Source organism: Nocardioides hwasunensis (assembly GCF_014779665.1).
Lineage (GTDB): Bacteria > Actinomycetota > Actinomycetes > Propionibacteriales > Nocardioidaceae > Nocardioides > Nocardioides hwasunensis.
In genome coordinates this window covers 54356-112026 of sequence record NZ_JACXYY010000007.1, presented here as the reverse complement: position 1 = coordinate 112026, position 57671 = coordinate 54356, and the positions used below count along the sequence as shown (strand labels likewise).

Genomic DNA, 57671 nt, shown 5'->3' with positions numbered 1-57671 from the left:
GCGGCCTGATCGGTCCGCGGGAGGCACCGCGGCTGTGGGACCGGCACATCCTCAACTCCGGTGTCGTGGCCGAGGCCCTCCCCGCCGGTGCGTCGGTGTGCGACATCGGGACCGGAGCCGGTCTCCCAGGGCTCGTGCTCGCCATCGCGCGCCCGGACGTGCAGATGACGCTCATCGAGCCCTTGCTCAGGCGTACGACCTTCCTCGAGGAGGTGGTGGCCGAGCTGGGCCTCGAGAACGTGACGGTCGTGCGCGGCCGCGCCGAGGACCTTCATGGTGAACGGACGTTCGACGTGGTGACGTCCCGGGCAGTGGCGCCCCTGGACCGGCTGCTCGGCTGGTCGATGCCGCTGGTGGCACCGGACGGGGCGTTGGTGGCGATGAAGGGTCAGTCGGCGGTCGACGAGATCGCTGCGGTCTCGGAGCTCCTCCGGACGTGGCGGTGCGCCACTCCTGAGGTGCGCACGCTGGGGGACGAGATCCTCGACCCACCCACGACGGTGGTGCGGGTCGAGTGGTCCGACCCGTCCTCGATAGGTTGGCCCCTTGCCCGAGTTTCCAGCCGGCGCGCGGAGCGCCGCCCTCGACGAAGCAAGCGAGAGGTGTCCTGACGTGACCGACGGTCCTTCCGACGGCCCGAGGTGGCGCACGCAGGCGCGCGGCTCGGATGAGTTATCCACCGGTGATGCGATGCGTGCTGAGCGCAAATATCCACAGGGAGAGCCTGTTCATCCACAGGCCGGCGCTGAGGTCGCGGTTTCACGTGAAACGTCAGAAGAGGGCGTTTCACGTGAAACCACGCCAGCCTGGCAGCCGCGGACGGCGGCTGACATCGCCGCCCAGGACCACGACTTCGACGACCACGGCACGCCGTTGGCCCAGGCCGCGCAACACTCCGTCCTGGCTCGGACGGGCGGACTACGCCGCCAAGGGGTGGAGAGGCCCGACGCCACCCGCGTCCTCGTGGTGGCCAACCAGAAGGGTGGCGTCGGCAAGACCACGTCGACCGTCAACGTGGCGGCTGGACTCGCCCAGCTGGGACAGCGGGTGCTGGTCATCGATCTCGACCCTCAGGGCAACGCGTCCACGGCCCTCGGCGTCGATCACCACCGCGGCGTCCCGTCGACGTACGACATGCTGGTGGAGGGCCGACCGCTCATCGAGGTGATCTCCGCGTGCGACGATCTGCCCGGACTGTGGGCCGTCCCGGCGACGATCGACCTCGCCGGAGCCGAGATCGAGCTGGTGAGCGTGGTCGCCCGCGAGCAGCGGCTGGCCCGGGCGATCGCGGCCCATCCGCTGGTCGGCAGTGCCGCCGACGCGGGCGAGGACCGCTTCGACTACGTCTTCGTCGACTGTCCGCCGTCGCTGGGCCTGCTGACCCTCAACGCGCTGGTGGCCGGACGCGAGATGTTCATCCCGATCCAGGCTGAGTACTACGCGCTCGAGGGCCTCGGGATGTTGCTGGAGACGGTCGACATGGTGCGCCAGCACCTCAACCCGCAGCTCACGATCTCCACGATCCTCCTCACGATGTACGACGCCCGCACGCGCCTGGCATCGGGCGTCGCGGACGAGGTGCGCAGCCACTTCGGCGACCAGGTCCTGAAGACCGCGGTGCCGCGGTCGGTCCGGGTGTCCGAGGCGCCGTCGTACGGCCAGACCGTGATGACCTACGACCCCGCGTCGGCTGGTGCCCTCTCCTACCTGGAGGCCGCGCGCGAGATCGCTCGGAAGGGAGCCCCGCACTCGTGAGCACCCCACGACGTCCTTCTCCGCCGCTTCGCACCCCCGAACAACGCCGCGAGGACCCCGCATGAACACCAACCCTTCCCGCCGTGGCCTCGGACGAGGCCTGGGCTCGCTGATCCCGACGGCTCCGAGCCAGCCCGCCCCCACGCCGGAGGAAGCACCAGCCGGCGCGGACGACACGGCCACGCCCGCCGCGCCGGAGGTGCCCGGCGGCACGGTCGCGGGCGCCTACTTCGCCGAGCTCCCGATCGTCGAGGTCCGCCCGAACGCCCGCCAACCGCGCCAGGTCTTCGAGGAGGAGGCCCTGGCCGAGCTGGTCCACTCCATCCGTGAGGTCGGGCTGCTCCAACCGGTCGTCGTACGCCGGACGGGTGCGAACGCCTACGAGCTGATCATGGGAGAGCGTCGCTGGCGCGCCTCGCAGCAGGCCGGGCGCGACACGATCCCGGCCATCGTCCGCGAGACCGACGACGACGACATGCTGCGCGACGCGTTGCTGGAGAACCTCCATCGCTCACAGCTCAACCCGCTCGAGGAGGCGGCCGCCTACGGTCAGCTGCTCGAGGACTTCGGGTGCACCCACGAGGAGCTCGCACAGCGCATCGGCCGCTCGCGTCCGCAGATCTCCAACACCCTGCGGCTGCTCAAGCTCTCTCCGGCCGTCCAGCGACGGGTCGCGGCCGGTGTGCTCTCGGCCGGCCACGCGCGTGCGCTGATCAGCGTCGACGACCCCGGCCTGCAGGACCGCCTCGCGGGCCGGGTGACCGCCGAGGGCATCTCGGTGCGCGGTCTCGAGGAGATCGTCTCGGTCGGCGTCGAGGAGAGCGACGTTCCGCGGGTGGTGCGACGCAAGCCGGTCGCTCCCGGGCTGTCCGAGCTGGCAGACCGGCTCTCCGACCGGCTCGAGACCCGCGTCAAGGTCGACCTCGGCAAGGCCAAGGGGAAGATCACCGTGGAGTTCGCCAGCCTCGACGACCTCCGCCGGATCGTCGACATCATGGATCCGCGCAACCGCGACGACCGCCCCATCTGAGGGAATCCGCACCGCCCTTCACTGGAGTACCCGCTTCTGCGGGGATGCACGAACATCCTGGGGCTTGCTGGCCACCTGAGGTCCGTAAACCCCCGCATACGCGGGTGTTCAGGCACGGAACGACGGCTCAATGTCGACAAAGCAACAGATCGACAGATCGACTCATCGACAGATCTACTTGCCGTCTTGTTGTTTCTTGCGCTGCTGGTTGCGCTTGCGCAGACGCTCGCGGAGCTCGGCGGAGTCGAGCTGCGCGGCCTCCTCGGGCGTGGGAGCAGATCCCCCCATCGACGCGGGCACCCACCAGGAGCCGGGTGGCTGCTCGTCGGTGGGGTAGGCACGCACGGCCTCGTCGAGCATCTGCGACATCCGAGCGCGCAGGGCGGCCGTCTCGGCCGTGGGGTCCTCGCCGGTCGGGTGGAGCGGCTCGCCCACCGAGAGGGAGATCGTCTTGCCGCGGGAGAAGTCGCGGGGGTGGCCCTTGGTCATCATCCGCTGCGTGCCCCACATGATCACCGGCACCACCGGTACGCCGGCCGCGGCCGCGATGCGTACGGCACCGTTCTTGAACTCCTTGAGCTCCATCGACCGCGAGATCGTGGCCTCCGGAAAGATGCCGACCGCCTCGCCGTTCTTCAAGAAGTCCACCGCGCGGTGGAAGCTGGCGACGCCGTCACCGCGGTCGACCTCGATGTGGTGGAGAGACCGCATCAGCGGGCCGACGTAGCGGTGGTCGAAGAGCTCGCGCTTGGCCATGAAGCGGACCAGGCGTCCCGACGGGTTCGCCGCGAGGCCGCCGTAGATGAAGTCGACGTAGCCGACGTGGTTGTAGGCGAGGAGGACCCCGCCCTCGCGCGGGACGTGCTCGGTGCCGCTCATCTGGATGTTCTGGCCCAGTGCCTTGAACGCGATCTTGGCGGTCACGATGATCGGCGGGTAGGTCACGTCGCGCATGACGAGGAGCCTAGGGCCGCGCGACCCCGTCCGGGGAGCGAGGGCCGCGTGAGGCCGGACTCACCGCCGCCGGGTGGAGAGGAAGTCGGCGATGCGGCCGATGGCCTCCTCGAGCACGCTCGCCTCCGGGAGCGTGACGAGTCGGAAGTGGTCGGGAGCGGGCCAGTTGAAGCCGGAGCCGTGCGTCACCAGGATCTTCTTGGCCCGCAGGAGGTCGAGCACGAACTCCTGGTCGTCCTCGATGGCGTAGACCTCGGGGTCGAGCCGGGGGAAGCAGTAGAGCGCCCCGCGCGGCTTGACGTTGGTGACACCGGGGATCTCGTTGAGCAGCCGGTGGGCGAGCATGGACTGCTCGTAGAACCGGCCCCCGGGCCCGATGAACTCCTCGATGGACTGGTAGCCACCGAGCGCGGTCTGGATGGCGTGCTGCGCGGGCACGTTGGCGCACATGCGCATGTTGGCGATGAGCGTGAGGCCCTCGAGGAAGTCGGTCGCGACCTCCTTGGGGCCGGAGATCATCACCCAGCCGGCCCGGTAGCCGCAGACCCGGTAGGCCTTGGAGAGCCCGGAGAACGTCAGCGTGAGGACGTCGTTGCCGCCGTACGTCGCCGCGTGGTGGTGCTCGGCGTCCTCGAAGAGGATCTTCTCGTAGATCTCGTCGGCCATCACGACGAGCTCGTGGCGCCGGGCGATGTCGACGAGGGCCTTGACCGTGTCCTCGCTGTAGACCGCACCGGTCGGGTTGTTGGGGTTGATGATGACGATCGCGTGGGTGTTCTCGGTGATCTTGGCCTCGATGTCGGCGAGGTCGGGGTTCCAGTCGTCCTCCTCGTCGCACCGGTAGTGCACGGGGATGCCGCCGGCGAGCGTCACGGCCCCGGTCCACAGCGGGTAGTCGGGGGCCGGGACGAGGATCTCGTTGCCGTCGTCGACGAAGGCCTGCAGCACCATCGAGATCAGCTCGGAGACGCCGTTGCCGATGAAGATGTCCTCGACGCCGACGTCGCGCAGCCCGCGGGACTGGTAGTAGTGCATGACCGCCGTGCGCGCCGAGTAGATCCCCTGGCTGTCGGCGTAGCCCTGCGCCTGCGGCAGGTGGTGGATCATGTCGGCGACGATCTGCTCGGGCGCGTCGAAGCCGAACGGCGCCGTGTTGCCGATGTTGAGCTTCAGGATGCGGTGACCCTCCGCCTCGAGCCGCTGGGCCTCGACGAGGATCGGCCCACGGACGTCGTAGCGGACACCTTGCAGCTTCTTGCTCTGTCGGATCGGGCGCACGACGTCATCCTCGCAGGCGCCGATGTGACCTAGCATCGCAGTTGTGTCCCGCAAGACCGCTCGCCTGACGGTCGACCACCTCACGGAGCTGGCCGAGCCCGTGCGCTCCTGCCTGTTCTGGGAGCTCGGCCCGGTCGACCGCGCCCGTCTCGACGAGACGGAGCGACTCGCGCAGAAGGAAGCCTGGCTCTCCGTCGTGCTGCGCGACTGGGGCTCGTGCGGGCGCGTGGTCCGCGTCGACGGGAGGACGGTCGGCCACATCATCTACGCACCGGCGGCGCGGTTCCCCGGTGCGGCGGCACTGCCCACCGCCCCCGGATCACCCGATGCGATCGTCGCGGCGACCGCGTGGATCGAGCCCGGTCACCGAGGTGGCGGGCTGGGCCGCCTGCTCGTCCAGGCGATGGCGGCCGACCTGGTCGAGCGTGGGCACACCGCCATCGAGGCCTACGGCGACACGCGCGGTCGAGCCGACGGATGCGTCCTGCCTGCGGAGTTCCTCGGGGGCGTGGGGTTCAAGACCCAGCGCGCGCACCCGACCACGCCGCGGATGCGGATGGAGCTGCGCACCGCGCTGAGCTGGAAGGACGAGGTCGAGCTCGCCCTCGAGCGGATGTGGGGCGTCGTACGCCCCACGCAGAAGGCGACCCGCCCGATCGGATCGGTGCGGGCCGCCTCGAGCGACTAGCGGACTCAGATGAGGCCCTCGAGCTCCTTGAGCAGCGCGGCCTTCGGCTTGGCGCCGACGATCGACTTCACGACCTCGCCACCCTGGTAGACGTTGATCGTCGGGATGCCGGTGACGCGGTACGACGAGGGGGTGACGGGGTTCTCGTCGACGTTCATCTTGAGGAACGTGATCTTCTCGCCGTGCTCGGTGTTGAGCTCGTCGAGGATCGGGGCGACCTGGCGGCACGGACCGCACCACTCCGCCCAGAAGTCCACCAGGACGGGCTTGTCGGACTTGAGGACCTGCGCCTCGAACTCGGCGTCGGTCACAGCGGCGATGTTGGCCACAGCACTGCCCTTTCGTTGGTCGTGTGAGGGGACATCCCAGTCAACACCACCCCGCGGACAGTTGTTCCCGGCTGCGATCGACGCAATCTTGAGAAGTCACCACATAGTGAAGTACATTCACTACATGCCCGACCTCACCGACGTCCTCGACCACGTCCTGCAGCTGGCCCACCTCGTGCAGGCCGACCTGGCCAGGTTCGAGCGCGAGCAGGGACTGACGACCTCCCGCGTGCACCTGCTCTGGGTGCTGGGCACGACCGGACCCACGACGCAGCAGGTGCTGGCGTCGGCCCTCGACGTGACGCCGCGCAACGTGACCGGGCTCGTCGACGGCCTCGTCGCGAGCGGTCACGTCACCCGGGAGCCGCATCCGGGCGACCGGCGCGCCACGCTCGTCACCACGACGCAGCTCGGCAGCCGTGCCGTGCACGACCTGCGTGCCTCCCACGCGGAGCTCGCCGCGCGTCTGTTCGGGGACGTGCCCGAGAGGCGACTGGCGACCTTCGACCAGGTCCTCGCCGCGACCGTGCAGCGGTTCGCCGACCTGGTCGAGGACGACGCGACGGGGCCGGCCCCGTCGTGAGCGCACGTGACGTCCTCAGCCACGAGGTCGCCCTCTACCGCCAGCTCGGACGTTGGATCACCCGTCGCCCCGACGTGCCGAGCGAGGCGACGCCGGTGCCCTACGCGCAGCTCGCGATGCCGGTCGTCTGGCTCTTCGTCCTCGGTTCGGCGGTGGAGGTGGTGGCGGTCGACCTCGTCCTGAGCCGCTGGCTCACCTTCCTCCGGGTCCCGTTCCTCGTCGTCGGCATCTGGGGAGTGGTGTGGATGCTGGGGCTGATGGCGTCCTACCGGATGCGTCCCCACCTCGTCACCGACGACGCGATCCACGTACGCCACCTGGCCGTCACCGACATCGTCGTACCCCTCGAGGTGATCGACCACGTCCGGGTCGCCGACGTAGACGAGAGCGGCGTCCGGGCGGTGCGCCTCGTCGACGACCGGCTCCTCGTCCTGGTCTCGGGGCGGACCAACCTCCAGCTCTCCCTGAGAGCGGGCACGACCCTGGCGACGCCGCTGGGAGAGGTCAGCCCGGGGTCCGTGGGTCTATGGGTCGACGAGCCGCGTGAGGTCGCGAGCCTGCTGCGCGATCGCGCGGAGGAGACCGCCTGACGCACGGGACCGCGAACCCCCGTACCGCGATCCCGCTGCGTCGGCGCATCCACGATAGGAGTGTCCAGGGCCGCTGTCCGTCCCCGAAAGCGGGTACCCGCACCGTCCCGCGTCCGTCCAACGCCGTGGGCCGAGGCAGTGGACACCCGTGCTCCGACCTAGCATCGTGGTCCGAGGTAGTGGCGACTGGTAGGAGTTCTGGGTGCGTTGGCCGTGGTGGGCAGGCGTCACGACCCCGCCTCCTCCGCCGTCGAGGACCGCCGGCAGCGGCTTCCGCATGTATCGCAGCATCCTCGGTGCGCACGCCTGTCTGTTGATCAGCCTGGCGGCCTTCACCGCCCTGCCGCTGATGGGACGGATCTCGCTCCGCGATCCGAGCGTCCCGCAACGCCTGGCGATCTCGCTGGTCCTGGTGGCTGTCGCGATCGACGTCTTCCGGCGCGGTGAGCGGCGCACCCACCTCGTGGTCCTCGGACTCGCCTTCCTGCTCCTCACGCCCGTGCTGGCCACCCAGCCGGTCACCAACGACAGCACGGTGAGCCTGACCCTCACGGCGGTCGGCATCATGGCCGCCCGGCTCCTGGCGATGGGCCGGGCGCTGGCCCTGGTCGCGGTGCTGGGCAGCATCCACGTCCTGAGCCTGTGGTGGCTCGACCTGCCCAACACCGGGCTCTCGTTCGACGAGATGGTCCTCGTCGTCGCCACCGCCGCGGCGGCCATCGGATTCGTCAACGCCATGCAGGCCGGTGCCATCGCGACCGAGCGCGTGCGCGAGGCCAACCGGGAGCGCGAGCTGGAGATCACCCGCGCCGAGGCCGAGCTCGTCGCTCGCACGATGAGCCGCCGCGTCCTGCACGACGACGTCCTCGGGACGCTCCACCTGCTCTCCGACCCGGTCGCGCCGACGCAGCGGGCCGCACAGCAGTGCCGCAGCACGGCCGAGGTGATCCGCGGCGTGCTCGCGACGTCCGACGGCCCGGAGGGCGAGCGCGAGGCACGGCCCGCTCCCGACGCGGACCTGCCCGAGACGTGGGCGGAGCTGGTCGCGCGGCTGCGCGCCGCGGCGCCCGTCGCCGTCCGGACCGTGGTGGTGGGTCGACCGCAGCGGCTCCCGACGCTCTCGGAGCCACAGGCCGCCGTGCTGCTCCGGGCGGCGGGCGAGGGCGTCCGCAACGCGGTGCGGCACGGTCGGGTGGACGGCGTGACGATCCAGGTCTCGGCCGACCGCGACGAGGTGCGGGTCGAGGTCCTCGACCGCGGCGTCGGTCCCGGGGACTCGCCGCAGAAGGGGTTCGGGCTGCGGGAGTCGGTCGAGCGACCCCTCGCGGCCCTCGGCGGACGCTCGGTCCTGCTGTCGCGGCCGGGTGGTGGTGCCGGTCTGCTGCTCGTCGTCCCGCGCGACCACGCCGGTGTCCTCGACCACGCCCACGGACTCACCCACAGGGCGCTCGTCCCGATGCGTACGCTCTCGCGGACCGTCGCCGTTCCCCTGGCGGCCGCGTGGTGCGCGATCGCGGTGCACTCGGTGGCGGTGCACCCGTCCACCTGGCCCGCCCTCGTGGTGTGCGCGGCCTGGGTGCTCCTCACCGCGAGCATCGTGCTCCGGATGGAGGGGGCCGGGCCCGACACCCGGTGGGTGAGCACCATCGCCGTCGCCATCACCGCGGTCCAGGTCGTCGGCATCGCCCTGCTCCCCGCCGGCGGCATGCTCGACTTCCGCTCGTGGAACATCGGCATGAGTGCGGTGCCCCTGGCCGTCCTCGTGCTGAGCCTGCCGCTGCCGGTCGGCGCGGTGGTGCTGCTGCTCCAGGTCGCCGTCGTCCTGGCCGCCTCGATCCTCCGACCCGAGCTGACCCACGGCCTGTTCCCGTGGGGGTCGCTCAACGCCGTCGTCACCGCCCCCCTGGCCGCGCTGGTGCTCGGCACGCTGATCCGACGCCAGGGCAGGGCGCTGCGGCGCCAGCGCCAGCGCGAGCTCGCCCTCGACCAGCGCCGCGCGCTCGAGGACTGGCGGGCGGCCACCACCGACCTCTACTTCGCGCACGTGCGCGACGAGGTGCTGCCCTGGCTCGACGCGATCGCCGACGGCCGGGTCGACCCGGGCGCGCCCGACACCGTCGCGCGGGCCCGCCTGCTCGCCTCGGCAGCGCGCGACGACCTCTACGCCCCGGGCTTCTTCGACGACGCCCTGCGGGACCAGGTCGCCCGGTTCCGGTCCGCCGGCGGCACCGTCGAGCTCCGGGCAGGACTCGTGCCCGGTGGTCACGACCGCGCGATCGGTCACGTCCTGCGCGGCCTGCTGCCCATCGCCGCCGGGCGCCGCATCATCGTCACTCCGCCGTCGGGGCAGGAGAGCCAGGTGCGGATCGCCGTGGTGCCTGCGCCGCACTCCGCCGACCTGGTGCGCCTGGGAGAGGCGAGCGCCGGGACCTTCAAGAGCGACGTCGACGACTTCCGCGCCGTGCTCCTCGTCGAGGACGTGCCCGGATCCGGGTAGGGACAGCAGCCGTCAGGTCGGGATAATCAGTCCACATGACCGCGCAGCCGGAACCTCGCCCCACCGTCGCCGTCCTCGACAACCAGCAGGTCGTCAGGGATGGGGTGCTGGCCGCGATCGCCCGGCACCCGGACGAGCTCGCCGGCGGGGCGGCGTACGCCACCATCGAGGACGCCCTGTCCGCGCCGGGGCCCGACGTGCTGGTGCTCGACCTCTATCTCGGCCGCGACGACGAGGTGGTGCTCGAGCACATCCCGGCCCTCGTGGAGTGGGCGGGCGTCGTCGTGCTCCACACGGCGGAGGAGAAGCCAGTGCCGCTGCGGCGCGCCGTCGCGCTCGGCGTCCACGGGGTGTCGCTGAAGAACGACGGCACCGCGGCGCTCATCGACGTCGTACGCGAGGCGCTCGCCGGCGAGTTCGTCTGCAGCAGCGTGCTGGCCGAGGCCCTCGTCAGCGACGCGACGGTCACGCCGCGGCTGACCGCGCGGGAGGTCGAGGTGCTCAGCAACCTCCGCGACGGCCTCACCCAGCGGCAGGTGGGCTCACGGCTCCACGTCGCCGAGGAGACCGTGCGCGCACACCTGAAGTCGGTCCGCGCGAAGTACATGGACGCCGAGCGGGACGTCACCAACGCGGGCAGCCTCGTGCGCGAGGCCGGCCGCGACGGCTGGATCTAGCGCGGCCGCTCAGGCTCCCGCGGTCTGCACCTCTTCGGCGATCGCCTCGACCGTCGCCGCGGCGCCGCCGGCGGTGGACGCCTCGTGGTCGAGGGCGGCGATGAAGCGCTCGGCGTCGAGGGCGGCCTGGCAGCCGGTGCCGGCGGCCGTGATGGCCTGCCGGTAGTGGTGGTCCACCAGGTCGCCGGCGGCGAACACGCCGGGGAGGTTGGTCGTGGTCGAGGGGTGGTCGACCAGGACGTAGCCGTCGTCGTCGAGGTCGACCTGGCCGGTGAGCAGCTCCGAGCGGGGGTCGTGGCCGATGGCGATGAACAGGCCGGTGACCTCGAGGGGGCGCTCCTCACCGGTGACGGTGTCGCGCAGCGTGATGGACTCGAGCTTGTCGGCGCCGTTGATGGCGGCGACCTCGGAGTTCCAGACCATCTCGAGCTTGGGGTCGGCGAAGGCACGCTCCTGCATGATCTTGGAGGCGCGCAGCTCGTCGCGGCGGTGGACGAGGTAGACCTTCGAGGCGAAGCGGGTGAGGAAGGTGGCCTCCTCGACCGCGGAGTCGCCGCCGCCGATGACCGCGATCGCCTGCTCGCGGAAGAAGAAGCCGTCGCAGGTGGCGCACCACGACACGCCACGGCCGGAGAGCTCGTCCTCGCGGGGCAGGTCGAGCTTGCGGTAGCCCGAGCCGGTGGCCAGGATCACCGAGCGCGCGGTGTAGGTCTCGGTGGCGGTCTTGACGGTCTTGACGTCGCCGGTGAGGTCGACCTCGACGACGTCGTCGGCGATGAGCTCGGCGCCGAAGCGCTCGGCCTGGGCGCGCATCTCGTCCATCAGCGCCGGGCCCATGATGCCGTCGCGGAAGCCGGGGAAGTTCTCCACCTCGGTGGTGTTCATCAGGGCCCCGCCGGCGGTGACCGAGCCCTCGAAGACCAGCGGCTCCAACGCGGCGCGGGCGGCGTAGACGGCCGCGGTGTAGCCCGTCGGGCCCGAGCCGATGATGATGACGTTGCGCGTCTCGGTGCTGGTGCTCATGAGCGGTCAGTGACTCCTGCTGGATCGTCGGTGCTGGATCTTCTGGGGACGTACGACGTGCTCAACGGATCGTAGGCCAGCGTTGTTCCTGCCCGGGAGCGGGCGCTCAGGGCGCGGGCAGCGTCAGCGTGCGCACCGGCTCGTCGGAGCCGCAGACGTAGAGGTCGACCTGCTGGGTGGCACCGTCCGGGCGCCGGAACAGCACGACCCCGACCTGGCCGTCGACCTCGGTGACCAGACGCCGGCCCGTGCCGACCTCGGACAGCGCGCAGCTGTCGAGGACGTCGGAGGGCCCGGAGGCCCGGCTGCTGGTCGCCCGCGAGCGGACGTCGAGGAGCTTCTGCTCCAGGTCCGGGTCGTCGGCCGAGAGCGTGGGTGCGGAGGTCGGTGCGGTGCTCTTGAGGTTCCCCTCGGGCGCCATCTGGGTCGCGGCCCCGCCCTCGTCGCTCGGTCGGTCGTCGGCCGAGCCACCGCTGGACGGGTCGTCGAGCTGACGTGCGGCGCTGGTGTCGGCGGACGATCCGCCGTCGTCACCTCCCGCACCGCGGGGGAGGGCCTGGCCGAGGGCGACGCCGGCGACCACGACGGCCGCAGCTGCGAGCACACCGAGGCTCGCGACCCGGCGACGGCGCGACCGCAGGTCGACGACGCTGCCGGCCCCGGTCGCGGCGGGCTCGCCCGTCTCGAGCGGCGCACCACCGCGCTCGGCGACGAGCGAGGCGAGGGTGTCGTCGAGCCGGCCGACGACCTCCGCAGGCGGGGGTCCGTCGTGACGGGCGTCGGCGAGCAGGCGGCGTACGGCGTCCTGCTCGGGTGTCAGGTCGGAGTCGGACAGCGTGCTCACCTCCTGGACGGGCTCGACGGGCGGGGATCGCGGACGGGTGTGGGACGTGGGGTCGGCTCAGGACGCGGGCGGACCGCGCGGGCGGACACTGGATGGGACGGGGCCCTCAGGCGGTGGGTTCCCGTGAGGCGGGTCACCGTCGGGCACCCGGAGGTCGGCGAGCAGGCCGGCCAGCTTGGCCCGACCGCGCGAGCAGCGCGACTTCACCGTGCCCTCGGCGCACCCGAGCATCTCGGCCACCTCGGCGACGGGATAGCCCTCCATGTCGACCAGCACCAGCGCCGCGCGCTGGTCGGCGGGAAGCGTCTGGAGGGCGGCGAGCACGCGTCGGCGCCGTTCGGCGTCCTCGGCAGCGTCCTCGGGCCGGTCCTCGTGCACCGCGGTGGCCACCAGGGTGCCGCGGTCCTCGACGTCGTCGGGAAGCGCGTCGAAGCGCCGGATCCTGGCTGCCCGGAGCCGGTCGAGGCAGGCGTTGACGACGACGCGGTGCAGCCAGGTGGTGACGGCGGCCTCGCCCCGGAACGATCCCGCGCGCCGGAAGGCGGCGATCATGCCGTCCTGGAGGCCGTCGGCGGCGTCCTCGGGGTTGCCCATGGTCCGCAGCGCGACGGCCCACAACCGGTCGCGGTGGCGCGCGAAGAGCTCGCCGAACGCCTCGGCGTCACCCTCGACGTGCGCCTGGAGGAGATCCCGGTCGGAGCGGGGCTCGCTCGTGGGGGCGCTCATCCGAGCACCTGCACCTCGGAGATCGTCCCCCGGAACCCGTCGCCGACCGAGGGGAGCAGCGTGAGCCACACCGTGACGTACCGGCCCGACACGGCCTCGTCGAGCGTGATCGTCAGGTCACCGGTGCCGGACGCGGTGCCGACGGGCGTCAGGTCGCCGACCGCGGTCGGAGCCTCGGAGGTGACGTACGCCGCCAGCGACGTCTGCCCGCCCTCGGTGGTGACCACCACCTGGCGCACGCCCTTGACGGTGCCGAGGTCGATGACGACTCCGACGCCGGTCTTGAGACCGCCGGGCCCGAAGTTCTGGGTGTACGTCGACGTGCTCCACGAGGTCGCCGGGTCGCCGTCGACGACGTTGGGGACCGTCTCGGGGTTCTCCTCCGGCGGTGTCTCGGACCCCTGCGGGTCGAAGTCGTCGGCGGTGAGGCCGGTGAACGGCGTCGGCTCGACGACCGACGGGGTCGGGCTCGTGCTCGGCTCGTCGTCGGTGTCGGCGGGCGGCTTGATGCCGAGCTGGTAGGCGGCCACGACGGCGACCGCGACCAGGATGAGGACACCGACGATCATCGCCAGGCGGAACCACCGGCGACCGGGCACCTGGTCACTCGTGTCCACGAGACCGTCGCCGGTGCCCCACCGGTCGTCGGACCAGTGGCCCGACGCCCACCCGCCGGTGTCCCGTCCGAGCGGCAGCACCCCGGAGCCGTGGTGGGAGTCGTGGCCCGAGTCCTGGCCGGAGTCGTGGCCGGAGTCGTGGGAGGACTCCCACGGCCAGTAGTCGGTCTTCGCGTCGGCGGCCCTGGTGCCGGGGCGCGGCCGGCGCACCGGCTCGCCCTCGGGCGGGTCGGGGGCGAACAGGGGCCGTGGCTGCGGCGCCTCGAGCGGTGGCGGTGGCGCCGGCTTGTCGGCCCGGGCCCGCAACCAGTCGACCTCGTCGTCGTCGTGGAAGACCGGCATCCCGGCCTCGGTGGGCAGGTCGGTGACGGGTGTCGCCTCGTTCACCGCTCCCGTCGCGGTGACGGCCGCCGGGTCGTCCTCCGGGCCGGCCTCCGGGGGCGGCTCCTCGGCCACCACGGCCGGCTCGACCTGGGGCTCCGGATCACCGGCGACGACAGCCTCGCCCGGGTCGTCCTCGACCGGCGGATCGGGCTCGGCGGGTGCGTCCGGCTCCGGCGAGGTCGGTGGGAGCGGCACCGCCCGGGTGGCGTACGACGACGGGGCCGGCGCAGACGGTCGCGGACCACCCACCGGGGCGTGCGTGCCCGTCATGTCGCCGACGTAGTCCTGGAGCAGCTCACCGATCCGGCGCGCGGTGTAGTCCGAGCCGGGTCCCCCGGGGGCGTGCTCGGGGTTGAGCACCTGGTCGCAGAGCGCGTCGAGCATCCGCGGGATGCCGGCGCGGACCCGGCGAGGACGCAGCACCGCGCCGTGGACCTCGGGCGCGGGCGGCACGGCGGAGCCCGAGACGCCCGCCCACTTGCCGGTGAGCGTGCAGTAGAGCAGCCCGGCGAGGTCGATCTCGTCGACGTGGATGCGACCGGGGGGCAGGCCACGGAGGGCGGCCTCGATGCCGAAGCCGATGATGCGGACCTGCCCGTGCAGGTCGATGAGCACGTTCTCGGGGCTCAGGCAGCCGTGCGCGATCCCGGACGCGTGGGCCTCGGCGATGCTGTCGGCCACCTCGCCGACGAGCCACGCGGCGCGGCGCGGCGCCAGCGGTCCCTCGCGGGTGAGCAGGATGTCGAGGGAGTCGCCCTGCCCCCACTCGTTGACGACGTAGCAGAGCCCGTCGTGCACCTCGGCGTCGAGCACCCGGAGCAGCCGGCGGTTGATGACCGGGCCGACCCGACGCGCCGCCTCGAGCAGCGGTGCGGCTCGCTCGTCGTCGCCTGCGAGGACGTGCACGGACACCGCACGGTGGAGCACCTGGTCGTGGGCGCGCCAGAAGCGGCCCTCGCCGCTCTCGGCGAGCAGGTCGTCGAGGCGGTAGCGACCGGCGAGCACGTCACCGGCCTGCATCGACGTCGTCACCGCTCACCTCGCTTCCGGCCCCGTTTCCTGCGCCTGTCCTGTGTCTGCGGCCACTCTAGGGAGTTTCACCCGCGTCGCAGGCGCGCCGCGACGGTGTCCACCAGGCTGGTCACCTCTCGCACCCGCAGGAGTCGCGCGCCGAGGAGGAGCACGACGCAGCCGGCCAGGCCGCTCAGGCCGCCGCGCACCAGAGCCACCAGGGGACCGGGGCGGTCGCCGAGACCGGACATGGACAGCTCCACCAGCCACGTCGCGGCGCCGGCGGCGACGAGGATGACCGCCATCCGCACGAGGAACCGCACGAGCTGCGGCGTCTCGAGCCCGCCGACGGTGCGGCGCAGCAGCAGGAAGCTGGCCACGGCCCCGACGGCGTACGACGACCCGTAGGCGATGACGAGCATGGGCGCGGTCTCGACGGGCGGGCGGTGCGGCACGAGGGCGGTGGCCACCGCGATGTTGGTGGCCGAGACGCCGAGCTGGATGAAGAACACCAGCCGGGTCATCTCCAGCGAGTAGAAGCCGCGCAGCATGAAGTAGTGGACGGTGAAGAACACCAGCGCGGGACCGAAGAGCGCGAGGGTCGGCGCGAAGCCCGCGGCGCGGTCCTCGCCCCCGCCCCAGCTGAAGGCAGCAGCGGCCACGTCGCCGGCGACCAGCGGCAGCAGGACCGCGAACGGCAGGACCAGCGCGAGCGACGTGCGCAGGGTCGACCCGACGGTCGCGCCGAGCTCGGCGAGCCGGCCCTCGTGGGCGTAGGCCGAGAGCCGGGGCAGGATCGCGGTGGCCAGCGAGACGGTGATGATCGAGTGCGGGACCATCATGATGAGCAGGCTGTTGGAGTAGACGACGTATCCCGTGCCGTCCCCACCGCCGACCGTGCCGCCGGAGGCCAGCTTGACCACCACGAGGTAGGCCGCCTGGGTGGCGATCACGAACAGCACCGTCCACACGCCCAGCGACAGCGTCTTGCGCAGCTCGGGGTCGCGGAAGTCGAAGCGCGGGCGGTAGCTGAACCCGGACGCGCGCAGGTAGGGCACCAGCACCACGAGCTGCGCGACGATGCCGAGGGTCGAGCCGAGTCCCAGGACGAGCTCCTGGGTGCCGTCGAGCGCCGCCTCCTGGAGCGGACCGTTGCCCACCGGACCCCACACGAGCAGGTAGGTGCCGAGCATCGCGACGGAGAGGATGTTGTTGGCGATCGGCGCCCACATCATCGGTCCGAAGCGGCCGCGCGCGTTGAGCACCTGGCCGACCAGCACGAACATCCCGTAGAAGAACACCTGCGGCAGGCACCACCGGGTCAGCGTGACGATGGACTCCAGGTGCGCGGCGCGGGCCGGGTCACGGAAGCCGTCGTCGAGGTAGAGCCGCAGGAGCAACGGCGCCAGCACCACGAGCAGCACGGTCACCGCGCCGAGGAAGAGCGCCGAGAGCGTGATGACGCGGCTGGCGTAGGCGTCGCCGCAGTCGGGGTCGTCCTTGATCCGCCGGACCAGCTGCGGCACCAGGACGGCGTTGAAGATGCCACCGGCCAGCAGGATGTAGACCATGTTGGGCAGCGTGTTCGCGATCGCGAACAGGTCGCCGCGCAGCGAGGCGCCGAGCGCCACCACCAGCAGCGCACTCCGCAGGAGCCCCGACGCGCGGGAGAAGATCGTGCCGGCTGCCATCACTGCCGACGAGGCCAGGATCCGCTGATCGCTCACGGCCGCTCCGGGAGCGCGCCGCCGGGCCGGTCGGGGGAGGCGGCGTCCGGCGCGGGGTCGGCGGCGTCCTCGAGGTCGAGGCGATCGGCCGCGGCCAGCTCGGCACGGCGGGCGCGGATCTGACCGGGCAGGCGGTAGCCGATCATCCCGAACAGCACCAGCGCCCCGGCCGCCATCGCGATCCAGATGAGGGCACTGACCCGCGCCGCGCGGATCGGCAGCTGGTCGGTCGACCCGAGCGGTACGCCGTCGACGCTGGTGACGGCCAGTCGCACCTTGTGCACGCCCGGTTGGGTCGCGGTGGCCTCGTAGCGCAGGACGCTGCGGGCGCTGGGGCGCAGGGTGCGGGTCCCGCCGCCGGTGAGGATGAGGCCACCGTCGGTGGTCACCTCCACCTGGACCTCGACGGGCTGGTCGAGATCGTTGACCAGGGTGGCACCGAGCGGTCCGGAGTCGCTGGACAGCGTGACCGCGGTCGGGGCCTCGATGCGGATCCGGGCGAGGTCGGCGCGCAGCGCGGCGGTGACCCGCTCCGCGCCGGCCCGGGCCTGGCCGGGCCGGCGCCGGTGCTGCTCGGACAGGGTGACCAGCACCTCGTCGCGCGTCTGGGCCTCGATGGTGGTCTGCAGGCTGAGCACCGACTCCATGAGGGTGGCGGTGTCGCTGGCGCGGGTGGCGGCGAAGAAGCTGGACGCGTCGAGCTCGGTCGCAGCGTCGGCCTCGGTGTAGGTGAGCCGGTCCGCGGGCAGCCCGGTCGCCGACCGGTCCGCGACGTCGGTCACGGGGACGAGCTCGAGCCACGACTGCTCGAGGTCGGCGAAGAACGACGTGGCGTCCTCGCCCCGCCACACCGTCGGCAGCGCGACGACGAGGGGGGCGGTGTCCTTCTCGACCAGCCGGAGCGCGGCCTCGCTGAGCAGCCGCTGGCGGAGGGCCAGGGGGTCCGTGGCCGCGGTGGGTCCGGGTCCGCCCGCCTCGGCGCCGGTGCTGGTCACCACGACCTTGTGCCCCAGCAGGCGTACGACCGAGGTCGAGGTGTCGGGCCGCACGCCGAAGGCGTTGTCGCCCAGCAGGACGGTGGTGTCCTCGGGGAGCTGGGCGAGCGCCTCCGGGCTGATCAGGTCGTTGCCGGGTGCGACGGTCGGCACCGACGGGAGACTGAGCGCGGTCATCACCTCGATGCTCCGAGCGACCGCCTGGGGGTAGCGGGTCGCGTCGTGGCGCATCGCGGCGGAGACGTCCAGGTCGCCGAAGGGCAGCGCCAGCACCGGCCGGGTGGCGGCCAGCGCCTGGAACCGGCTCACCCAGGCCGCTGCTGCCGTCGCCAGGGCCGCGTCCTCGTCGCTGGGGGCCTCGGTCGGGGTCGGCTGGCCGGAGGCCGTGCCGGTGTCGTCGGTCGGCGTCTCGGTCGGCACCTGGTCGGGCACGTTCGGGTCCGGCTCCAGGCTGCGCGGAGGGTTGCCGTTGGCGAGCCGGGTGACCGCCCAGAGCACGGCCGGATCGACCAGGAAGCTGTAGGGCACGCCACCCGCGGACTCCGCCATCTCGAGCACGCCGTCGAGGCTGCCGCCCTCGGCGAGGCGCCGGGCCCAGCGTTCCGTCCCTCCGATCGATCCGTCCTCGTCGAACCAGACGCGACCGCGGATCGAGAGCACGACCGAGGCCTCCTGGACCTGGTTGCCCTTCGGGCGGGCCGGGATGAACGTGCGCGCGCGGCCGTCCGCGACGGCGTCGCGGGGCGTCGAGGGCGTGTCGCCGAGTGCGTGGACGCCGATCCAGTAGACGCCGGGGTCGCCGGTGGCGTCGAGCAGGTCCACCGGCACCGAGTCGGAGAAGTCGGCCGTCTCGCCCGGCTCCAGCGTGTCGACGGTGAAGAACGTGCCGGGCACCGTGACCCGCTCACCGACGTACTCGGTGGACGAGACGGCGGCCGAGGCAGCGAGCGCGGGCGAGGTGAGGATCGGTTCGGACGAGGAGAACGCGTGCAGGTTGATGCGGGTGAAGGTCTCGTCGCTGACGTTCGTGACGGTGCCGGTGATCTCGACGCTTCCCGTGCGCGGGAGCACCGGCGTGATGGTGTCGAGGTGGACCACGAGCGGGTCGGGCGGCTCGTCGGGCGCGGCCGCTGCCGGGGTCGCGAGCGCGGGCGCGGACGCGAGGCCGACCGTCAGGAGCCCCGCCAGGACAGCACGGATCACGGTCAGGCGGGGCACGCCCAGACTGTAGTTGACCTGTGGAGGAGCGATCCGCCTGACTCGCGGCTGCTCGCCCCTGCGCCCGGCGCCGTCGTCGTCGGTCCGGCACGTAGAGTGCCCTGTCGTGTCCGACGCCGTCCTGCCTCCCCTCACGATCGTCGAGATCCAGCGCCGCGTCGGCGCGGAGCTGGACCGGATCGGCTCCGTCATCGACGAGCTCGGCGCCCTGTTCGCCGAGGCCGGCGAGGAGCTGGCGCTGGTCGGTGGACCGGTGCGCGACGCGATGATCGGTCGCCTGCAGGAGGACCTCGACTTCACCACGTCGGCGCGGCCCGAGGTGACCGAGCGGCTGGTCGCCGGCTGGGCCGACGCCGTGTGGGACATGGGCCGCGACTTCGGCACCATCGGCTGCCGCAAGGGCGAGTGGCAGGTCGAGATCACGACCTACCGCTCCGAGACCTACGACCCGGCCTCGCGCAAGCCGGACGTCGACTTCGGTGACAGCCTCGAGGGTGACCTGGGTCGGCGCGACTTCAGCGTGAACTCGATGGCCGTCCGGGTGCCGGGCCGCGAGTTCGTCGACCCGTTCGGCGGCATCGTCGACCTCGCCGAGCAGGTGCTGCGCACGCCCGGTGCGCCCGAGGACTCCTTCTCCGACGACCCCCTGCGCATGATGCGGGCCGCGCGCTTCGCCGCCCAGCTCGGCTTCACGGTCGCGCCCGAGGTCGTCGAGGCGATGACCGCCATGGCGGGTCGCATCGAGATCATCTCGGCCGAGCGGGTGCGCGACGAGCTGGTCAAGCTGGTGCGCGCGCCCCACCCGCGGCTCGGCCTGACGTTGCTCGTCGAGACCGGGCTCGCGGCGCACGTCCTGCCGGAGCTGCCCGCCCTCGCGCTCGAGCGCGACGAGCACCACCGGCACAAGGACGTCTACGAGCACACGCTCACCGTCCTCGAGCAGTCGATCGACCTCGAGCACCGGCTCGGCGGTGAGCCCGACTTCATCAGCCGGTTCGCGGCGCTGATGCACGACGTCGGCAAGCCGCGCACCCGACGCTTCGAGGCCGGCGGGATCGTGACCTTCCACCACCACGACGTGGTCGGCGCCAAGCTCACCCGCAAGCGCATGCAGGCGCTGCGCTTCTCCAACCACGACATCGAGGCCGTCTCCCGGCTGGTCGAGCTGCACCTGCGCTTCCACGGCTACGGGTCGGGCGAGTGGACCGACAGTGCCGTACGCCGCTACGTCCGCGACGCGGGCGACCAGCTCGAGCGGCTGCACATCCTCACGCGCGCCGACTGCACCACCCGCAACCAGCGCAAGGCCGACCGCCTGCGCCGCACCTACGACTCGCTGGAGGAGCGCATCGCCCGGCTGGGCGAGGAGGAGGAGCTCGCCTCGATCCGGCCCGACCTCGACGGCAACCAGATCATGGGCATCCTCGGTATCGGGCCCGGCCGCGAGGTGGGCGAGGCCTACGCGTTCCTGCTCGAGCTCCGGATGGACGAGGGGCCGAGGACCGCCGAGCAGGCCGAGGCCGCGCTGCGTGCCTGGTGGGCCGCCCGCTCCTCCTGAGCGGCGTACTCCCCGCCGATCGGCGCCGGCCCCACATGCATGTAACGCCGGGTTAGTGCTTGTACCCACCCCGATACATCAGGGTGGGTACAGCCGCTAACCCGGCGTTACAGCGGTGCCGAGGAGGCGATCAGGTCACTCGCCGGCGATGAACTTCTCGAGCTCGGCGCGGCCGAGGTCGTCCGGCATCTGCACCGGCGGGGACTTCATCAGGTATGTCGAGGCCGGGATGATCGGGCCACCGACGCTGCGGTCCATGGCGATCTTCGCGGCGCGGACGGCGTCGATGATGATGCCGGCGGAGTTCGGGGAGTCCCAGACCTCGAGCTTGTACTCGAGGTTGAGCGGGACGTCACCGAACGCGCGACCCTCGAGGCGGACGTAGGCCCACTTGCGGTCGTCGAGCCACGCGACGTAGTCGGACGGGCCGATGTGCACGTTGCGGCTGTCGATCTTGTCGGCGAGCTCGCCGGTGAGGTTGGACGTCACGGCCTGGGTCTTGGAGACCTTCTTGGACTCCAGGCGCTCGCGCTCGAGCATGTTCTTGAAGTCCATGTTGCCGCCGACGTTGAGCTGGTAGGTGCGGTCCAGCGCGACGCCGCGGTCCTCGAACAGCTTGGCCATCACGCGGTGGGTGATGGTCGCGCCGATCTGGCTCTTGATGTCGTCACCGACGATCGGGACGCCGGCGTCCTCGAACTTCTTGGCCCACTCGGGGTCGGAGGCGATGAAGACGGGCAGGGCGTTGACGAAGCCGACGCCGGCGTCGATCGCGCACTGGGCGTAGAACTTGGCGGCCTGCTCGGAGCCCACGGGGAGGTAGCACACGAGGACGTCGACCTCGGCGTCCTTGAGCGCCTGGACGACGTCGACCGGCTCGGCGGCCGACTCCTCGATGGTCTGGCGGTAGTACTTGCCGAGGCCGTCGAGCGTCGGGCCGCGCTGGACCTCGACACCGAGGGTCGGCACGTCGGCGATCTTGATGGTGTTGTTCTCCGAGGCGTTGATGGCCTCGGAGAGGTCCTTGCCGACCTTCTTGTCGTCGACGTCGAACGCGACGGCGAACTGGACGTCCTTGACGTGGTAGTCGCCGAACTTCACGTGCATGAGGCCGGGGACGGTCCCGGTCGGGTCCGCGTCCTTGTAGTACTCAACGCCCTGGACGAGGGAGGTGGCGCAGTTGCCGACTCCCACGATCCCTACTCGTACCGAACCCATGGGGGTCTCCTTCTCGTTGCTGTCTCTGGCTGGCGTGGTGCTGGCTGGTTGCTGGCTGGTGCGGTGCATCAGTCGTTCGTGGTGGCCCGAGGTGCGGCGGGCTGTGTCGCGGCCTGTGTCGTGGACGGTGTCGCCGACTCGTCGTCCCGCTCGGCGCGGATGAGCTCGGAGAGCCACCGGACCTCGCGCTCGACGGACTCCACGCCGTGGCGCTGGAGCTCGGCGGCGTAGCGGTTGACCTCGGCCTGGGTGCGCTCGAGCTCGCCCTGCACGCGGGCGAGTCGCTCCTGCAGGCGCGAGCGACGTCCCTCCAGCACGCGGAGGCGGATCTCCATGTCGGTGGAGGAGAAGAACGCGAACCGGATGTCGAAGTTGTCGTCCTCCCACGCGGTGGGACCGACCTCCGACATGAGCCGCTGGAAGTGGTCGTTGCCGGCCTCGGTGACCTCGTAGGTGATGCGCGGACGGCGGGTGACCGGGGTGGTGGTGTCGGCGACCTCGGTGATGAGGTTGGCACGCAGCATCTTCTTGAGGGCGGGGTAGAGCGAGCCGTAGGAGAGCACGCGCCCCCATCCGAGCATCAGGTTGAGCCGCTTGCGGAGCTCGTAGCCGTGCATGGGTCCCTCGTGCAGCAGTCCGAGGACTGCGAGCTCGATGGTGTCTCCACGGCGTGCCACGCGACCTATCGTACCGATATATCCGCCAGTGACGAATCAGGGAACCTGCGCGGTCCCTCGTACGCTTGTCCGGTGACTGCGAAGAGGAGGGCCTCGGGGCCGGCACAGACCCGACGACCCAAGCCCCGCCGAACCGCCCGGCAACGACTTGCCAAGGTCGCGAAGGTCCTCGCGGTCCTGGGCGTGGTCGGCGCCCTCGTCCTCGGCGGTGTCGTGGTCGTGCTCTACCAGGCCATCAGCATCCCGACGCCCAACTCCGCCTTCGAGGCCCAGACCACGTTCGTCTACTACCGCGACGGCGAGCAGCAGCTCGGCACCTACTACGACGACCAGAACCGCGAGTCGATCCCGCTCGACACCATGCCCCAGTTCCTCAAGGACTCGGTGGTCGCCGCGGAGAACCAGACGTTCTGGACCGACAAGGGCATCGACCCCAAGGGCATCCTGCGCGCACTGTTCTCCAACGCCGCCGGCAATGCGCGCCAGGGTGCGTCCACGATCACCCAGCAGTACGTCAAGATCCTCTACCTCACGAGCGAGCAGAGCTACAAGCGCAAGATCCGCGAGGCCGTCGTCTCGCTGAAGATCCAGCAGCAGCTCAGCAAGAACGAGGTGCTCGAGGGCTACCTCAACACCATCTACTTCGGTCGCGGGGCCTACGGCGTGCAGGCCGCGTCGAAGGCGTACTTCGACAAGCCCGCCAGCGCGCTCAACCTGCGCCAGTCGGCCGTGCTCGCGACCGTGCTCAACAACCCCTCGAGGTTCGACCCGGCCAACGGCAAGGAGGCCAAGGAGGACCTCCGCGGCCGCTATGCCTACGTCCTCAACAGCATGCTCGAGATGGGCACCATCACCACCGAGGAGCGCGACCAGGCCGTCAAGAAGCTGCCGAAGTTCCCCAAGATCGCCGCGCAGAGCCAGTTCGGCGGCCAGAAGGGCCACATGCTCGCCCTGGTCAAGCAGGAGATCCTGGCGCGCGGCATCGCCACCGAGGACCAGATCGACGGCGGCGGTCTGCGGATCACCACGACGTTCGACCCCGCGGTGATGTCAGACGTGGAGTCGGCGGTCGACGAGATCCGGCCCGACGCCGGCATGCCCGGCCCGGCCGGCGACGACGACCTCCACATCGGAGCCGCCACCGTCGACACGCAGAACGGTGAGCTGCTCGGGTTCTACGGCGGCCAGGACTACCTGAAGTCCCAGATCAACTGGGCCGTCGCCGGCGGCATGGCGGGCTCGACGATGAAGGCCGCGACCGACGTCGCCGCGATCCGCGACGGCTTCTCCCTCAACGACACCTTCGAGGGCAACAGCCCCATCGACATCGCCGGCACGGAGTTCGGCAACCAGGGCGACCAGGACTACGGCTCGGCCGTCTCGATGCTCACCGCCACCGAGAACTCCATCAACACCGCGTTCGTCGACATGGTGGACGCGATGGACAACGGGCCCCAGAAGGTCATCCAGGCCGCCGAGGACCTCGGCATCCCGGGCAACGACGGCGCCGGCTGGGGCATCCCCCGGCGCTCCATCGACTTCCAGCAGAACATCGGCGTCACCCTGGGCACCGCGCAGGTCAGCCCGATCAACATGGCCAACGCCTACGCCACCTTGGCCAACGGCGGCACCCGCAACGACGTGCACGTCGTGCAGAAGGTCGTCGACAAGAGCGGGGAGGTGCTCTACGAGGCGAAGAAGCGCAGCAAGCAGACCGTCGACACCGACATCGCCTCCGACGTGACGTACGCCCTGCAGAAGGTCGTGACCTCCGGCTCCGGCACCGCCGCGCTGGCGCTCGAGCGCCCCGCAGCGGGCAAGACCGGCACGGCGACCAACGACGACGACGGGGTCTCCTCGTCGTGGTTCGTCGGGATGACCCCGCAGATCTCGACCGCGGTGATGTACGTCCGCGGCAAGGGCCGTGAGTCGCTCGACGCGACGCGTCCCGACGGCGCCGACCTGTGGCTGCCGACGAGCTCGGACGGCCGTTCGGGGTACTTCGGCGGCAACTACCCCGCCAAGACGTGGACCGCGATCATGCAGCGGGTGATGGAGGGCAAGGAGGTCGAGGACTTCCCGGAGCCGGTCTTCCTCGACGGCGACGCACCCACGAGCGGGCACGAGTACACCCCGCCCCCGCCGCCCCCGCCGGCGTCCCAGCCGACCCGGACGCCGACCCGGACGCCGACGGCGACCATCGAGCCCCAGCCCACGCAGACACCGACCGAGACCCCGACCCAGACCCCCACGGAGACCCCGGTCCCGACCGAGACGCCCGTGCCCACGGAGACACCGGTGCCCACGGAGACACCGGTGCCGACCGAGACACCGCCGGCGACACCGACCGGCCGATCCCAGCTGCGGGACGCGCCGCTGGGCGTGCGTCCCTGAGGACGCTGGTGGACCAGCTCCCGGACCACGTCCCGGACCAGCCGCTGGGCAGGCGCGAGGCGCCGACCCGCACCGACGGCGTCGCCGCCGCCATGTCCGAGGTCCTCGGAGGTCCGGTCGGGGAGCACTCGGCGGGGCACCGGTGGTGGAGCCCGCAGCGTGCGCTGCTCGGCGCGACCGCTGCCGTGCTGGCCGCCGGCATGGTGAGCAAGTCCGCCTGCGTGCCGTCGGGCTGGTCCCGCGACCACCAGCCCTATGCCCAGCTGTGCTGGAGCGACCTCGCCGGGACCTCGGTCGATGCCGCCACCCCGCCGCACGTCGCGACCTGGCTGCAGCGCCTCACCGACCTCTTCCCGGGGTCGGGCACCGTGGCCACGACCGCCGGCCTGGGCGTCCTGCTCGGCCTCCTCGCCCTGCTCGCCACGTGCCTCCTGGTCCGCGTCGACGACCGCCGGCCCTGGGCGGCGGCGGGTTGGGCGATGAGCCCGGTCCTGCTCGTCCACTGGCTCTCGTGGGACCTGGTCGCCGCGGTCGGGGTCGCCGTGCTGCTGTGGGGCTGGACGTCGGGGCGCGGCTGGCTGGCCGGGATCGGTGCCGGGGTCGGTGCGGCCTTCGCGCTGCCGGTCGCCCTCGCCTTCGTCGGCGTCGTGGCCGTCGGCGGACGGATGCGCGACCGCTTCGACGCGGTGCTGGCCGCGGCAGCGGCGTACGTCGTCGTGACCCTCCCGGGGCGCGGGTCGGTCGACGATCCCGACATCGGGTCGGTCTGGCTGCTGCTCCAGCAGGCCGGGCTGCGGTGGTCGCCCTCGACGCGCACGGTCGCCCAGCTGCTGGTGCTCGCCTCGGCCTGCGCGGTGAGCTGGTGGCTGGTCCGGCGGGCGGGCCGTCCGAGCGTGATCACGTGTGCCCGCGCCGGGCTGGTGCTGCTGGCCGCGGCCCTCGTCGTCGCGCCGTCGGTGCCACCCGAGCACGACCTCCTGCTGCTGCCGCTGGCCGCGATCGCCGTACGACGCTGGCGCGACCTGCTCGTGTGGCAGGGCCTGGCGCTGCTCAGCTGGGCGATCACCGGGTGGTTCGTCGGCCTGGCGCTCGAGCCGACCATCCCGGGCGACGCCCGCGCTTCCTGGCTGGCCGTCGCGCTGCGGCTGGCCGGGGTCCTCTGGCTGGTGGTCGCGGTCCTCCGCGACGCCGCCTCAGCCGACGACCACGCGGTCGACGTCGGTCGCGGTGAACCGCACCCGGACGTCGATGTCCTCGCCGACGCGCGGGACGCGCGCGCCTGAGGGGACGAACAGCATCGAGGCCTGCATGTGCGGGGGCTCGGCGAAGAGGCGCTGCTTGCCGTCGATGGAGAACGGTGAGCGCACGAAGCCGACCGCGTCGAGGCCTCCCCGTGCGAGAGTCGCGGCCCGGGCCTTCAGCGACTGGTCGCCCGTCGGGGCCTCGAGCCCGATCCCGTGGGCGGTGCCGCCACTGACGACGACGATGTGCCCGCTCTTGGGCACGCTGCGACCGCGGTAGCCGAAGGTGTCGCCCCTCTCGACGGCATGGACGTCGAGCACGGTCGCGGTGACCCGGAGGGCACCCCGGTCGCCGAGCCACAGGTCGGTGCCCATGCGCGGGCGCACCGTGAAGTCCGGGTAGGTGGTGGCCAGCCGCTCGAGCTCGCTGCGGGTCAGGTGCGAGACGAAGACCGTGCGGGTCGGCAGGCCGGAGGCGACCACCTCGTTGATCAGCCGGCTCACCTCGCCGAGGTGGGAGGTGGTGTTGAGGGGCAGGTGCATCGCTACCCCGCGCAGGCCGCTGCGGCCCCGTCCGACGATCTCGGCCGCTGCCGTGAGCTCGCGGCGGGTCATGCCGTGCCGCAGCATGGAGGTGAGCTGCTCGAGCACGAAGCGGGCGTCGGGATCCCGCTCGCGCAGGGCGGCCAGGTCCTCGGGCCGGCTGACGGTGTGGACGACGCGCGTGGCAGTGCGCTCGTCGATCTCGAGGGCGGCACCGAACGGGCGCCACGGGGTGAGCACGAGCAGGTCCCCGGCATATCGGGTGGCGGCCTCGCCGAGCTCGTCGTAGGTGCCGACGGCCAGGGTGTCGAGGCTGGCACCGGTCTCGGGTGCCCGGTCGGCGAGCCACTGGGCGCGACGCGCGAGGCGCCCGACGCCGAGGCCGTAGCCGTTGCCCTTGGCGACCGGGACGATCCCCGGGTGCGCACGCACGGTCGTCAGGAGGTGGCTGCGCCACCGGTCGCCGTCCACGGAGAGGGTGAGGCTCATCGGATCGTCACCCCCGCCGCGCCAGGTAGAGCTGGAACGCCTTGTAGATCGCCCGGTTGACCGGCAGGTCCCACTCGCCGGCGTGCTCCACGGCCTGTCCACCGGTGCCGACCTTGAACTGGATGAGCCCGACGTGGGAGTCCTCGGCATCGAGGGTCTCGGTGATGCCGCGCAGGTCGTAGACGTGGGCGCCGGCCGCCATCGCGTGGCGGACCATCGCCCACTGCACGGCGTTGGAGCCGCGCACGTCGCGCTTCTCGGTCGACGAGGCGCCGTAGGAGTACCAGGCGTGGGTGCCGACCCGGATCGCGATCGTGGCGGCGACCAGGTCGCTCTCGTGACGGGCCAGCCACAGCTGGATCCGGTCCGGGTCCTCCGCGGCCAGGGCGTCGTACATCGTCTGGAAGTAGGACAGTGGCCGCGGCGTGAAGTGGTCGCGCTCGGCGGTGTGGACGTACAGGTCGTGGAACGCCTTGAGGTCGGCGCGCTCGCCGCGGGTGACCTCGACGCCGGCCTTGTCGGCCTTCTTGATGTTGCGGCGCCACAGCTGGTTCATGCCCGACAGCACGTCGGCCTCGGTGCGGGGCGCGCCGTCCTCGTCGACCAGCGGGACCTGGAAGTTGAACTGCGGCTGACCGGCCGTGAAGCCACCCTCGGCCGACTGCTGCTGCCATCCCAGCTCGAGGAGCTGGGCGATCACCCCGGCGCCCTCGCGGGTGCGCTCGAGGGGAGGTACGTCGCCGAGGCGCCGCACCGACGGGTCGGCGATGCCGGCCTTGACCTGCTCGGCCGACCAGCGTCGGGTCACCACGGGCGGGCCCATCCGGACGGCGAAGGCGCCCTGCCTCCTCAGGTGGGCGACCATCGGTGCCAGCCAGGCCTCGAGGTCGTCGCCGGACCAGTCGATCACCGGTCCCTCGGGGAGGTAGGCGAGGTAGCGCCTGACCTTGGGCAGCTGGCGGTAGAGCACCAGTCCGGCGCCGACGAGCTCGCCGTCTCGGACCCACCCGATCGACTCGGCCCTCCACTCGGCCTTCACGCTGGCCCAGCCGGGGGTCTGCAGGAAGCTGGCGGACGACCGGCCGGCGATGAAGTCGCGGTGCTCCTGCGCGGAGATCGGGCGGAGCGTCAGGGGGGTCGTCACCCACGCCACGGTACAAGGGACCAGACACGACCCCCGTGCGTGTCTGGTCCCTTCACGGGTACAGACGCACCAGGTCCGTGTTTGGTTGCCTCGCGTCAGGACTTTCTTGGCAGCTCCTTCAGAGGCGCTCGCGGAGCCAGGCGAAGTCGGCGAGGTGCTCGGCCGCGCCGCCCGGGGTCTCGCAGATGACCGGAGCGCCGGCCTCGCGCACGATCCCGGCGAACTCGTCGGCGGGCAGGTGTCCCTGCCCGAAGCTGGTGTGGCGGTCGGCGCCGGAGTCGAAGTCGTCGCGGGAGTCGTTGGCGTGCACCAGGTCGATGCGGCCGGTGATCTGGCGGATCTTCTCGACCGCGTCGCCGAGCGCGATGCCTCCCGCCCAGGCGTGGCAGGTGTCGAGGCAGAAGCCGACCTGGTCCGATCCCTCGGCCGACGAGATGGCCTCCCACACCCCGGCGATGCGGTCGAGGCGGCGGGCCATGGCGTTGTCGCCACCGGCGGTGTTCTCGATGAGCAGCGGGACCTTGATATCGGTCGCCTCGATGGCCTTGCGCCAGTTGTCGAACCCGACGGCCGGGTCGTCGTCCTTGTTGACGTGGCCGCCGTGGACGATCAGTCCCTTCGCGCCGATCTCGGCCGCTGCGTCCATGTGCTGCTGGAGCAGCTTGCGGCTGGGGATCCGGATGCGGTTGTTGGTCGTGGCGACGTTGACGATGTAGGGGGCGTGGACGTAGAGGTCGACCCCGGCCTCGTCGGCGGCCGCCCGCAGCGCGGCCGCACCGCCCTCGAAGCGGACCTCGGGTCCCTGGTAGCCCTGCGGGTCGCCGAGGAAGAACTGCACCAGCGACGTCTCCCGCGCCACCGCCTCGGCGATCGGGTCGGTCTGCTCGACGTGGGCGCCGATGGCCGGGGAGGGAGAGGCGGGGGAGGTCGCGGTGCTCATGGCCTCCACCCTAGGAGCAGGCACAGACACGCGACGACGACCGTCACCAGGCCGACGACGGCGGCCCACCCGCCCCAGTCGACGGCCCGGTCGGCGCCCCGGTCGCGCGCCCTGCTGCGAGGCGTGCGCCGAGCCGGCGGCGGCGGTCCGAGGCGGTCGGGCACGCGTGGGCCCTCGGGCGCCGGCAGCGGCAGCCGGCGCAGCAGCCGCAGGGCCGCGTCCGCGGTGGCCAGCCGCTGCGCGGGGTCCTCGACCAGCAGCCGCTCGACGAGCGGCCGCAACGGGTGGGACGGGACCTCCCGCTGGCGCGACGGAGGCAGTCCGGTCACCATCTGCAGCGCCACCCGGCCCACGGCGTACAGGTCCTGCGTGGGCTCCGGGAGCGCGCCCCGCGCCTGCTCGGGAGCCATGTAGCCGTCGGTGCCGATGGCACCCGGCACCGTGGTGAACCGGCGGTCCGCGACCGGCGCGGCCACCCCGAAGTCACCGATCCGCAGGTGCGGCGGGCCGTCCCCGGTGGCCTCGAGCAGCAGGTTGGCGGGCTTGACGTCGCGGTGGACGAGCCCCGCGCCGTGCACGGCCGCCAGGCCGAGGAGCAGCTGCTCGAGCAGCAGGCCGGCCGTCCCGGCGTCGAGCGGACCGTGCTCGCGCACCAGGTCGGCCACCGAGCCCCCCGACACCAGGTCCATCGCGAGGACCACGAGGTCGTCCTCCGCGGCCCAGCCGTGAGGTGCCACGACGTGCGGGTGACGCACCCGGATCGCTTGCTCGCGCACGAACCGCGCCAGCACCGCCGCGCCGTGCTGGCCGAGCACCTTCACCGCGACGTGGCGGCGGGTGCGGACGTCATAGGCCCGCCAGACCGAGCCCATGCCGCCGGACCCGACCTGGTCGAGCAGCCGGTAGCGCCCCGCCACGACGGTGGCGGTCCGCCTGGTGGCTCCCGATCGCACCCGGCGACGCTAGCCCGGCGGGTGCCGGGCGCGCCGACGCCGTCCACAGGCCTCGGCCGGGCCGCGGTCAGGCGCAGATGACGGAGGGGTCGTAGAGCTTGATGTCGCCGTGGTCGGTCGAACTGCCGAAGGGGAAACACCCATGTCTGACGCCACGCCCGGAGCCGAGCCCACGCCGGAGCCCACCCCGGAGTCCAAGAAGCCGGCCGGACCCGACTACGGCGCCCAGGCCAGCCGTGCCGCCGAGACGCTCAAGGCGGGCAACCCGCTCGACCTCGGCATCATCGGCGCCGGCGTCGTGGCGCTTCTCGCCTCGTTGATGCCCTACTACACCGTCTCGATCAAGTTCATGGGTGTCTCCAGCGGCGGCTCGGGCAACGCCTGGGACGGCGGCTTCTTCGGGTGGTTCGGTGCCCTGCTCGCGCTGGCGGGGGCCGGCGTCCTGGTCGCGAAGATCCTGGGCGTCACCCTGCCCGTTCCCGTGCGCCTGACGGTGCTGGGGCTCTTCGGCGGCGCCCTGCTCTGCACCCTTGTCGCGTTCTTCGTCTTCCCCGGCGGCGGGTGCGACGACCTCGGCATCACCGGGGTGTGCGACGGCATCGACCAGGGCCACGGCATCGGCTTCTGGCTCGCCCTGCTCGCCACCATCGCCGGCACCGCGCTGTCGTACCTGCGCCGCTCGGCCGACTGAGACGCTCGCTCGTCGCTGGAGTCTCCGGATATCCGGTGACTCCCCCGCTTCGTACCCGAGATCTGGGGCGCGAAGCGGGAGACTCGGGTGCACAGCTCCGCTCGACGCGCGGACGAGCCCGGGACGGCGTACGACGATTCCGGCACGCGCTCGCGTCGCTGGTAACCTCTCCCGGTTGCCTCCGGGCGACCTGCAGCACCCGCGGCGCGCGAATCGATCGCTCGCCGCATACGCACAGTCCTCCTGCCACGGAAAGCCCGTGGCCGCTCTAGCCCAGAGGAGGTGGAGACCGCTATGCGTGCCTATGAAGTGATGGTCATCCTCGACCCGAGTCTCGACGAGCGCACGGTCGAGCCGTCGCTCGACAAGTACCTCAACGTGATCCGCAAGGACGGTGGCTCGATCGAGTCGCTCGACGTGTGGGGTCGTCGTCGGATGGCCTACGAGATCAAGAAGAACGCCGAGGGCATCTACGCCGTCGTCAACCTGACGGCCACGCCCGAGACGGTCAAGGAGTTCGACCGCCAGCTCACGCTGAACGAGTCGATCCTGCGCACGAAGGTCATGCGTCCCGACGCCCACTGATCGCCCTCGCGGGCATCTGTGGAGAGAACCTTCCAGCTGTCGGTCGCTGCCTGTTTGATGGGTGGCACACCGGGAGCAACCCGGATCATTCGGCACAGCAGCAGGACATTCTGAGGAGACCCTGACATGGCAGGCGAGACCACCATCACCGTGATCGGCAACCTCGTCGACGACCCGGAGCTGCGCTTCACCCCCTCGGGGGCACCCGTGGCCAACTTCCGGATCGCGTCGACGCCGCGCACCTTCGACCGTCAGACCAACGAGTGGAAGGACGGGGACACGCTGTTCCTCTCCTGCGCGGTGTGGCGTCAGGCTGCGGAGAACGTCGCCGAGTCCCTCCAGCGGGGCATGCGCGTGATCGTCCAGGGTCGCCTCAAGTCACGCCAGTACGAGACCCGCGAGGGTGAGAAGCGCACCGTCTTCGAGATCGACGTCGAGGAGGTCGGCCCGTCGCTGCGCTCCGCATCGGCCAAGGTCACCAAGACGACCCGGTCCGGCGGCGGTGGCGGCTACTCCGGCGGCGGCGGTGGCTACTCGGGCGGTGGCGGTGGCGGGCAGCAGTCCGCTCCGGCCGACGACCCGTGGGCCAGCCCCGCGCCCGCGCAGGGTGGCGGCAGCTGGGGCGGCCAGTCCCAGGGTGGTCAGCCCCAGGGTGGCCAGTCGCAAGGTGGCGGTCAGTCCGCGCCGCCCAACGACCCGTGGGCCACGCCCGGGGTCAACGGCGGCAACGACGAGCCGCCCTTCTGAGCCGCTGATCCAGAAGACCAGCAACACATTCATTCCATTCCGTCCCTGATTGCCTTCAGGGCCGGGCTCACTGAAAGGGAGCACCACAATGGCCAAGGCAATTCTGCGCAAGCCCAAGAAGAAGGTTTGCCAGTTCTGCAAGGAGAAGGCGACCGGTGTCGACTACAAGGACACCACGCTCCTCCGCAAGTTCATCTCCGACCGTGGCAAGATCCGCGCCCGTCGCGTGACCGGCAACTGCGTCCAGCACCAGCGCGACGTGGCCATCGCCGTCAAGAACGCGCGCGAGCTGGCTCTGCTGCCCTACACGTCCACCGGTCGCTGAGAGGAGCACGGAACATGAAGCTCATCCTGACCCAGGAGGTCGACGGCCTCGGTGCCCCCGGCGACGTGGTCGAGGTCAAGGACGGCTACGGCCGCAACTACCTCGTCCCCCGCGGTCTCGGCATCAAGTGGAGCCGCGGCGGCGAGAAGACCATCGAGTCGATCAAGTCCGCCCGGGCCTCCCGCGCGGCTCGCGACGAGAGCCACGCCGCAGAGATCAAGACCAAGCTCGAGGCCAACGCGGTCAACGTGAAGGTCCGCGCCGGTGAGGCCGGTCGCCTGTTCGGCGCCGTCACCACCGCGGAGATCGCCGACGCGATCACCGAGATCTCGGGCGAGAAGGTCGACCGCCGCACGATCGTCGTGGTCAACCCGATCAAGACGCTCGGCGCCCACGAGGTGTCGATCAAGCTGCACGACGAGGTGTCCGCCACGGTGGCCCTCAACGTCGTCCCGGCCTGATCGCGCCCGACGTCTGAGTCGGACGGCCCGCCCCTCCTCGGAGGTGGCGGGCCGTTCGTCGTCTGCGGGACGTGGTTCCTACTGGGTGGGCTCGTCGCACAGGGCAGGTGGCTCGGACCCGCCCGCGTGGTACTCGTAGTCGGTGTCCTCGACGCGGAGCGTGATGCGGGACCCGTCGACGAGTGCCTGGGTGTACATCTCCCCGGGCTCGGCGCACCCACGGCTGCCGTCGCGCCAGGTGACCTGCTCGACCGAGACCACCTCGACGTCGCCGGTGTCGACGTCGAGCGAGGCAGCCAGGTCCGCCACGGCGCGGGTGGTCTCCTCGGAGCCCTCACCGGGCGCCGGACTGCTGCTCGCCGGGGTCTGCTGCACGGCCGACTCGTCCGGGGTGCTCGGGCGGTCAGCGCCTCCGGCGCACGCCGTCACGGACAGGAGGGTGGCAGCGAGGACGAGGCAGGGTCGAAGGGCGCTCATGGTCGGTGTGACGGGGCCGGCCGCGTCTACGTTCCGGCGTACGACCGCAGGTGGCGGGCCGGAGCCTGGGACCGCTCGTGTCCTGCGGCGCGGTGCGCCGGCGGGAACCGGTTGGGCCGGGCGACGACCGCATCGACCACCACGGGCTTGCTGCCGAGCGACTCGATGACGATCCGGCCGGTGCGCATCCCGGAGTAGCGGTCGATCACCACGATCTGCGTCATCGCCGTCCGGGGGCCGGCGAGGTCGACGACGTGCCAGGCCCGCTTGCCCACGCGCACCCGCACCTTGCCCGACCCCGGGCTGGTCGCGGCCATCAGCCGGAGCTCACCGACCCGGGTGCGCGGCAGCACGATCCGGGCGCCGCGCGTGGTGGCGCGCAGGGCGTCGCCGCGGAAGTGGCCCGGGTCGCGCACCTTCGTCCAGCCCTTCGCGCGCGCGATGTTGCGCGGCACGAAGAACTCGATCGGCTCGGACCAGGCGCTCGCGTTGCCGGCGGCGTCGACGGCGCGGGCGGTGAAGGAGTGCCGGCCGGCCCGGGCGCCGGTGAGCTGCCACGTGCCGGGAGAGCAGCTGACCGGACGCTCGTTGTCGGCGCACTCGAAGGTGGCGCCCGGCTCGTTGCTGTTGAGCCGGATCGGCACTGCGTCGCCCGTCACGACCGGCTGCGTCGGGGTGAGCTGGTCGTAGGACGTGCCGGTCACGAACACGAACGGCGCCTTCGTGTCCTGCCCCCAGGAGAACGCGGCAGGGGTGGCGTCGTGGTCGGGGGTGTCCGCGACCGTGCCCGGCCCGAGCGGGGCGTCGGGGTTGATCGCCCGGTCGCCGAGGTCGACGGCGCGCGCCTCGAAGACGTACGCGTGCGGCGCGGCGTCGGGCAGCCCGGCGACGGTCACGGTGTCGGGGCAGGCCTGCCAGTCGTAGGCCGCCGGCGTTCCGGTCAGCCGACACTCGAAGCCGAACGGGCCCGCATCATCGTCGGTGACGACGTGGCCGAGGGTAAAGGTGATCGTGTCGGTGGTGACGAGACCGGCGGCGTGGGGCGCCACGCTGGCGGTCAGGGTGGTGTCGGGAGGCGTCGAGTCGTCGCACCCGTCCTGGATCAGCGACGGAGGCGTCTCGTCGAGGCACCCGGGCGCGGCGGCCGCCGGCGCAGCGGCGGCGACCGGCCCCAGACCGGCGGCGGCCAGGGCGACCAGGGCGCCGAGCGCCCACCTCGGTCCGGTGCGTGGTCGTGCGTGGTGCGTGCTCATCGGCCCTCCCGAGGCGTGACGTCGTGCTCAGGAGGCTCAACGAGCGAGCGTGGCTCCGGTCACCATCCAGCGCTCGCTGCGGGCGCGATGGACCAGGAGCGCGCCTCGCGCCCCCATGAAGACGAAGGCCATCGCGACCCAGACCGCGACCAGCCCGTGGGGGAGCGTGGCGGCCCAGAGCGCGGCGGGGGCGTACGCCGCCAGCACCACGAGCCCGGCCCAGGCGAGGTAGGTGCCGTCTCCCGCGCCGATGAGGACGCCGTCGAGCACGAACACGACCCCTGCGAGGGGCTGGCCGAGGGCCGCCACGAGCAGGACGGGGACGAGCAGGGAGCGCACCTCCGGGTCGGTGGTGAACAGTGCGCCGATGACGGGGGAGACGGCCGCCAGCGCGGCTCCGGCGACGATCCCGCTGCCCCACCCCCACTGCACCATACGCCGGGTGAGTCGTCGGGTCCCGTCGATGTCGCCGCTGCCCAGGGCTCGCCCGGTCAGGGCCTGGGCGGCGATCGCGATGGCGTCGAGGGCGAAGGCGAGGAAGCTCCACAGCGTGATCGCGATCTGGTGGGTGGCGATGGTGACGTCGGTGCCCTCGGTGGCGACGCGGGTCACGGCGTAGGTCCCGACGAGCAGGCACGCGCGCAGGGCCAGGGTGCGGACGACGAGGGCGACGGCGGCGTGCGCCGCCGCGCGGATGCCGCTCGGGTCGGGGGACAGCGGCGCGTCGTGCGCGCGGGCGGCCCGCACGACGACGGCGACCAGCCAGACGGCCGAGAGCACCTGCGCGATCACCGACCCGATCGCCGAGCCGGCGATGCCGATGCCGAGGCCGTAGACGAGGACGACGTTGAGCACGATGTTGAGGCCGTTGCCGGCGACGGCGACGTAGAGAGGCGTACGCGTGTCCTGCAGGCCGCGGAGCACGCCGGTCGCGGCGAGCATGACGAGCAGTGGCGTGGTGCCGAGGAAGGCGATGGCGAGGTAGGTCTCGGCGTGGTCGGCGACCTCGGCGCCGGTGTCGAAGACCCCGACGAGCGACGGGGTGAGCACCACACCGCCGATCGTGGCGATCGTCCCGATGAGGACGGCGAGCCAGACCCCGTCGACGCCCTGGGCGAGGGCCGCGCGGGTGTCACCTGCGCCGAGGTGCCGGGCGACGCTGGCGGTGGTGCCGTAGGCGAGGAAGACGCACAGGCCGACCACGGTCTGGAGGACCACCGCGGCCACGCCGAGCCCGGCGAGCTCGGGGGTGCCGAGGTGGCCGACGATGGCGGCGTCGGAGAGCAGGAACATCGGCTCGGCGACCAGCGCGAGGAACGCCGGGACCGCCAGGCGCAGGATCTCGCGGTCGACCGGCTTCACACCGCCCACCCTAGGAACGAGCGCCGACACGACGTCGGGCGCGTCCTACCAAGGACCCGATCCCGCTGTCCATGGACCGATCGGATCAACCTGTGAATGGTGGTGTGGATGAGCAGGCCGTGTCGACGATCACGGCCGCGTGTCGACAAAGCAACCGGCAACTTCCAGATGTCGGACAGGTGAACGAGATTTGCGATGACGAAGTTCTCTCCACAGTGTGTGCACGACGTTGTCGCAGGTCAGACGGCCTTTGCCGCGGCTCGTCCGAATCCTGTCCACAGGTTGCTCCACGCTGTGTACAGGTCCGCGAGCGTGTCGTCCACGAGAGTGCCCAGCTTGTCCACAAGGCCTGTGGATAACTCGTCCTCGTCGGCTTCCCAGACACCCCGCGCACCACGTACGGTCTCGCGCGGACAGCACACGGACGTCGGTCGGGATGTCACTGGGGATGTCGGTGCGACTGCCGGTGGGAATGTCGGTGGTCGTCCCTAGTCTCGTGGCCAGCGGGTCGCGGACGCACAGAGAGTGAGGAGCGTGGCGTGAGCGTCGCTTTCGAGGGGGACACCGACGAGGCGTGGGGCGACGGCCCCGCGGCCTACGAGCCCGGCGAGTCGCCGCGCTCGGCCGGCGACCGCACGCCTCCCCAGGACAACGCGGCAGAGCAGAGCGTGCTCGGATCGATGCTGCTGTCCAAGGACGCCATCGCCGACGTCGTCGACGTGATCAAGGGCGTCGACTACTACCGGCCCGCCCACGAGGTGATCCACGACGCGGTCATCGACCTCTACGGCCGGGGTGAGCCGGCCGACCCGATCACGGTGGCCGCGGAGCTGCAGAAGCGCGGCGAGCTGCAGCGCATCGGCGGCGCCCCCTACCTCCACACGCTCTCGGCCAACGTGCCGATCGCAGCCAATGCGGGCTACTACGCCGAGATCGTGCGCGACAAGGCGATCCTGCGGCGCCTGGTCGAGGCCGGCACCCGCATCGCGCAGCTCGGCTACGCCGGCGAGGGCCAGATCGACGACGTGGTCGACCACGCCCAGGCAGAGGTCTACAAGGTCACCGACCGCCGCGCGGCGGTCGACTACGCGCCGCTGAGCGACATCATGAGCGGAGTCCTCGACGAGATCGAGGCCATCGGCAACCGCGAGGCGGGCCTCTACGGCGTGCCCACGGGGTTCGCCGACCTCGACGACCTCACCAACGGCCTGCACTCCGGCCAGATGATCATCGTCGCGGCTCGCCCGGCCATGGGGAAGTCGACCCTCGCCCTCGACTTCTGCCGGGCGGCGTCGATCCACAACAACCTGACCAGCTGCTTCTTCAGCCTGGAGATGACGCGCTCGGAGATCATGATGCGCCTGCTCTCCGCGGAGGCGAAGGTGCCGCTCAACCACATCCGCAACGGCACGATGCGCGACGACGACTGGGAGAAGCTCGCCCGCAAGATGGGTCAGGTCTCCGGCGCGCCGATGTTCATCGACGACAGCCCCAACATGACGATGATGGAGATCCGCGCCAAGGCACGGCGGCTCAAGCAGCGCCACGACCTCAAGCTCATCGTCATCGACTACATGCAGCTGATGAGCTCGGGCAAGAAGGTCGAGTCCCGTCAGCTCGAGGTCTCGGAGTTCTCCCGCAACATCAAGCTCCTCGCCAAGGAGCTCGAGCTGCCGATCATCGCGCTCTCGCAGCTCAACCGTGGTCCCGAGCAGCGCGGCGACAAGCGCCCGATGATGAGCGACCTGCGCGAGTCGGGTTCGCTCGAGCAGGACGCCGACATGGTCATCCTGCTCCACCGCGACGATGTCTACGAGAAGGAGTCGACCCGCCCCGGCGAGGCCGACCTCATCGTGGCCAAGCACCGCAACGGCCCCACCCGTGACCTCACCGTCGCCTTCCAGGGTCACTACTCCCGCTTCGTGGACATGGCCCAGGGCTGAGCCGGCCGCCGACGACACCTCGCCGGATGAGATCGCACGCGTACGTCCGTCACCGCGACTTCCTCGACACGCCCGGCTGACACCCGGTCTCCCGACGACCGTGGCCGGGGTGCCGACCGACGACCGCGTCCTACGAGGAGACGAGGACGGAGTGGAGCGGGTACGGGTCGCACCGGGCCGGTGCGGCACATCGCCAGCCGCGGGCGGTGGACGCCCCGACGAGGCGCCACACCTAGGGTTCGTGCCGTGCCGTTCACCCTCGTCCACCCGGCCGCGGTCCTCCCGCTGTCGCGGGGCCCCCTGGTCGCGTCGGCCCTCGTGTGCGGGGCGATGGCGCCGGACCTGCCCTACTACGTCTCCCTCCAGTGGATCGGGGGCGACTACAACCTCACCCTCACCCACGACTCCACCTCGCTGCTGTGGCTGGACCCGGCGATCGGGCTGGTGCTGTTCGCGGTGTTCCACGCCCTGGTGCGCCGACCGACGCTGGCGCTGCTTCCGCGGGCGGCGGCTGCGCGGATGCGCTGGACGCACCTGCGTGGTGCGCGCTCGCTGCCGGCCCTCGCCTGCTGGGTGGTCGTGTCGCTCGTGATCGGCGCCGCGACGCACCTGGCCTGGGACGCGCTCACCGACGCCCTCGGCTATGCCCACTCGCGCGAGCTCAACCTCCTCAGCGACGCGGTGGGAGTGCTCGCGATCGCCGTCTGGGCCCGGGGCTGGTGGCGTACGAAGACGCCCGGGCCGGTGCCGCCGGGCGCGCTGCTCCCGCCACGGACCCGCGCCGCGATCCTGGCCGTGTCCGTCCTGGTGACGCTCGTGTGGAGCCTGGGTCGGGCGTGGGTCGTCGCGGCCCAGGCCTCCGAGGATCTCCGCTCCTACGGCGGGTGGAGCCGCTCGGCCGTCGCCGAGTACGCCGCGCGCGAGCTGGTCGCCCAGGCCGGTGTGTCGCTCGGTGTGCTGTTGGTGGCGTACGCCGTCGTCTGGCAGGTCGCGCGGCTGCTCCGGAACCGGGCCGCGGACGTCACGGCCGGCGGCTGAGCGACGTGGGCTCAGGTCGGCGACGGCAGGGCCGTGCCGACCGCCAGCTCGGCGTAGGAGTGCATCAGGCGGCGTAGGAGTGCATCAGGCGCAGGGCGGTGGGGCGGCCGCGCCGTCGTCAACGTGCTCCTGCTCAGCAGCCTCTTCGCCTGCGTGCAGTCCTTCCACAACGTCATGGCGCGCTACCAGTTCGTCCTCGCCGGCCGGGGCCCGCTGCCGCGCCGGCTTGCCACGGTCCACCCCGCCCACCACTCACCGTCGACGTCCTCGGAGGTGCAGTCCGTCACGGCGCTGTTCGTCACCGGAGGCAGCACGGCGCTGAGCACGGGGCTGGCCGCCGTGCCCGTCGCGGCCCTGCTGGCCGGCTGGGCCCTCGGGCGTCCCCGGCGCACCACCCCCGTCGCTCCCGCGGAGTGACCCCCGACGCGGTCGCGGCGCTGAACCACCCCCGGCGGCGCCGCGACCGCACACCAGCACCGAGGGTGGCGGCACACGACATCCGGCTGCCTCGAGTCGATGTCGTACGCCGCCAGGGTCGTGGGAGGGCCGGGGCGCGGGCGGTGCGTCCTGGTGGGCGCGAGAGGATCGCCGCATGAGCACGGTGTTCCTCGGGCCGCTGACCGCGAGCGAGTCGGGCGAGCTGGCCGTCGCGCACGCACTGCTGCGGCGGGCCTCACAGGGAGCGATCCGGGCGGCCGTGCACCTCTACCGGCCCGCTGCTCCGGCCGTGGTCTTCGGTCGCCGCGACACCCGCCTGCCCGGGTACGCCGCCGCGGTGCAGGCGGCGCAGGACGCGGGGTTCGACACCGCGGTCCGCGCCGTCGGGGGGCGGGTCGTCGCCTACACCGGCAACGCGCTGGTCCTCGACGTCGTACGCCACGAGCCACAGGCGGTCGGCGCCATGGACCGGCGCTTCCAGGCCTACGGCGAGCTCATGGCCGGCGCCCTCGGCGGTCTCGGGATCGAGGCCGGTGTGGGGCCGGTGCCGGGCGAGTACTGCCCGGGCGCCCACAGCGTCAACGCCCGCGGCGTCGTCAAGCTGGTCGGCACCGCCCAGCGGGTCGTGAAGGACGCCTGGCTGTTCAGCTCGCTGCTCGTGGTGGACGACGCGCCGCGGCTGCGGGAGGTGCTCACCGACGTGCACGCCCACCTCGAGCTGCCCTTCGACGCCTCCTCGGTCGGCTCCGTGCGCGAGGAGGACCCCGACGTCGCGACGAACGACGTGCACACCGCCGTCGCCCGCGCATGGGGCATCGACGGTGCCACCCCGGCCGAGCTCGACGAGGGGACCCGCGACCTCGCGCTCGACCTCGAGCCCGGCCAGCGCGCCACGCCGGGCTGACGGACTACCCCCCGGGACAGCCGTTCGCCACTGGACTACCCAGACGGCAGTAGGCCCAACGCGCGGCCGAGCGGCGTGCTCAGCCACCGGGCGTACGTCGTGGTGACGTGGCCCTCGTCGCGCTGGGGGACCATGTCCTTGATGACCGCAGGGCACTTGCCGTCGTCGCAGAACCACTGCCGCGTCGGCACGACGTCGACGCCGGCGTCCTCGGCCTTCTCGATGCTCAGCCGCGCGATCGCGTCGGCCCGGTTCGTGGTTCCGCTGAGGCAGGTGCCGAGGTCGGAGTCGCGCTCGGGCAGGCAGCGCTCGGGGGACAGGCGCCGGCGCGGCACGTCCTCGAGCAGGACGACACGACCGGCGATCGGGGCGAGGTCGTCGAAGAGCCGGGCGAAGCCGTCGCCGAGCTCGGCCACCACGCCGTCGGTGTCGCGGACGACCTCGCCGTCGACCTCGACGTTGGGAGTGCCCGAGGTCGACACGATGACGAGATCGGGAGCGAGCTCGCGCATCTGGTCCTCGGCCCAGGCGTTGAAGTCGAGGCAGCCCTGCCACGGCGAGTCCTGCCCGCCACGCACCATCTGCACGCGGACGGGCGTGCACTGCGACTTCACGAGGTAGTAGGCCTTCCAGCCGGCCTTCTCCGTGATCTTGTCGAGCGCGGGGATCCAGTGCCGGCCGTGGGAGTTGCCCAGCACCACCAGCGTCTTGTCGCCGTCGGGGTCGCCCCGCAGGCAGAGCTTCTTCGGCGTGCCGACGTATTCACACTCGCCCAGGTCGGCCCGGTCCTCCTTCAGCTCGGTGAGCGCGGGGCGCAGGTCGCTCGGGATCGCGCGGCCCGCGACGGCGGCGCGCACCGAGGCCTGCACGAGGGCGACCGCCGGGTCGTCGGACAGCTTGGAGCCGTCGATGCCGGTGTCGTAGTCGGTCACCGCGATGGCTTCCTCGTCGCCCGTGAGCTGGCGGTCGACGAGGTGGGTCGCGGCGAGGCAGCAGACCACGGCGACGGACACCGCCGCCGGGTAGAGCAGCATCCCGCGCGGCCGCGGCCTCGACCCGCCGGACGTGCCCACCTTGCGGAACGGCGTCTCGACGAAGCGGTACGACGCCCACGTCATGACGACCGTGACCGTGAGCGCGACCGCGAGGTCGAGCGTCGTCAGCTCGCGCTGCAGCCGCTGCTCGGCGATGACGAGGACCGGCCAGTGCCACAGGTAGAGGGAGTAGGAGGCGTCACCGATGACCCGCAGCGGGCGCACCCCGAGCGCGCGCTGGGCGAGCGGCAGCGGGGTGTCGTCCAGGCCGGTGCCGGCGAGGATCACCAGGCAGGTGCCGACCACCGGCATCAGCGCCAGCAAGCCCGGGAACGGCGAGTCGGTGGTGATGGTGAACATCGCGACCACGATCAGCCCGAGCCCGCCGACCGCGACGAGGTTGCGCAGCAGCGGCGTGAGCCGACGTGCCAGCCAGGGCGCCGCGAGCGCGAGGAGCGAGCCGGCGCCGAACTCCCACACCCGGGTGAACGTCGAGAAGTAGGCGCTCTCCGGCGAGGCGGTGGAGGCGTGCACCGACCAGGCGAGGCTCACCGCCGTCGCCAGGGCCAGCACGACCACGATGCCGGTGGTGCGGGCGCGGGTCTCGTCCGCGACCCGACCTGCTCGTCGGCGGGCCAGGCGTACGGCGACCACGACCGCGACCAGCAGCGCCACCGGCATCACCAGGTAGAACTGCTCCTCGACCGACAGCGACCAGAAGTGCTGCAGCGGCGAGGGTGCGTCGGACTGGGTGAAGTAGTCGGTCTCCTCGATCGCGAACCGGATGTTCGCGCCGAACAGGGCAGCCCACACGCCGTCCACGGCTGCGTCGCGGGCGTCCAGCGGGTGCAGCCACAGGTAGGACGCCACGACGGTGCCGGTGATCGCGACCGTCGCGGCGGGCAGGATGCGGCGCGCTCGGCGGACGTAGAAGGCGACGAGGTCGATCGAGCCGGACCTGGCCACCTCGCGCAGCAGCAGGGTCGTGATCAAGAACCCGGAGAGCACGAAGAACACGTCGAGCGTGACGAAGCCGCCCGGGTAGGGCGCCAGGCCGGCGTGGAAGACCAGGATCCCCAGCACCGCCAGGGCACGCATGCCCTGGATGTCGTCGCGGAAACCACGGCGGGCGACCGTCGTCGGGTCGGTCCGGTGGGTGGGTGCGGGGGGCACAGGGAACCTCGGGGACGTCGTGCAGGTCCGGGTCACCCTAGCCACGGCGTGGGTGTGCCTCCGATTCGTGGGTGACCACCCGGGCATGGGACCAGGCCGGGCGACGGATCACACATGTGAACCGAAGACCGCCAGACCCCATACAGATGGTCTGTGTTCCGAGATGTGGAATCACGTTCGACAATGTGAACTCAGGAGCGTAATCTCCGACCGCGTCTGTGGCATGCGTCACAGCCCGTTCTCGCAAGGAGCATCGCCGTGACCCAGCCCGCCGCCACCCGCCTGCGCCGCGTCGCCCGCCGCACCTCGACGGTGGTGGTCTCACTCGCCCTCGGCGTCGTCGGCGCTCTCGCGGTCTCCCAGCCGGCATCGGCGGCGGTGAGCTTCCCGCTGGTCCTCGAGGTGGAGTCCGGCGTCACGGCGGGTGGCCCGGCCCTGAACTCCGGTGAGCACGGCAACTTCTCCGGCACCGGGTCCTACACCTTCCGCGAGGCCGGGATGCGCTCGACGATGCAGGTCAACGGCGTGACGGCCGCCCAGGCCGGCACCTATCCCGTCTGGATCCGCTACGCCGCCGGCGTGCTGTCCCCGGCCGAGCCCGAGCCCCGCACCATGGGCCTGATCACCAACGGCGCGCGACAGCAGGTGCAGTTCCCCTCGACGGGCGACTGGGAGACGTGGCGGTTCGTGCGTGCTGCCGACATCACCCTCGTGGCGGGCGACAACACGATCGCCGTCGACTGTGCGCGCGCCACCTCCGGGACGAACCAGGAGACCTGCCGCCTCAACTTCGACGCGGTGCAGATCGGCGGCACCGCTCCCGACCTCTGCGCGGCGACCCCGACGGCGCCGGGTGCCGCCGCGCTCTTCGACGGCACGTTCGCCTCCTTCGACCAGTGGCGCAAGGCCGGCGGTGGCGGGTTCGGCCGGCAGGCCGACTGCACGCTGCGCGGCTTCCGCGGCGCCGGCACCACCTGGACCAGCGTCTCGCCGGCGCAGATGGCCGGCCCCTACACGCTGCGCGCCGACTGGCGCCGGGGCACGTCCGAGGCCTCGTCGAGCATCTACGTCGGCTCGACCAGCAACAACGCAGCCACCCCGACCGGTGGCTACCAGGTCATGATCGGCGCCGACGACAGCGCCACGGTGCGCTCCGGCGCCTTCTCGCAGGCCGCGGACGCGACGGCGCTCGCCACGGCGGTCAAGCCCGCCGGCCAGTGGAACCGCTTCGCCGTCCAGGTGACGCCGCAGCGGATCCGGGTCCTGCTCAACGACACGGTGGTCAACACCGTCGACCGCGCGGCCGCCATGGGTGGGTTCGTCGGCCTCGAGAACCGCACCGCCGCGCCCCAGGTCGACTTCCGCGACATCCAGGTCGTGCCGGGCGTCGAGCTCGGGCGTCTCTCCGGACCCGCGCGCCGAGCCACGCTGGCCAACGGCACCACCGCCAACCCTGGAGGCGAGTCCACCCTCGGCCACCTCGTCGCCGACGCCCAGCGCTGGGCCACCCGCACGTCCACGGCCGGCACCGCCCGCATCGCGCTGGCCAGCCCCACCGCGCTGCAGAGCGACCTCGCGCCCGCCGGCACCTCGGTGACCTACGCCGAGGCGGCGAGCGTGGTGGCCGCCGAGGGCCTGGTCAACATGCGCCTCACCGGCGCGCAGCTCAAGACCGTCCTCGAGCAGCAGTGGCAGCGCGCAGGCACCAGCGGTCCCGCCCCGACCCGCACGTTCGTGCGTCTCGGCGCGTCGGCCGGGTTCACCTGGACCCAGGACGCCACCCGCCCGCTGGACGACCGGATCACCGGCATGTGGCTCGACGGCGTCGCCATCGTGCCGACCGGCACCTACTCCGTCACCGCGGGCGCGTCGCTGGCCGCCGGTGGCGACAACTTCCACGAGCTCGCGAAGGGCACCGGGCGCCGTACGCCCGAGGGCACCACGGTCTCCGCGCTCACCGCCTACCTCGGCGACCGGTCGGCCGCCGCGGTGCTCGCGGTCCCGCGCGCCCAGGCCGCGGTCGACGTCCACGTGCCCGGCGGCGCGCCGACCTCCTACGTCGCCGGCACGACGTACGCCGTCGACCTGGCCTCCTGGTCCTACTCCGCGGCCTCCGACCCGGTCGACTCCGCAGTCACGGTGACGGTCGGCCGACGATCGATCGGCTCCTTCCCGGTCGACAACACCCGCGCCGACGACCCGAGCGACCTGCACGGCCGGGTCACGGTCCGCGCCACCTTGCCGGTCGACCTGGCCGCCGGGCGGACGACCGTGCGGATCGTCGGCGACACCACCGGCACCACGGTCCAGCAGCCGATCGTGGTCACTGCGGCGCCCGTCGCGCCGACACCGGACCCCACGCCGAGCCCGACGCCGGACCCCACGCCGGGCCCGACCCCCGCCCCGCCGGTCGTGACCGCGCCCTACCTCCCGCCGTCCCAGGCGGCGCCGACGAAGGCCGCGTCGCGGCTGAAGGTCAAGGTCCGCCCGGGCAAGGTCCTCGCCCGCAAGACCAGGGCGCGCCTCGTCGTCTCGGTCGCCACCTCCGGCGCCGGCTCGTCTGCCAGGCCGACCGGCAAGGTCAGGGTGAGGGTCGGCACGAAGACCGTCACCCGCACCCTGCGACGGGGCAAGGTCACCCTCCGGCTCCCGGTCTTCCGAGAGGCCGGCACCAGCAAGGTCACCATCCGCTACGTCGGTGACGCGAGCACGCTCTCGGTGTCGCGCACGATGAGGATCCGAGCCGTCGCCCGCTGATCGGTCGGGTTCGTCAGGCGTGGCTCAGCCGGGCCCGGGACCGTCGGGGTGAGCCTGGTCCCAGGCGCGCGAGAGCCGCTGCGGGACGACCATCCGCCACGCATCCACGACGAGCTCGCGGGCTTCGAGCGCGTCGAGCTCGGCGAGGGTCGCGTGCACCCAGTTGAAGCGCAGGTCGGAGGGATCGGGCAGCTGGAACCGGGGGTCGCTCGCGACCAGAGCGGCACGCTCCTCCTTCGGGAAGGCGAAACCCATCACGGTCTCGTGCGGCGAGAAGGCGACGTAGACGATCGAGCCGACCCGGAACTTGCGCCGGCCCTGCACCCGCACGACGTACGAGCGGTCCAGGGAGGACCCGAGCGGCAACACGTCGTCGACCACGGCCACGGGCGCCTCCTTCCCTCGTCTGGATTATGCGCCGACCGGGGTGACCGGTCACCCGCCGCGGGGTGAGGCGTGGCGTCACCGGGCGTCATAACGTCGGTCGTCCGGAGACGAGGAGGCGACGGATGGGCCACCAGCCCCCGCAGGACGTGCAGCAGGCGGCGCAGCGAGCGATGCGCTGGATCGAGGACGGGAAGGCAGGCAAGGGGTTCACCGACACCGGTCGTCGCCGCGCCTCCCAGCTCGCCGACGGCAAGGAGGTGAGCGACGAGGTGGTGCAGAAGATGCAGGCCTACTTCGCCCGCCACTCCGTCGACAAGGACGCCGAAGGGTTCAAGAACGGCACCGAGGGGTTCCCCTCGCCCGGACGCGTGGCGTGGGACGCCTGGGGTGGCGACCCTGGCGAACGGTGGGTCGGCACGATCGACCTGGACTGACGACCGCATGGTCCACCGACCACCTTCTGGGTGTGTCGACGTGTCCAGGCCCCGTCTACGATCGATGACGCCATGAACAGAGACGACCTCGACGGCAGCGTCCTCACGCTCACCTACACCAGCTCCGCGACCCACCTGATGTCCGTCGGGCAGCTGGTCGAGCTGATCGAGCAGATCCGCCCCAAGAACGCGCGACTGGGTGTCACGGGCCTGCTGCTCTACAGCGGCGGCACGGTGATGCAGACCCTCGAAGGGGATGCGGACGTCGTCGGCGAGCTGCTCGACGTCATCGCCGCCGACCCGCGCCACACCGGCATGCAGGTCGTGGACCGGAGGTACGTCGACGAGCGGGCGTTCTCGACGTGGTCGATGGGCTTCCGCAACGTGAGCAGCCGCGAGGTCGCCGAGCTGCAGGACTTCAGCGCCTTCGCCCGCGAGTCGGTGGGCGAGGACCTCAGCGCCCACGCCGTCGCGGCGTTCGGCCTCCTGGAGACCTTCCGGCTCAACGCCGTCTGAGCGACCCCGCACCCGGCGTGGGCCAGATCACGGCCGGCGTGGTTCGACCCCGCGACCACACCTCCCCTAGGGTTGGCGTCGAAAGGGAGTAGTCCCCAACAGGTGCGTCGACACACTGATCCTCTCCGGGTCCGGCGCATCGGGCCACCAATAGGTGGCGGACGAGACTTTCGACCAGCACCACGACCCTGAAGCTCATGGACGTGCCTGGTCGAAGGCACGTCCCACTCCCCGGGACCATCCTCCGGCCGGGCCGGAGAGGAAACCCCCATGTGGGACGCACTGCTCATCAGCACCGTCGTCATCTTCGTCGCTGAGCTCGGCGACAAGTCACAGCTCATGGCGATGACGTTCGCCACCCGCTACCGGCCGCGTGACGTGCTCATCGGCCTGACGATCGCCACCGCGATCGTGCACCTCGCCTCGGTCGGCATCGGTGCGGCCATCGGCAGCGCCTTCGCCGACTACCAGGGCACGATCAACATCGTCGCCGGCATTGCCTTCCTGGGCTTCGCCGCCTGGACCCTGCGCGGCGACGAGCTCACCGAGGAGGAGGCCGACAAGGCCCGCAAGAGCCAGGGCAAGGCGATCCTGGCCGTCGGCGTGGCGTTCTTCCTCGCCGAGCTCGGCGACAAGACCATGCTCGCGACGATCACCCTGGCCACGCACGAGGGCTGGTTCGGGACCTGGATCGGCTCGACCATCGGCATGGTCGCCGCCGACGCCCTCGCGATCGTGGTCGGCGCGCTGCTCGGTCGCCAGCTGCCCGAGAAGGCCGTGCGCTACTTCGCCACCGCCGCGTTCGTCGTCTTCGGCATCCTGCTGATCTGGCAGGGCGCGACCGCCTGACCGCGATCGCCCGGTCGCCCGGTCCCCCGGTCGCCCGGTCGCCCGGCTCCTTGTATGGACACGTGTCCGAGATGTCGCCCCGGATCGGCCGATCCGAGGGCAATTCCGCGGACACGTGTGGGAGCTCGGGTCGCGGGGTCGTACGTCCGACAACCCGGCGGACACGTGTCCGAGATGTCGCCCCTGACCGCGCAATGCCAGGACAACTCCGCGGACACGTGTCCGAGATGTCGCCCCGGATCAGCAGATCCGAGGACAACTCCGCGGACACGTGTCCACGGCATCCGCGCCCGTGCAGCCCCCGGACCCGGACCCGGCCGGCCCCACCCGCGAGGGCGTACGCCGGTGGGGCGCGGGTCGTAGGGTCGAGACCATGCAGACTCGCACCCTCGGCAACCAGCAGGTGGGGGCCATCGGCCTCGGCCTGATGACCTTCGACCAGACCGGCGCCCAGCCGCGCCAGCAGCTCATCGACACCGTCTCCGCCGCGCTCGAGGCCGGCGTCACCCTCTTCGACACCGCCGACGCCTACGGCCCCGGCGACGAGAAGGGGGCCGGCGCCCAGGGCGAGAACGAGCGACTGATCGTCTCGATCCTCGACGAGCTCGGCGTCCGCGACCAGGTCTTCCTCGCCACCAAGGGCGGCCACGTCCGCACCGACGGCGGCGGGTGGGACACCGACAGCTCGGCCGACCACCTCCGCGCGGCCGTCGACGACAGCCTCCGGCGGATCGGCGTCGACCAGCTCTCGCTGTGGCAGCACCACCGTCCCGACCCGAAGGTGCCCTACGACGAGGTCATCGGCACCATCAAGGAGATCGCCGACAGCGGCAAGGTCGCGCACGTCGGGCTGTCCAACGCGAACCCCGAGCAGATCCGCGCCGCCCACGCGGTGCTGGGCGAGAAGCTGGTCAGCGTGCAGAACCAGTTCAGCCCGAAGTTCCGCTCCAGCAAGCCGGAGATCGACGTCTGCGAGGAGCTCGGCCTGGCCTTCCTCCCGTGGAGCCCGCTCGGTGGCCTGTCCGACGCCAAGGAGCTCGCCCACAAGCACCCCGCCTTCGCCGAGATCGCCGCGGCCCGCGGGGTCAGCGCCCAGCAGGTGGCGCTGGCCTGGGAGCTCGCCCAGTCGCCCGTGGTCATCCCGATCCCCGGCGCCAAGCGGCCCTCCTCGATCACCGACTCCGCGGCGGCGGCAGAGATCGAGCTGAGCGCCGACGAGGTCGAGCGACTCGACGCGAGCTGATCCGATGAGCCGTCCGCTGCCCGTCAGGCTGGTCGACGCCGCCATGGACCGGTCGCTGGTCCTCGGCTACACGACGATCGGCCTGGCGGTGCGGCGCGCGCTGCCGGGCTGGCCGCCCGACCCCCTGCCGCGCTCGCTCGAGGGTCGCCACGTCCTCGTCACCGGCGCCAGCTCCGGGCTGGGCGTCGCAACCGTCGAGGGCCTCGCCGGACTGGGCGCGACCGTGCACATGCTGGTGCGCGACGAGGCCAAGGGAGCCGGGGTCGCCGACCGGCTGTGGGCCGCGCACCCCGGCACCGAGCTGCGGCTCTGGCGCTGCGACGTGGCCGACCTCGACGACGTACGCCGCTTCGCGTCCGACTTCGCGGCCGAGGTCCCTGATCTCCACGCGGTGGTGCACAACGCGGGCGTGATGCCGCCCGAACGGACTGAGTCCCCGCAGGGCCTCGAGCTCAGCATGGCCGTCCACCTCGTCGGTCCGGTCGTGATGACCGAGGCGCTGCGCGGGCCGTTGGCCGGTGGGCGGGTGGTGCTGGTCAGCAGCGGCGGGATGTACGGCCAGCCGCTGCGGGCCGACGACCCGGGTTACACGACCGGCGACTACTCGCCGACGACGTCGTACGCCCGCTCCAAGCGGTGGCAGGTCGAGATGGCACCGGTGCTCGGCGAGCGCTGGGGCGCGGACGGCATCACCGTGGCGACGATGCACCCCGGATGGGCCGACACCCCCGGCGTGCAGGAGTCGCTGCCGACATTCCGCAGGATCACCCGACCGGTGCTGCGCGACGACGCCCAGGGCGCCGACACCAGCGTCTGGCTGGCGGCGGTCGAGCCAGCGCCGCCGACCGGCCGCTTCTGGCACGACCGCGCCGAGCGGCCGACGTCCCTCCTGCCGACGACGCGGGCCAGCGAGGGCGACCGGTCCCGGGCCTGGACGTGGCTCCGGGACGCGGCCGACCTCACCTGACGGCTCAGGTCCCGCTGGACGGTCGCTTCCGACGGCGGTCGTCGCGGATCGGCTCGGGGACGGTGCCGCTGACGCGGGCGATCTCGCCTGCGACCTCGGCGGCGAGCAGCCGGCGTTCGGCGCGCTGGTTGAGCCAGTTCTCGTGCATCAGCGCCTTGGCGGTGGCGACCATCATCCCGATCATCACCAGGCTGAACGGCAGCGCCAGCAGGATCGCCATCGTCTGCAGCGCACCGAGCGCGTCGCCCCCACTCACCGCACCGGCGACCAGCAGGGTCGCGGCGATGACACCCTCGAGGACACCCCAGAAGACGCGGCTCCACACCGGCGGCTCCGGGTCGCCGCCGCTGGCGAGCATGTCGACGACGAACGAGCCCGAGTCGGAGCTGGTGACGAAGAAGATGACCACCAGCAACATCGCGACGACGCTGAGCAGGCCCGAGGCGGGCAGGCCGTCGATCAGCTGGAAGAGCGCGGCGTCCGTGGACACCGCGCCGTCCTCGCCGACGAGCCCGCCCGAGCCGAACATCTCGCGGTAGATCGCGGAGCCGCCCATCACCGAGAACCACAGGAAGGTGACGAGGGTGGGCACGAGCAGCACGCCGGTGACGAACTCGCGCACCGTGCGACCACGGGAGATCCGGGCGATGAAGACGCCGACGAAGGGCGCCCAGCTCATCCACCAGCCCCAGTAGAACGTCGTCCAGCCGGCCAGCCAGGTGCTGCCCTCGTCGCCCTGGAAGGTCATCGTGCGGAACGACAGGTCGAAGAAGTTGCGCAGGTAGGAGCCGAGCTGCTGCACGAAGTCGCCGAGGATGAACACCGTGGGGCCGACCACCGCGACGACGAGTAGGAAGACGGCGGCCATGCCCATGTTGATGTTGGAGAGCCACTTGATGCCCTTGTCGATGCCGGAGACCACCGAGACGATGGCGATCGCGGTGATGCCGATGATCAGGGCGACCTTCAAGGTGGTGCTGGCCTCGTCGACGACACCGAGGTAGGCCAGGCCGGCGCCGATCTGGCTGACCCCGAAGCCGAGCGAGGTGGCCACGCCGAACAGCGTGCCCACGACGGCGATCACGTCGATGACGTCGCCGAGGCGTCCCCGGACGCGGTCGCCGAAGATCGGCTCGAGTGCCCACCGGATCGAGACCGGCCGGCCCTTGCGGTGCACGGCGTACGCCACGGCGAGCCCCACGACGACGTAGATGCCCCAGGCGTGCAAGCCCCAGTGCAGGAAGGTCGTGTCCATCGCCGCACGGGCGGCCGCGGCGTCCCCGTCGGCGGTGCCGGGCGGCGGCGAGGCGTAGTGGTTGAGCGGCTCGGCGACGCCCCAGAACACCAGCCCGATGCCCATCCCGGCGGCGAAGAGCATCGAGAACCAGGTCTTGAGCCCGAAGTCGGCGTCCTCGTCGTCCTTGCCGAGCACCACGTTGCCCATCGGCGAGAAGGCGATCCACAGCGAGAAGCCGATGCAGGCGCTCACCAGCAGCACGTAGAACCAGCCGAGGTCGCCGATGATCGTCCCGTTGAGCGAGTCCAGCGTGTCACCGAGACGCTTGGGCAGGGCCACGGCCAGCGCGACGAACACGAGCAGGATCCCCGCCGCCGGCCAGAACACCCGGGGTGCGGTGATGGCGGAGTCGGGGCGCAACCCCAGCTGCACGGGGTCGTCGGCCTCGAGTGGCGGTGCGGGCGGTTGGTCGGTCGAAGTGGTCACAGCTCCCTTTCGTCGGGTGGATCGAGGGGTCCGAGGAGTCGACGACCCTTCCACAGGACGACCGGGACTTCTAACTTGACTCGTTCAAGTCTGGGGTGCAGGGTGGTGGGAATGGACGACAGTGACTTCGAGGGCCTGCTCCGCAGCGCCGACCTGCGGGTCACCCGCCCGCGCCTCGCCGTCCTGCGCGCCGTGCGCCGTCACCCGCACGCCGACACCGGAAGCCTCCTCGCCGCCGTCCGCACCGAGGAGCCGGCCGTCTCCCACCAGGCCGTCTACGACGTGCTCGGCGTGCTCTCCGAGCACGGCATCGTCCGGCGGATCCAGCCAGCCGGGTCGGTCGCGCGCTACGAGCTCCGGGTCGGCGACAACCACCACCACGTCGTGTGCCGCTCGTGCGGCACGGTCGCCGACGTCGACTGCGCGGTCGGCCACCGGCCCTGCCTCGACGCCTCCGACAGCCGGGGCTTCGTCATCGACGAGGCCGAGGTCACCTACTGGGGCCTGTGCCCCTCCTGCGCTCCCACTGCCACGTCCACGTCTGCTGCCAGCACCCACTGAGAGGATCCCCCATGTCCGACGAGCTGCCCAACGACTCCGCACGCGCCACCGACACCTCCGAGTCGAACCACGCCAACGCCGAGGTCGGCGAGATGAACGAGGAGGCCGGCGCCGGCAAGTGCCCGGTCATCCACCACCAGCCGCGGCCCACCGAGGGCGACGCCAACCAGGTCTGGTGGCCCGAGCGGCTCAACCTCAAGATCCTCGCCAAGAACCAGCCCGTGCTGAACCCGCTCGGCGAGGAGTTCGACTACGCCGCCGCGTTCGCGACCCTCGACCTCGGCGCGGTGAAGTCCGACATCGCCGCGGTCCTCAAGGACAGCCAGGACTGGTGGCCCGCCGACTTCGGCCACTACGGCCCGCTGATGATCCGCATGGCCTGGCACAGCGCCGGCACCTACCGCGTCCAGGACGGCCGGGGCGGCGGCGGCACCGGCCAGCAGCGCTTCGCCCCCCTCAACTCCTGGCCCGACAACGGCAACCTCGACAAGGCCCGCCGCCTGCTGTGGCCGGTGAAGAAGAAGTACGGCAACGCGCTGTCATGGGCCGACCTGATGATCCTGACCGGCAACGTCGCGCTCGAGGACATGGGCTTCGAGACCTTCGGCTTCGCCGGCGGCCGTGTCGACGCGTGGGAGCCCGACGACGACGTCTACTGGGGCCCTGAGACCGAGTGGCTCGGCGGCGACCGGGGCGGCGAGCAGCGCTACTCCGGTGACCGCGAGCTGGAGAACCCGCTGGCTGCGGTCCAGATGGGCCTGATCTACGTCAACCCCGAGGGCCCGGAGGGCAACCCCGACCCGGTCCTCGCCGCGCACGACATCCGCGACACGTTCGGCCGGATGGCGATGAACGACGAGGAGACCGTCGCCCTGATCGCCGGGGGCCACACCTTCGGCAAGACCCACGGTGCGGCCGACCCCGAGCAGCACGTCGGCCCCGAGCCGGAGGGTGCGCCGATCGAGACCGGCGGCATGGGCTGGCTCTCGACCTACGGCTCCGGCGTCGGCAAGGACGCCATCACCTCGGGGCTCGAGGTCACCTGGACCGACGTCCCGACCCAGTGGAGCAACCGCTTCTTCGAGATCCTCTTCGAGCACGAGTGGGAGCTCGAGAAGTCGCCCGCCGGTGCCTCGCAGTGGGTCGCCAAGGACTCCGAGGCGATCATCCCCGCGCCCGACGAGGGTGGCGCCAAGCGCAAGCCGACGATGCTCACCACCGACCTCGCGCTGCGGATGGACCCGGCCTACGAGGCGATCTCTCGCCGCTTCCTGGACAACCCCGCCGAGTTCGCCGACGCCTTCGCCCGCGCCTGGTTCAAGCTGACCCACCGCGACATGGGCCCGGTCACGCGCTACCTCGGCCCCGAGGTCCCCTCGGAGGAGCTGCTCTGGCAGGACCCCATCCCGGCTCCGGCGCACACCGTCTCCGACGAGACGATCGCGACGGTCAAGCAGCAGGTGGCCGACGCCGGCCTCAGCGTGAGCCAGCTGGTGTCGACCGCCTGGGCCGCCGCGTCGTCGTACCGTCACTCCGACAAGCGCGGTGGTGCCAACGGCGGTCGCATCCGCCTCGAGCCGCAGCGCAGCTGGGAGGTCAACGACCCGCAGCAGCTCGCCGGTGTGGTCTCGGTGCTCGAGGGCATCGCCGAGCGCAACGACATCAGCTTCGCCGACACCGTCGTCCTCGCGGGCAACGTCGGCGTCGAGCAGGCCGCTGCCGCCGCGGGCGTGACGGTCGAGGTGCCGTTCACCCCGGGCCGTGGCGACGCGACCCAGGAGCAGACCGACGTCGAGTCGTTCGCCTGGCTCGAGCCGAAGGCCGACGGCTTCCGCAACTTCGTGCGGTCCGACGCCAAGCTGCCGGCGGAGTACCTCCTCGTCGACAAGGGCAACCTGCTCAACCTCAGCGCGCCCGAGCTGACCGTCCTGGTCGGCGGCCTGCGCGTGCTCGGTGCCAACACCGCGGCGTCCACCGACGGCGTGCTCACCGAGCGTCCCGGCCAGCTGACCAACGACTTCTTCGTCAACCTGCTCGACCTCGGCACGGTGTGGGCGCCCGCGGGCTCCAACGACCGCTTCGAGGCCAGCACGGGCGGCAACGCCTGGACGGGCACGCGTGCCGACCTGGTCTTCGCGTCGAACTCCGAGCTGCGCGCGGTCGCGGAGGTCTACGCCCAGGACGGTGCGGAGGAGAAGTTCGTGCACGACTTCGTCGCCGCGTGGGTCAAGGTCATGGACAACGACAGGTACGACGTCAAGGCCTGACGCCCGCCCGTCCCTGCGGCGGCCCGGATCCCTCGTGGGTCCGGGCCGCCGTGCGTCCTACCGTGGGGACATGGTCGACCACGCCACCCCCAACCTGCCGTCGCGCGACTACGACGCGACGGTCGACTTCTACGCCGCGCTCGGGTTCGAGGCGACGTACCGCGACCCGGGCTGGCTCATCCTCCAGCGCGGCTCGCTGGTGATGGAGTTCTTCGCGGACCCGTCCACGGACCCCGCGTCCACGGCCGCGAGCTGCTGCCTGCGCGTCGACGACCTGGACGCGCTGTACGCCGCCTGCGTGGCCGCCGGCCTCCCCGAGACGCACCTCGGCTGGCCGCGCCTCCACCCGCCGCGGGTCGAGGACTCCGGGATGCGGATCGGCTACCTCATCGACCTCGACGGCAATCTGCTGCGGCTCGTGCAGAACCCCTGAGCCTGCGCGCGAACGTCATGGCGACCGGTCGTTCGGGCCGCCGTCGGCCATGACGTCCCCGTCGGACGTCCTGGCGTCCGGCTGTCCACGCAGCCAGGGCTCATGACGTCGCGGGCGGGACGACGGCCTCGTCGCCGACCCGGATGGTGCCCGAGGACAGCAGCCGGAAGACGGTGCCGCCGCGGGGGGACCTCAGCGCCTGCATCGCCCCCGGGCCGAGGTCGTCGTCGAGCAGCCGACAGGGCGCCGCGATGCGAACGACCTCCAGCTCGACGTCGGCGATCCGCAGGCGCTCGCCGGGGCGGGTGGGGAGCGGTCCGTGGTCGAGGGTGATGTTGCGCCGGGTGAGGCCCGGGTCGACCGGTCGCCCCAAGACCTCGGCCGCGGCCTCGAGGTCGTCGCGCACCTGCACGGTGACGTGCCGGTGCTTCGAGCCGTGGTAGCGGTCGCCGACCAGCCCGACGCCCGCCTCCGCCTCGACCTGCTCCACCGACTTCGTCGGGAGCCGCCGCCCGGGAGCGACGTGGATCGAGAGCACGCGGGAGTTCACGCCGCCGACCGTACTTCGCACCCGGAACTCCCGCTTCGCCCCCCAGATCTCGGGTGCGAAGCGGGGTGGTCACCGGATATCCGGTGACTCCAGCCCGGCCCGAGGGCCATGATCGAGCGATGACCGATCTCCGCGACACCAAGACCGCGCTCCACGTCTACCTCCAGGAGGCGCGGGACGCGCTGCTGTGGAAGCTCGAGGGGCTCGGCGAGCGCGACCTGCGGCTGCCGCGCACGCCGACGGGCACCAACCTGCTCGGCATCGTGCGCCACGTCGCCAACGTGGAGATCAGCTACTTCGGGGTGACCTTCGGCCGGGAGTGGACCGCGCCGGACCACCCGCTCGTGGTCGACGACGCCGACTACGACGCCGACCCGCAGGCCGACTGGTGGGTGCCGGCGGAGGTCTCGGCGGCGGAGGTGGCCGACTTCTACCGTGACGTCGCCGCGTTCAGCGACGAGACCATCGACGCCCTGCCGCTCGAGGCCGTCGGCTCGGTGCCGTGGTGGCCCGCGGAGCGACGGGAGGTCTCGCTCGCCCGGATCATCGTGCACGTCGTGTCCGACACGACGCGGCACGCCGGCCACGCCGACATCCTGCGCGAGGGCATCGACGGCGCCGCCGGCATGAAGGTGTCGGCGACCAACATGCCCCCCGTCGACTGGGCGGCGTACGTCGAGCGGCTGCGGCAGGTCGCCGAGCGGTTCTGAGCTGGGCTGAGCAGGCTGGCGACCCGGGACCAACGGACCCCGTGCACCCGACTTTGGTCGGGTTGAGACCCGACCCGATCGTTGATTGCATCTGTCGATGCCTCACCGCGCCGCCGCCCTGCTGACGCCGAAGGCCACGGACGGCGAGTGGGGGTGGCTGGCCAGGATCGAGGACGCGATCAACTCCGCCTTCGACCCGGTCGCCGCGGCCGTCACCTCCGTGATCTTCTTCGCGCCGTCCATCGCTGGCACCGAGTTCCCGCTGATCGTGCTCTGGCTCGTGGCGGCGGCGATCATCTTCACGATCTACTTCAAGGGCATCCAGTTCGTCTCGTGGCGCACGAGCCTGGACCTGGTCCGGGGCAAGTTCTCCCGAGCGAGCGACCCAGGTGAGGTGACCCACTTCCAGGCGCTGTCGTCGGCGGTCTCCGGCACGGTGGGCCTCGGCAACATCGCCGGCGTCGGCGCGGCCGTGACGATCGGTGGACCCGGTGCGACGTTCTGGATGATCGTCGCCGGTCTCTTCGGCATGTGCACCAAGTTCGTCGAGTGCACGCTCGGTGTGAAGTACCGCGAGGTCCACGAGGACGGCAGCGTGACGGGTGGTCCGTTCCGCTACCTCCCGATCGCGTTCGAGCGCTTCGGAGGGGGCGTGTCGCGCGTGCTGACGCTGGTCTTCGCGGTCGCGCTGTTCTTGTTCGGTGCCGTCGGCGGCAACATGTTCCAGGCCAACCAGACCTTCGCCCAGGCGCGGGAGGTGACCGGTGGGGACGACGGGTTCCTCGGCTCGTCCGGATCGGCGCTCGTCTTCGGCATCGTCCTGGCCGCACTGGTCGGCGCGGTCATCCTCGGTGGGATCACCTCGATCGCCCAGGTGACGTCCGGCTGGTGCCGGTCATGGCGTTCCTCTACCTCGCCACCTGCCTGCTGGTGATCGTCGGCAACATCGTCAACGTCCCTGCGGCGTTCGGGGAGATCGTCTCCGGAGCCTTCGCTCCCGAAGGAGTCGCTGGTGGCGCGCTCGGGGTGCTCATCATCGGCTTCCAGCGTGCCGCGTTCTCCAACGAGGCGGGCGTGGGGTCGGCTCCCATCGCCCATGCCGCGGTCAAGACCAAGCACCCCGTCAGCGAAGGCTTCGTGGCCCTGCTCGAGCCCTTCATCGACACGGTCATCATCTGCACGCTCACCGCACTGACCATCGTCATCGCGGACGCGCCCTACTACGCCGAGCAGCGTGAGGTCGTGGCCGGCGGCGGACCCACGCCGGACGGCGTGGTGGTGACGTCTCGGGCCTTCGAGACCTTCCTGCCGCAGTTCCCGGTGCTGCTCGCCGTGGCGGTCGCCCTCTTCGCGTTCTCGACGTTGATCACCTGGTCCTACTACACGATGAAGGCCTGGACCGAGCTGTTCGGCCGCTCACCCAGGAGCGAGGCGGTCTTCAAGGTCGTCTTCTGCCTCTTCACCGTGCTCGGCTGCGTCATCACCTTCACCTCGGTCATCGACTTCGCCGACGCGATGCTCTTCGTCTGCGCCATCGTCAACCTGCTGGCGTGCTACATCCTCCTGCCGAAGGTCCGCGACGAGCTGCGGTCGTTCCGCGAAGGCCGCCGCAACGGCACGATCCAGGAGGTACCGGTCGACGAGCGCTCCACCACCTGATCGGGCCGCACCGGGGTGTCGCCGGGGACCGCGGGTCGCAGTGTCGCCTCGTCAGGCCTTCCCTGATTTACCCAGTCGGGGGGTCTGGTCAAGCCGCGCAA

General features: G+C 71.8%; 54 protein-coding genes (1 of these 54 cut by a window edge). 32 read left to right on the top strand and 22 right to left on the bottom strand.

The genetic code is table 11. The annotated features are described in order from the left end of the window. The 3 genes from rsmG to IEZ25_RS16890 form a co-directional block, all read left to right on the top strand. Positions 1-611: the 3' portion of a 16S rRNA (guanine(527)-N(7))-methyltransferase RsmG gene (gene rsmG, locus IEZ25_RS16900; protein ID WP_318152289.1), read on the top strand. It extends 70 nt beyond the left edge of the window; 611 of the gene's 681 nt are visible here — the last part of the coding sequence; its start codon lies beyond the left edge, outside the window; its stop codon occupies positions 609-611. Positions 612-933: 322 nt separating this feature from the next. Then, positions 934-1755, top strand: a complete 822-nt coding sequence (locus IEZ25_RS16895; protein ID WP_318152288.1) for a ParA family protein — start codon at positions 934-936, stop codon at positions 1753-1755. Between the two features lie 61 nt (positions 1756-1816). Further along, positions 1817-2785, top strand: coding sequence for a ParB/RepB/Spo0J family partition protein (locus IEZ25_RS16890; protein ID WP_191200626.1), 969 nt, complete (start codon positions 1817-1819; stop codon positions 2783-2785). Between the two features lie 174 nt (positions 2786-2959). Here the strand turns inward: IEZ25_RS16890 and IEZ25_RS16885 are convergent, their stop codons facing one another. Together IEZ25_RS16885 and IEZ25_RS16880 are read right to left on the bottom strand one after the other, a co-directional pair. Continuing rightward, positions 2960-3739, bottom strand: a complete 780-nt coding sequence (locus IEZ25_RS16885; RefSeq protein ID WP_191200625.1) for a lysophospholipid acyltransferase family protein — start codon at positions 3737-3739, stop codon at positions 2960-2962. 60 nt (positions 3740-3799) lie between these two features. Further along, the gene (locus IEZ25_RS16880) at positions 3800-5017 is read right to left on the bottom strand and encodes a pyridoxal phosphate-dependent aminotransferase (RefSeq protein ID WP_191200624.1); all 1218 of its coding nucleotides are present in this window, start codon (positions 5015-5017) and stop codon (positions 3800-3802) included. 43 nt (positions 5018-5060) lie between these two features. Between IEZ25_RS16880 and IEZ25_RS16875 the strand changes: the two genes are divergently transcribed. Next, positions 5061-5705: a GNAT family N-acetyltransferase gene (locus IEZ25_RS16875; protein ID WP_191200623.1), complete on the top strand. Its 645-nt coding sequence runs from the start codon at positions 5061-5063 to the stop codon at positions 5703-5705. 5 nt (positions 5706-5710) lie between these two features. Here the strand turns inward: IEZ25_RS16875 and trxA are convergent, their stop codons facing one another. Beyond that, entirely contained in the window at positions 5711-6034 is a 324-nt protein-coding gene (trxA, locus tag IEZ25_RS16870; protein WP_129399405.1) for a thioredoxin, read from the bottom strand. 124 nt (positions 6035-6158) lie between these two features. Here trxA and IEZ25_RS16865 point away from each other — a divergent pair, with 124 nt between their 5' ends. The 4 genes from IEZ25_RS16865 to IEZ25_RS16850 all read left to right on the top strand — a co-directional run bounded on the left by IEZ25_RS16865 (position 6159) and on the right by IEZ25_RS16850 (position 10381). Beyond that, a complete protein-coding gene (locus IEZ25_RS16865; protein ID WP_191200622.1) occupies positions 6159-6617 on the top strand; it encodes a MarR family winged helix-turn-helix transcriptional regulator in 459 nt (152 codons plus the stop codon). Continuing rightward, positions 6614-7207: a hypothetical protein gene (locus IEZ25_RS16860; RefSeq protein ID WP_191200621.1), complete on the top strand. Its 594-nt coding sequence runs from the start codon at positions 6614-6616 to the stop codon at positions 7205-7207. Before IEZ25_RS16865 ends, IEZ25_RS16860 begins: the two co-directional genes overlap by 4 nt. A 277-nt stretch (positions 7208-7484) precedes the next feature. Continuing rightward, on the top strand, positions 7485-9704 hold the full coding sequence (locus IEZ25_RS16855) for a sensor histidine kinase (protein WP_191200620.1): 2220 nt from the start codon (positions 7485-7487) through the stop codon (positions 9702-9704). Between the two features lie 35 nt (positions 9705-9739). Continuing rightward, on the top strand, positions 9740-10381 hold the full coding sequence (locus IEZ25_RS16850) for a helix-turn-helix transcriptional regulator (RefSeq protein WP_191200619.1): 642 nt from the start codon (positions 9740-9742) through the stop codon (positions 10379-10381). Between the two features lie 9 nt (positions 10382-10390). Here the strand turns inward: IEZ25_RS16850 and trxB are convergent, their stop codons facing one another. The 6 genes from trxB to IEZ25_RS16820 form a co-directional block, all read right to left on the bottom strand. After that, complete coding sequence (trxB, locus tag IEZ25_RS16845; protein ID WP_191200618.1) at positions 10391-11404, bottom strand: thioredoxin-disulfide reductase; 1014 nt, start codon at positions 11402-11404, stop codon at positions 10391-10393. Positions 11405-11510: 106 nt separating this feature from the next. Further along, on the bottom strand, positions 11511-12248 hold the full coding sequence (locus tag IEZ25_RS16840; protein WP_191200617.1) for a hypothetical protein: 738 nt from the start codon (positions 12246-12248) through the stop codon (positions 11511-11513). A 57-nt stretch (positions 12249-12305) separates the two neighbouring features. Next, positions 12306-12974, bottom strand: coding sequence for an RNA polymerase sigma factor SigM (gene sigM / locus IEZ25_RS16835; RefSeq protein WP_191200616.1), 669 nt, complete (start codon positions 12972-12974; stop codon positions 12306-12308). Beyond that, positions 12971-15007 (bottom strand): protein kinase family protein, encoded by a 2037-nt coding sequence (locus IEZ25_RS16830; RefSeq protein ID WP_191200615.1) that lies wholly within the window; start codon positions 15005-15007, stop codon positions 12971-12973. Before IEZ25_RS16830 ends, sigM begins: the two co-directional genes overlap by 4 nt. Positions 15008-15072: 65 nt before the next feature. Next, complete coding sequence (gene murJ / locus IEZ25_RS16825; protein ID WP_318152287.1) at positions 15073-16713, bottom strand: murein biosynthesis integral membrane protein MurJ; 1641 nt, start codon at positions 16711-16713, stop codon at positions 15073-15075. Beyond that, a complete protein-coding gene (locus tag IEZ25_RS16820) occupies positions 16710-18926 on the bottom strand; it encodes a DUF6049 family protein (protein WP_191200614.1) in 2217 nt (738 codons plus the stop codon). The genes murJ and IEZ25_RS16820 overlap by 4 nt, the downstream gene beginning before the upstream one ends. Positions 18927-19032: 106 nt before the next feature. Between IEZ25_RS16820 and IEZ25_RS16815 the strand changes: the two genes are divergently transcribed. Then, entirely contained in the window at positions 19033-20484 is a 1452-nt protein-coding gene (locus IEZ25_RS16815) for a CCA tRNA nucleotidyltransferase (protein ID WP_191200613.1), read from the top strand. 135 nt (positions 20485-20619) lie between these two features. On the opposite strand, the gene IEZ25_RS16810 is transcribed toward IEZ25_RS16815, so the two are convergent. After that, positions 20620-21702: an inositol-3-phosphate synthase gene (locus tag IEZ25_RS16810; protein WP_191200612.1), complete on the bottom strand. Its 1083-nt coding sequence runs from the start codon at positions 21700-21702 to the stop codon at positions 20620-20622. Positions 21703-21770: 68 nt separating this feature from the next. Next, positions 21771-22379: a PadR family transcriptional regulator gene (locus tag IEZ25_RS16805; RefSeq protein WP_191200611.1), complete on the bottom strand. Its 609-nt coding sequence runs from the start codon at positions 22377-22379 to the stop codon at positions 21771-21773. 72 nt (positions 22380-22451) lie between these two features. Between IEZ25_RS16805 and IEZ25_RS16800 the strand changes: the two genes are divergently transcribed. Both IEZ25_RS16800 and IEZ25_RS16795 read left to right on the top strand, forming a co-directional pair. Further along, positions 22452-24773, top strand: coding sequence for a transglycosylase domain-containing protein (locus tag IEZ25_RS16800; protein ID WP_191200610.1), 2322 nt, complete (start codon positions 22452-22454; stop codon positions 24771-24773). 8 nt (positions 24774-24781) lie between these two features. Then, entirely contained in the window at positions 24782-26056 is a 1275-nt protein-coding gene (locus tag IEZ25_RS16795; protein ID WP_191200609.1) for a hypothetical protein, read from the top strand. Here the strand turns inward: IEZ25_RS16795 and IEZ25_RS16790 are convergent. The 4 genes from IEZ25_RS16790 to IEZ25_RS16775 all read right to left on the bottom strand — a co-directional run bounded on the left by IEZ25_RS16790 (position 25967) and on the right by IEZ25_RS16775 (position 30083). After that, the gene (locus IEZ25_RS16790; protein WP_191200608.1) at positions 25967-27046 is read right to left on the bottom strand and encodes an alanine racemase; all 1080 of its coding nucleotides are present in this window, start codon (positions 27044-27046) and stop codon (positions 25967-25969) included. The two genes, IEZ25_RS16795 and IEZ25_RS16790, sit on opposite strands and share 90 nt — an antisense overlap. 7 nt (positions 27047-27053) lie before the next feature. Continuing rightward, a complete protein-coding gene (locus tag IEZ25_RS16785) occupies positions 27054-28190 on the bottom strand; it encodes a lipid II:glycine glycyltransferase FemX (protein ID WP_318152286.1) in 1137 nt (378 codons plus the stop codon). 118 nt (positions 28191-28308) lie between these two features. Continuing rightward, complete coding sequence (locus IEZ25_RS16780) at positions 28309-29130, bottom strand: deoxyribonuclease IV (RefSeq protein WP_191200607.1); 822 nt, start codon at positions 29128-29130, stop codon at positions 28309-28311. After that, on the bottom strand, positions 29127-30083 hold the full coding sequence (locus tag IEZ25_RS16775; protein WP_191200606.1) for a serine/threonine-protein kinase: 957 nt from the start codon (positions 30081-30083) through the stop codon (positions 29127-29129). The genes IEZ25_RS16780 and IEZ25_RS16775 overlap by 4 nt, the downstream gene beginning before the upstream one ends. 142 nt (positions 30084-30225) lie before the next feature. On the opposite strand from IEZ25_RS16775, the gene IEZ25_RS16770 reads away from it, so the two are divergent. The 5 genes from IEZ25_RS16770 (at position 30226) to rplI (ending at position 32892) form a co-directional block, all read left to right on the top strand. Next, positions 30226-30774 carry a hypothetical protein gene (locus tag IEZ25_RS16770; RefSeq protein WP_191200605.1) on the top strand — a complete coding sequence of 183 codons (549 nt, stop codon included), beginning with the start codon at positions 30226-30228 and terminating at the stop codon, positions 30772-30774. 294 nt (positions 30775-31068) lie between these two features. After that, on the top strand, positions 31069-31359 hold the full coding sequence (gene rpsF / locus IEZ25_RS16765) for a 30S ribosomal protein S6 (RefSeq protein WP_191200604.1): 291 nt from the start codon (positions 31069-31071) through the stop codon (positions 31357-31359). Positions 31360-31485: 126 nt separating this feature from the next. Next, positions 31486-32106, top strand: coding sequence for a single-stranded DNA-binding protein (locus tag IEZ25_RS16760; RefSeq protein ID WP_191200603.1), 621 nt, complete (start codon positions 31486-31488; stop codon positions 32104-32106). An 88-nt stretch (positions 32107-32194) separates the two neighbouring features. After that, a complete protein-coding gene (gene rpsR, locus IEZ25_RS16755; RefSeq protein ID WP_056603689.1) occupies positions 32195-32431 on the top strand; it encodes a 30S ribosomal protein S18 in 237 nt (78 codons plus the stop codon). 14 nt (positions 32432-32445) lie between these two features. Then, positions 32446-32892 carry a 50S ribosomal protein L9 gene (rplI, locus tag IEZ25_RS16750; RefSeq protein WP_191200602.1) on the top strand — a complete coding sequence of 149 codons (447 nt, stop codon included), beginning with the start codon at positions 32446-32448 and terminating at the stop codon, positions 32890-32892. A 78-nt stretch (positions 32893-32970) separates the two neighbouring features. Here the strand turns inward: rplI and IEZ25_RS16745 are convergent, their stop codons facing one another. The 3 genes from IEZ25_RS16745 to IEZ25_RS16735 all read right to left on the bottom strand — a co-directional run bounded on the left by IEZ25_RS16745 (position 32971) and on the right by IEZ25_RS16735 (position 35984). Further along, positions 32971-33267 carry a hypothetical protein gene (locus tag IEZ25_RS16745; protein WP_191200601.1) on the bottom strand — a complete coding sequence of 99 codons (297 nt, stop codon included), beginning with the start codon at positions 33265-33267 and terminating at the stop codon, positions 32971-32973. Between the two features lie 128 nt (positions 33268-33395). After that, positions 33396-34622 (bottom strand): hypothetical protein, encoded by a 1227-nt coding sequence (locus IEZ25_RS16740; protein ID WP_191200600.1) that lies wholly within the window; start codon positions 34620-34622, stop codon positions 33396-33398. Positions 34623-34658: 36 nt separating this feature from the next. Continuing rightward, complete coding sequence (locus IEZ25_RS16735) at positions 34659-35984, bottom strand: MATE family efflux transporter (RefSeq protein ID WP_191200599.1); 1326 nt, start codon at positions 35982-35984, stop codon at positions 34659-34661. 539 nt (positions 35985-36523) lie between these two features. On the opposite strand from IEZ25_RS16735, the gene dnaB reads away from it, so the two are divergent. From dnaB to IEZ25_RS16715, 4 genes are all read left to right on the top strand, one after another. Beyond that, a complete protein-coding gene (gene dnaB, locus IEZ25_RS16730) occupies positions 36524-37927 on the top strand; it encodes a replicative DNA helicase (protein WP_191200598.1) in 1404 nt (467 codons plus the stop codon). Between the two features lie 246 nt (positions 37928-38173). Then, a complete protein-coding gene (locus IEZ25_RS16725; RefSeq protein ID WP_191200597.1) occupies positions 38174-38965 on the top strand; it encodes a DUF4184 family protein in 792 nt (263 codons plus the stop codon). Positions 38966-39088: 123 nt separating this feature from the next. Next, entirely contained in the window at positions 39089-39382 is a 294-nt protein-coding gene (locus IEZ25_RS21590) for a hypothetical protein (protein WP_224749176.1), read from the top strand. 175 nt (positions 39383-39557) lie between these two features. Continuing rightward, entirely contained in the window at positions 39558-40307 is a 750-nt protein-coding gene (locus IEZ25_RS16715) for a lipoate--protein ligase family protein (RefSeq protein WP_191200596.1), read from the top strand. A gap of 35 nt (positions 40308-40342) precedes the next feature. Here IEZ25_RS16715 and IEZ25_RS16710 read toward each other — a convergent pair whose 3' ends face one another. After that, positions 40343-42514, bottom strand: coding sequence for an acyltransferase family protein (locus IEZ25_RS16710; protein ID WP_191200595.1), 2172 nt, complete (start codon positions 42512-42514; stop codon positions 40343-40345). A 258-nt stretch (positions 42515-42772) separates the two neighbouring features. Between IEZ25_RS16710 and IEZ25_RS16705 the strand changes: the two genes are divergently transcribed. Further along, positions 42773-45271: a 5'-nucleotidase C-terminal domain-containing protein gene (locus IEZ25_RS16705; protein ID WP_191200594.1), complete on the top strand. Its 2499-nt coding sequence runs from the start codon at positions 42773-42775 to the stop codon at positions 45269-45271. Between the two features lie 24 nt (positions 45272-45295). Here IEZ25_RS16705 and IEZ25_RS16700 read toward each other — a convergent pair whose 3' ends face one another. Further along, complete coding sequence (locus tag IEZ25_RS16700; RefSeq protein ID WP_191200593.1) at positions 45296-45658, bottom strand: MmcQ/YjbR family DNA-binding protein; 363 nt, start codon at positions 45656-45658, stop codon at positions 45296-45298. Between the two features lie 122 nt (positions 45659-45780). Between IEZ25_RS16700 and IEZ25_RS16695 the strand changes: the two genes are divergently transcribed. From IEZ25_RS16695 to IEZ25_RS16675, 5 genes are all read left to right on the top strand, one after another. Next, the gene (locus IEZ25_RS16695) at positions 45781-46092 is read left to right on the top strand and encodes a hypothetical protein (RefSeq protein ID WP_191200592.1); all 312 of its coding nucleotides are present in this window, start codon (positions 45781-45783) and stop codon (positions 46090-46092) included. Between the two features lie 72 nt (positions 46093-46164). Further along, positions 46165-46608 (top strand): BLUF domain-containing protein, encoded by a 444-nt coding sequence (locus tag IEZ25_RS16690; protein WP_191200591.1) that lies wholly within the window; start codon positions 46165-46167, stop codon positions 46606-46608. A gap of 270 nt (positions 46609-46878) precedes the next feature. Then, a complete protein-coding gene (locus tag IEZ25_RS16685) occupies positions 46879-47457 on the top strand; it encodes a TMEM165/GDT1 family protein (RefSeq protein ID WP_191200590.1) in 579 nt (192 codons plus the stop codon). 373 nt (positions 47458-47830) lie between these two features. Then, positions 47831-48700 carry an aldo/keto reductase gene (locus tag IEZ25_RS16680; protein ID WP_191200589.1) on the top strand — a complete coding sequence of 290 codons (870 nt, stop codon included), beginning with the start codon at positions 47831-47833 and terminating at the stop codon, positions 48698-48700. 4 nt (positions 48701-48704) lie between these two features. After that, complete coding sequence (locus IEZ25_RS16675) at positions 48705-49667, top strand: SDR family NAD(P)-dependent oxidoreductase (RefSeq protein WP_191200588.1); 963 nt, start codon at positions 48705-48707, stop codon at positions 49665-49667. 4 nt (positions 49668-49671) lie between these two features. On the opposite strand, the gene IEZ25_RS16670 is transcribed toward IEZ25_RS16675, so the two are convergent. Further along, a complete protein-coding gene (locus IEZ25_RS16670) occupies positions 49672-51390 on the bottom strand; it encodes a BCCT family transporter (protein WP_318152285.1) in 1719 nt (572 codons plus the stop codon). 111 nt (positions 51391-51501) lie between these two features. On the opposite strand from IEZ25_RS16670, the gene IEZ25_RS16665 reads away from it, so the two are divergent. The 3 genes from IEZ25_RS16665 to IEZ25_RS16655 all read left to right on the top strand — a co-directional run bounded on the left by IEZ25_RS16665 (position 51502) and on the right by IEZ25_RS16655 (position 54651). Then, positions 51502-51951 carry a Fur family transcriptional regulator gene (locus IEZ25_RS16665; RefSeq protein WP_191200587.1) on the top strand — a complete coding sequence of 150 codons (450 nt, stop codon included), beginning with the start codon at positions 51502-51504 and terminating at the stop codon, positions 51949-51951. An 11-nt stretch (positions 51952-51962) separates the two neighbouring features. After that, complete coding sequence (gene katG, locus IEZ25_RS16660; RefSeq protein WP_397184214.1) at positions 51963-54218, top strand: catalase/peroxidase HPI; 2256 nt, start codon at positions 51963-51965, stop codon at positions 54216-54218. A gap of 70 nt (positions 54219-54288) precedes the next feature. Next, positions 54289-54651 (top strand): bleomycin resistance protein, encoded by a 363-nt coding sequence (locus IEZ25_RS16655; protein WP_191200586.1) that lies wholly within the window; start codon positions 54289-54291, stop codon positions 54649-54651. Between the two features lie 100 nt (positions 54652-54751). Here the strand turns inward: IEZ25_RS16655 and IEZ25_RS16650 are convergent, their stop codons facing one another. After that, the gene (locus tag IEZ25_RS16650) at positions 54752-55201 is read right to left on the bottom strand and encodes an MOSC domain-containing protein (RefSeq protein ID WP_318152284.1); all 450 of its coding nucleotides are present in this window, start codon (positions 55199-55201) and stop codon (positions 54752-54754) included. Positions 55202-55320: 119 nt separating this feature from the next. Between IEZ25_RS16650 and IEZ25_RS16645 the strand changes: the two genes are divergently transcribed. The 3 genes from IEZ25_RS16645 to IEZ25_RS21905 all read left to right on the top strand — a co-directional run bounded on the left by IEZ25_RS16645 (position 55321) and on the right by IEZ25_RS21905 (position 57570). Continuing rightward, positions 55321-55911: a DinB family protein gene (locus tag IEZ25_RS16645; RefSeq protein ID WP_191200584.1), complete on the top strand. Its 591-nt coding sequence runs from the start codon at positions 55321-55323 to the stop codon at positions 55909-55911. Positions 55912-56008: 97 nt separating this feature from the next. Continuing rightward, complete coding sequence (locus IEZ25_RS21910) at positions 56009-56845, top strand: alanine:cation symporter family protein (protein ID WP_263575243.1); 837 nt, start codon at positions 56009-56011, stop codon at positions 56843-56845. Beyond that, positions 56809-57570, top strand: a complete 762-nt coding sequence (locus IEZ25_RS21905) for an alanine:cation symporter family protein (protein WP_263575242.1) — start codon at positions 56809-56811, stop codon at positions 57568-57570. Before IEZ25_RS21910 ends, IEZ25_RS21905 begins: the two co-directional genes overlap by 37 nt. The last annotated feature ends 101 nt before the right edge of the window (positions 57571-57671 follow it).

Bases quoted from the DNA above. Each gene is read 5' to 3' on its own strand.
- IEZ25_RS16890 (WP_191200626.1), top strand. From the start codon at position 1,817: ATGAACACCAACCCTTCCCGCCGTGGCCTCGGACGAGGCCTGGGCTCG.
- IEZ25_RS16885 (WP_191200625.1), bottom strand. From the start codon at position 3,739: ATGCGCGACGTGACCTACCCGCCGATCATCGTGACCGCCAAGATCGCG.
- IEZ25_RS16865 (WP_191200622.1), top strand. From the start codon at position 6,159: ATGCCCGACCTCACCGACGTCCTCGACCACGTCCTGCAGCTGGCCCAC.
- IEZ25_RS16855 (WP_191200620.1), top strand. From the start codon at position 7,485: ATGTATCGCAGCATCCTCGGTGCGCACGCCTGTCTGTTGATCAGCCTG.
- IEZ25_RS16850 (WP_191200619.1), top strand. From the start codon at position 9,740: ATGACCGCGCAGCCGGAACCTCGCCCCACCGTCGCCGTCCTCGACAAC.
- trxB (WP_191200618.1), bottom strand. From the start codon at position 11,404: ATGAGCACCAGCACCGAGACGCGCAACGTCATCATCATCGGCTCGGGC.
- sigM (WP_191200616.1), bottom strand. From the start codon at position 12,974: ATGAGCGCCCCCACGAGCGAGCCCCGCTCCGACCGGGATCTCCTCCAG.
- IEZ25_RS16810 (WP_191200612.1), bottom strand. From the start codon at position 21,702: ATGGGTTCGGTACGAGTAGGGATCGTGGGAGTCGGCAACTGCGCCACC.
- IEZ25_RS16790 (WP_191200608.1), bottom strand. From the start codon at position 27,046: ATGAGCCTCACCCTCTCCGTGGACGGCGACCGGTGGCGCAGCCACCTC.
- IEZ25_RS16780 (WP_191200607.1), bottom strand. From the start codon at position 29,130: ATGAGCACCGCGACCTCCCCCGCCTCTCCCTCCCCGGCCATCGGCGCC.
- IEZ25_RS16770 (WP_191200605.1), top strand. From the start codon at position 30,226: ATGTCTGACGCCACGCCCGGAGCCGAGCCCACGCCGGAGCCCACCCCG.
- rpsF (WP_191200604.1), top strand. From the start codon at position 31,069: ATGCGTGCCTATGAAGTGATGGTCATCCTCGACCCGAGTCTCGACGAG.
- IEZ25_RS16760 (WP_191200603.1), top strand. From the start codon at position 31,486: ATGGCAGGCGAGACCACCATCACCGTGATCGGCAACCTCGTCGACGAC.
- rpsR (WP_056603689.1), top strand. From the start codon at position 32,195: ATGGCCAAGGCAATTCTGCGCAAGCCCAAGAAGAAGGTTTGCCAGTTC.
- rplI (WP_191200602.1), top strand. From the start codon at position 32,446: ATGAAGCTCATCCTGACCCAGGAGGTCGACGGCCTCGGTGCCCCCGGC.
- IEZ25_RS16740 (WP_191200600.1), bottom strand. From the start codon at position 34,622: ATGAGCACGCACCACGCACGACCACGCACCGGACCGAGGTGGGCGCTC.
- IEZ25_RS16715 (WP_191200596.1), top strand. From the start codon at position 39,558: ATGAGCACGGTGTTCCTCGGGCCGCTGACCGCGAGCGAGTCGGGCGAG.
- IEZ25_RS16695 (WP_191200592.1), top strand. From the start codon at position 45,781: ATGGGCCACCAGCCCCCGCAGGACGTGCAGCAGGCGGCGCAGCGAGCG.
- IEZ25_RS16690 (WP_191200591.1), top strand. From the start codon at position 46,165: ATGAACAGAGACGACCTCGACGGCAGCGTCCTCACGCTCACCTACACC.
- IEZ25_RS16685 (WP_191200590.1), top strand. From the start codon at position 46,879: ATGTGGGACGCACTGCTCATCAGCACCGTCGTCATCTTCGTCGCTGAG.
- IEZ25_RS16680 (WP_191200589.1), top strand. From the start codon at position 47,831: ATGCAGACTCGCACCCTCGGCAACCAGCAGGTGGGGGCCATCGGCCTC.
- IEZ25_RS16675 (WP_191200588.1), top strand. From the start codon at position 48,705: ATGAGCCGTCCGCTGCCCGTCAGGCTGGTCGACGCCGCCATGGACCGG.
- IEZ25_RS16665 (WP_191200587.1), top strand. From the start codon at position 51,502: ATGGACGACAGTGACTTCGAGGGCCTGCTCCGCAGCGCCGACCTGCGG.
- katG (WP_397184214.1), top strand. From the start codon at position 51,963: ATGTCCGACGAGCTGCCCAACGACTCCGCACGCGCCACCGACACCTCC.
- IEZ25_RS16655 (WP_191200586.1), top strand. From the start codon at position 54,289: ATGGTCGACCACGCCACCCCCAACCTGCCGTCGCGCGACTACGACGCG.
- IEZ25_RS16645 (WP_191200584.1), top strand. From the start codon at position 55,321: ATGACCGATCTCCGCGACACCAAGACCGCGCTCCACGTCTACCTCCAG.
- IEZ25_RS21910 (WP_263575243.1), top strand. From the start codon at position 56,009: ATGCCTCACCGCGCCGCCGCCCTGCTGACGCCGAAGGCCACGGACGGC.
- IEZ25_RS21905 (WP_263575242.1), top strand. From the start codon at position 56,809: ATGGCGTTCCTCTACCTCGCCACCTGCCTGCTGGTGATCGTCGGCAAC.